Raw genomic sequence first — 55,619 nt, 5'->3', positions numbered from 1 at the left:
GGACCGCACATCGGGTTGACCGCGCTCACCCACCACAGCCACGACGGCATCGCCACCGGAACGGCCGTCATGTTCGACCGCCTCGGCCCGGTCGGCAGCGCCGTGGCCACCGCGGTGGCCAATCCCGGTTTCGCGCCGCGGGGGATCAGCGCGGCGTCAGGACGATGACGGGGATCTCCCGATCGGTCCAACTCTGATACGTGTCGAAGTCGGCATAGAGTTCCACCAGCCGGGGCCACAGCCGGGCCCGCTGCTGCGCGTCGGCGACGACGGCCCGCACGGCACGCCGCTCCGATCCGATCTCGAGGTGGGTGTCGGGGTGGGCGACGAGATTGCGGTACCACTGCGGGTGCTCGGGCCGCCCGCCCTGGGAGGCGACCACCACGATGTCCGCGCCGTCACGCAGGTAGAGCAGTGGGGTGACGAACAGCGTGCCGGACTTGCGGCCACGGTGCTCGAGCAACATCGTCGGCACCGGCTTGCGGAAACCCGCTCCGATGCGCCACTTACCGCCGACCCGGCCGCCGGTGCGGCGGTACACCCACACGTGCGCCTTGCCGACGGCTTTGAAGACCTTGGGCAGCAACGGCGAATCGAGCTGCTTCGGACGCTTCGGCGCCATCAGGACTGCTCCAGATACTGGGCGGTGCTGCCGCCCAGCGGGATCTCCGGCATACCGAGCTTGCGGTGATCCCAGCTGCGGAGCCGTTCGGGTACCACGCGCACCGCGATCCGGTTGTTCATCATCTGGTCGACGAAGGGTTTCATCTCGTCGCTGTAGGGACCGGTGTAGCGCTCCCACACGCTGATCCCCACGCGGAGAAGCAGATCCGGATCGGCGTCGACGATCTCGGCGCGACCGTCGATGGAGACCCCGCGCAAGGTGTTGTAGGTCAGCCCGTCCTCGATCATCACGGTGACGGTCGGATCGCGGTATAGGTTCACCGCCTTCTGCGATTTGGCCTTCGTCTCGAACCAGATCTCGCCGTCCAGGACCGCGTACCACATCGCCACGAGATGCGGTCTGCCGCTGGGCAGTACGGTCGCCATGGTGGCGGTGCGGCTGCGTTCGATGAACTGGGCGATCTCGTCGTCGGACATGACGATCTTCGCGCGTTCGTTCTTACCCACGGTCTATGCCTATCAGGCGGGCGTCGGCGTCACGGTCACCGGTATGCCGTTGAGCGCACCGTTGCCCGAGGGTTCGTCGAGGAAGCCCGGCGGTGACAGGACGTTCGTGTTCACCCCGGGCGAGGCGTTGGCCACCGCCATGCGGGTGCCCGACCGGCCGTGGCCCCAGCCGTGCGGCATGGACACCACGCCGGGTTTGATCGCGTCGGTGATCTCGACGGGCACCTCGATGCTGCCGCCACTGGAGGTGACGGTGACGGTCTGACCGTCGGCGACCCCGCACCGGCGGGCATCGTCGTCGTGCATCAGCAGGGTGCACCGGTCGCGACCCTTCATCAGCGGCGCGACGTTGTGCAGCCACGAGTTGTTCGAGCGTAGGTGCCGGCGGCTGACCAGGACGAGATCGTCCGCGCCGCGGTCCAGCCGGGCGGCGAGCCGCGGCAGGTCCTCGAGCAGGTACGGCGGCGCGAGCCGGATCCGCCGGTCGGCGGTGCCGAGGATGTGGGGGACCTGCGGCACCATGGGCCCGAAGTTGACGCCGTTGGGTTGGGCTTTCAGCTTGTCCAGGGTCAGCCCGTCGGGTCGTTCGCCGTAGCGGTCCCCGAACGGTCCGGTGCGCAGGGTGAGGTCGAGGATCCGTTCCGGGCCGCCGTGGGAGTACCGGGCGCGGATCGCGGCGCCGTCGAGGCCCTGGGTGAACGCCAGGTAGTCGAAGAAGCCGTCGTCGATCGCGGCGACATCGACGTCCTCGGCGGGCACCCCCGTGAGCAGACCCGTCAGCCGGATCAGCAGTTCCCACTCGTGGGGCCGGTCGGGCTCCTCGGGCGCGAACACCGGCGCCGAGTAGTTGGCCACGCTGTTGATCGCGAAGTTGAGGATCAGATCGTCGTGGTGGGGCTGCTCGAGCGGTGAGAGCCCGGGCAGGAAGACGTCGGCGTGCCGGGTGGTCTCGTTGAGCCACAGGTCGACGGCGATCATCGCCTCGAGTTGGGGCAGCGCCTCGTCGAGATGGTGACCGGCCGGGGTGGAGAGCACCGGATTGCCCGCGATCGTGATCAGCGCCTTGATCTGGCCCTCGCCCGGGGTGGCGATCTCCTCGGCCAGACAGGACACCGGCACCTGTCCGAGCACCTCCTTTGCGCCGCGCACCCGGGTGTGGAACCGGCCGAACACGGCGGCACCGTCTTCCAGGCCCGGCTGCGGCTGGACCGTGACCGACCAGGCGGCGGCGCGCGGGAACATCGCACCGCCGGCGACGTCGAAGTGTCCGGTCAGGATGTTCACCACGTCGACCAGCCAGCTGGCCAGACTGCCGAACTCCTGATTGCACAGGCCGATCCGCCCGTAGACGACCGCCCGCGGGGTGCCCGCCAGTTCCCGGGCCAGCGCGCGGATCCGGTCGGCGTCGATGCCGGTGGCGGCGGCCACCCGCTCCGGGGGCCAGTCCGCGGCCACGGTCGCGAGGGTGTCGACACCGTCCACGTGATCGGCCACCGTCCCGAGACGGACCAGGTCTTCGGCATAGAGCGTGTGGACGACGGCGAGCAGCAGCGCGGCGTCGGTGCCGGGGGTGATCGCCAGCCACTCGTCGGCGCGGGCCGCGGTCGCGGTGCGGACCGGGTCGACGACGATGACCTTTCCGCGCCGGCGGATACCGTCGATGATGCCCATGACGTTCGGCGCGGCCAGCAGCGAGCCCTGGGAGGCGGCCGGGTTGGCGCCCATCACGACGAGCAGATCGGTGCGCTCGATATCGGGCACCGGGAAGGTCCACCAACCGCCGTACATCAGGTGCGACGACAGATTCTTCGGCCACTGGTCGACGGTTCCCGGCGAGTAGGTGATCGGCATACCGGACATGCCGAGGAGCACACCGGAGTAGCGGGCCAGCGAAAACGAGTGCGCCAGTGGGTTTCCCACGTAGGCGGTGACAGCGCCGATGCCGTAGCGCTCGATCACCGGGGTGAGCAACTCGGTGCAGCGCCGCAACGCCGCCGCCCAGCTGACCTCCTGCCACTGCCCGTCCACCTTGACCATCGGCCGGCGGATCCGGTCGGGGTCCTCGTGCACCGCGCCCAGCGTCGCGCCCTTCGGACAGAGATGACCGTGGCTCCACACGTCGTCCCGGTTGCCGCGGACGCTCTCGACGCGGCCGGCGCGCACCTCGATGTCCAAGCCGCACATGGCCTCGCACAGCGGGCACGTGTAGAGATGCCGGCCGTCTTCGCCGATCCCGGCCAGTGGGAGGTCGACCGTCATCGAAGCTCCTTCGCGTCGGGCTTGTCGTGACAGACTGTATCGACAATGCCGGCGCAGCGGAGGTGATTCATGACCACGACACCGCGGCGGCGCCACGGATCGCGCCGCGACCCGGCGATCGACGTCGCCGTTCTCGCCGCGGCCCGGCGGTTGCTCGTCGAGCGCGGGTATGCCGCGACGACCATCGATCTGATCGCGGCGTCGGCCGGGGTGAGCCGGCCCGCGGTCTACCGGCGGTGGAACTCCAAGGCCGAGTTGGTGCACGAGGCACTGTTCCCGGACCTCGGACCAGAGGCACCCGCGGCGGGCTTGACCGCCGAGATCACCCGGTTGTGCCGCGGCGCCCTGCGGATGTACGGCGACCCCGCGGTGCGCGAGGCGATCCCCGGTCTGCTCAACGACTTACGTGCCGACCGGACCGCCCGGCGGGCTCTGAGCGACCGTTTGGAGGCGGCCGCCCGCAGCGATCTCGCCGCGCGACTGGCCGGCGCGGTGGAGTTCGGCACCGCACGGCCGGACGTCAGCGCCGACACGGTGATGGACGTCATCGCGGGCGGCGCCTGGTACGCGGTCTGTGTGCGCCGGATCCGCGACATCGACCGCGCGGCAGCCGAACTCACCGAGCTGGTGTTGCGCGGCGTGTTGGCCTGAGGCCGTCCGGCGGGTCAGAGCACCCCGTAGGCCGACGTCACCCACCGCACCGGATCGACGGTGCGGAACGGCGCGATGCCCCGCGAATGCAGCCGGTTGCCGCTCGGCGGCGCGCCGAGGGCCGATACCGCGAAATAGCGGTGCGCCAGACGCGCGCCGGTCGACGGGTTCTCCACCGCCGCAAGGATCGAGCCGCCGTGCAGTTTGGTGAGCAGGCTGCGCACCTCCTCGTGCAGCAGCTGCCCCTCGGCCTCGTCGTACTGCGGGGCATCGGAGGGATCGCGCGAATACGCCGCCCCGGCGTTCGCCATGATCAGGCTCCACTCGCTGCCCTCGACGTCGCGCAGCACCCGCAATGCGTCGAACTTCGACACGATCACCGCCAGCTTCGGCTGGGCCGGACCGACGGCGTGCAGCACGTTGTTCAGCACCGCCCGCGGATCGCCGCCCCCGAACGCCTGGGCGGGCAACAGATCGTGCAGCTGGTCGCGGATGCCCTGGATGCGCAACGGGTCGAACATGAAGAACACGGCGTCGGCGTTGGCGAAGAACCGGAACGGCGGGGTGTAGAGATCACCGGACTCCAAATCCTCGCCGGCCACGTCACGCAGCACCAGATAGCGCCGCACCCCGTGCCACATCCCGATCCCGTAGATCAGCGGCTCCCGCTGGTGCGAGGCCTGTGTCTGCACCGTCGGTGTCGGCGGCACCAGACCGCGCTGGACGTAGAGCGGATTCTCATAGGTCATCGAATAGGCGACCGCGGTGGCCCGCGTGACCGGTTGCATGGATACGCCGAGCCGCTCGCAGAGCAGCTCGAGCTGTTTGACCAGGACACCGATGTAGAGGCTCTTCCCCGTTGCGCGCGCACCGGCCATGGCGATGCAGATCGCATGCCCGTTACGCCAGTCGTCGGGCAGCAGAAAGTGACACACGGGGCAGATCTCCACCGCGGGACCCTGCAACGCCTGGCTGGCCTCGCTGATCGGCGGCGGTGGCCCAGTGTAGCCGGGTGGCCTGGCCCAGGTGTAGAGCGCCGCCGAATCCGCCGGCGCGCCGAGGAACGCCGAGGCGACGTCGTCGCGGTAGCGGGTCCCACCGGCGTGGGGTGGCAGCGACCACAGGTACTGGTTGGGGTCGAGGAGCGAGAAGCACCGCGGGCACTTGGTCATTGGCTCCACCGGGTTCGGACGATCGGCACCGTCTGTTCGCGCCGGCGGGCCAACAGCTTCTGCAGGGTTCTGCGATGCCGCCGTGCGGCGCCTTCGCTCGCGTCCCCGGCCAGCTGCCCCATCGTCAGGGCGATCGCGGTCAGGTCGAGGGTCTCCTGGCTGCGCGTGCGCAGGAGGTGACGAGCGGTCTGCCAGATGACGTCGTCCACGCCGTCGAAGACGGGATCCCACTCCTCCCCCGCCTGCCCCCATCGCACCGCCGCCAGCGCCAGGACCGATACGGGGTTGAGCACGTAGCCGTCGACCAGCCGGGTAAGCTGCGCGAAAGCGTCGCCGGCAACGGTGCCGTCGGCGGCCAACGCCGCACACACCGGCGGGTAGGGCTGGCCGGCGGCGGCGGCGATCGCCGCGAACGTCACCAGGCGCGCCGCGAAGTCGCGGTGGATCTCGGCGCGCCCGACCCGCGCGACGGCGCGCTCCCACAGCGGGGTGTACGCGCCGTGGTGGCTGGCGGCGTAACCCTGTTCGATCCACGCCCGCGGGTCGAACACGCGCACCGCGGCGCAGGCGACGGCCGTGTCGTCACTGTTGCTGCCGAGCACCATCCGGGCCAACCGGTCGAGTTCGGCCGACGGTGGAGCGCTCACCAGCGTGGGCACCGCGGCGGCGCCGGGCAGTGCCGAATCCCCGGCTGCGGCCAGCAATTCGGCCGGCCGCCAGGCCGACGAGCCGGCCAGCTCGGCATAGGACGGCGACCCGCTCACCCGTAGCCAGAACAGCCGCAGCCATCGGTCGGGGGCCTCGGCCGCGTCGCCCCGGTCCAGTTGCAGGCCGCGCAGCGCGGCCCGCGTCCACACCGCGTCCCACGGCTCAGCTCGGGACACCTCTGCGACCCCTGGGGCGGGCACGTCGGTCGCCAGCCATTCGAGCAACTCCGCTGCCGGCGGCTCGTCGACGGCGCGGCGCAGCAGCATCGACGCCAGCGCCAGCCTGGTCGGCTCCCCGATGTCACGCGCGGGCCGCTCGCCCGGCAGGTGCGGCACCACCGTGGACATCAGCCGGGCCGACACCCGGTCGTCGCGCACCCCGGCCCGCAACAGCAGATCGGCGATCCGCAGCACCCGCTCGGGGTCGTCGGTCGCCGCCAGCGCAGCACCGGCCGCCTCGCGCAGCTCCGGCGGTACCGCGTGGCGCTCGAACCGCCCTTCGCACACCGGAAGTGGCCCCGGCCGACGCAGCCAGTCGTCGTCGGCGAGCGCGCGACACAGATAGGTGACCGCAGCCAGGTCGCCCGCCGGGCCCTCGGGCATCCGTTGCACCGCCTGCCAGGCGTCCTCGGTGCTGGTGCCCACGGTCGCCCGCGTCACCTCGGCCACCGTGCGAGCCACCACGGAATCGTCGGCCGCCCATGGGGAATGGCCGGCGATCACGGTGTATGCCTCGACCAACGCGTCGGCGAACTCATCGCGGTGTGCCACCGACATCGCCATCGGCCACGCCGGATGCAGCCCGACGTCGGCGACCTCGGCCGCGTAGTGGTCGATGTCCTCGATCACCCGGTGGGCCGACTCCGCGTCGAGCAGCACCACCTGCGCCATCGCCGACCACGGGGTGACCTCGATGGCCTGGCCGCCGGCCGTGCGATGCGGTTCGCGACCGAGCTCGCCGAGGTAGAGGGTGGCGGTCTCGTCGATGGCGACGACGTCGTCAGGCAGCTCGTCGAAGTCCGTGAGCGGCACCGCGGTCAGATGCTGGCGGCTCTGGCGCGCGAACGCCAACTGGTCGGCGCGGTCGAACGTCGAGAAGTTCAGCGTCGCGGCGGTGCCCGGCGACATCAGGTAGCTCACCAATCCGATCCACTGGGCCGCCGAGTCGGTCGAGCCCACCCCGAGCACCACCGGTGGACCGCCGGCAAGCGCGGCGACGACCGCGTCGAGCAAGCCGAACAGTGTTGCCAGCCGCCAGGTTCCGGTGTCCAGTGCGAAATCCACGACGGTGTCGGCGGTGACCGCCGGACCGGGGGCGGGGGGCGTCGCGGGCAGTTCCGCGCCGGCCACTGCCGCCGCGCCGTAGGGGCGCAGCCACTGCGGTGAGCGCCACCATTGGATGGGACGCGGGCCGCGGTCACCGGCGAGGCGGTCGATCACGGCGTGGGCGAAGACGTTGCCCGGACGTCCGGTGCTGTCCGGGCCGGCCGGGACGGTGTGCCAATAGCCGGCGCGCCGGCGATCCAACCGGCCGTAGGCCAGCCGACGCGGGCCGCGCTCCAACTGATCGGTGGTCGGGTAGGTGGGCAGCGGCTCCGCCGGCCGGAAGACCGTGCGCACACCGGCGGTCAGCAGCCGCATCTCGTCGGCGGACACATCGACCGACGTCTGCTTGACCTGCCAGCCGCCGATGTGTTGCGCCGTCTCGAACGACGTGTAACTGAGCTGTCCGTAGCGCGCTGTCATGGGTTCACCGGGGTGAGCCGCAAGGTGTCCACCGGCGGGTCCAGCAGGGCGATCAACCGCAGACTGGCCGGGTCCGGGGTGTTGACGAACAACCGGATCCAGCCCTGCCGGTCGCGCACGTTCGCGGCCCACAGTTCGCTGCCCCCGGTCGTGGTGAGTTGCGACCAGCGCAGCTGTTTGGACGGTGGCGCAGCGAGCTGTCCCTGGTCGTTGAGCGGCGCGACGTCGACCGGCTCACCGTCGTGCAGGCTCAACGGGATCCGGTGCGGGTTGTTCACCAGCACGAAGGCCGGCGAACCGGGCAGATCGTATTCCGAGCGCACCGCGATGGTGGCGGTGAACGCGCGGCCGTCGGAATCCCGACCGACCCGCACCGCGTACTGCAGCCGCAGCAGACCCTGGTATTCGACGCTCGCGATCGCGCCCATCACCCGCTTGCCGCCGGTGAACGCCACCGGGGCCAGATGCAGCGAACAGCCGTGGACGGGCAGCTGACCGGACAACTGGAGGCCGCCGTAGCGCTCGTACTCCTCGAGGGTGATCTCGTAGGACTGTCCGGCCCACTGGCCGGTGCCCAGCCCGTCGCGCGGGTCGTGGCCCTTGGGCGCGAGGAACACGACCACCGAGGCGGCCCCGTCGGGCCAGTCGAAGGTCAGCACTTGCTTGTTGCAGTACTCGGCGAGTTCGATGTCACGGATCACCCCGGTCCGCACGGTGGCGAAGGTCGTGCCCAGCAGCGCCTGCCCGCCGATGAGGGTGACCGGCGTGAAATACGCTCGGCTCCACCCGTCCGGCCAGGCCACCGCGGCCATCGCCGTGCGGGTCCGGCCGTCCTCGTCACGAAGCGTCGAAAACGGTTGAGCCAGGCGCAGATCCGCGGTCAGCCCGACCTGGTTCAGCGCATCCTCCGGGAGTTCGGCACCCTCGGTTCCCGGCGCCGGACCGGTGGGCGAGCGGAAGACCACCACCTGCCCGCCCGGTGGCGTCGTCCAGGCCAGGTCGAGGACCGTGCCGTCGGCGCTGGAACCGGTGATGGTCAGATCGGTGACGGGTGCGAGCACCGCGGAGATCTCAACCTCACCGAGGGCCGGCTCGGACAGGCGCAGGACCCCCTCGACGGGCGCGGCGCACCGGACCCGGTAGACGTACCGGCGCCCACGTTCGACGTCGACGTCGACGAATCCGGTGAGATTGTCCTGATCGGCGAGGATCCGGTACTGCGGCCCGTCGCGGTGCGCCTCGTGTGCCGGGATCCGGTAGACGTAGACCGCGCTGACCCCGGGCGGGGCGCTGTACTGGCCGATCACCCGGCCCGAGTCCTCACGCAACGACAAATCGCCGATCCGCCCGATCAGGACCCCGGCGGCGTGCGGAACCGGTTGCGCCGACCGCGCATCGGCCTCCGACGCGCCCGAGTGCATCCAGACCTGGAAGTACCGTACGGCGGCGACCGGGGCGCGATCGTCGACCGCGGACGTCGCGGTCGTGACGGCGACGGCGTCTGCTTCGTCCGGTGAGGTCGGTGGCCGGTCCTCGGCGCTGACGAGCCGGTACAGCACCGTCTCGGCGGGGTCGTCGGCCGGCGGCCAGCGCACCTCGAGTGCGCCGGTGTCGCGGCGGCGATGCAGCGTGACGCCGTGCCAGCGAGGCTCGGGGGCCGGCGGGTGAGCATCCGACGCGTAGGCGGCGAATCCGGTCGGATCCCGATCCGGATCTTCTGCCACCGGCGGGGTGACCACCACGGATTCGATCTCCGCGCCGGGATCGGCGACGCGGTGCCGACCCGCAGACGAGTCGTCGGCCGCCGCATCGGGCGGTTCGGGCGGTGCGGGCGGTTCGGACGCATCGGCCGGCGCCTCGGTCGCCGGCATATCGGCCAGCACCCGGGCCATGTCCTCGGCGTGCTCGGACACCGAACCGGGCAGCATCGCGCGGATCTGCTCGACGTCGGTCCGGCCGGACCGCAGGACCAGCCGCAGATGAGCTTCCTTGAAGCTGCGGGCCGACACCGCGCCGGACTCGATGAGTTCCTCACGCCACGCCAGCAGCGTGCGCAACCGGGGATCGTCGTCGGCGTGCTGGGGCTCGGTCATCGGGGGCGTCGCCTCACCACGACACTCACCCCCGTCCGCTCCGTCGTCCCGGGTCGCCCCCCGATCCAGCAAAGTATGGCACCGTCGCCGTCGTCGGGGCACGCGCTCGCCCGGAAGTCCCCGCGCCGGGCGGTGTCGCATGCGCGCAGCCGCATGAATGGCACCGACGATTCGGTACAGTCGTTGTGACCACGATGAACGCACTCTTCGAGTCCTCATGCTGACGGCGGCCGCCGGCATTCTGGTCGGCCTGCTCGTCGTCCTCCTGATCACCGCGCTCACCGGCTACTTCGTCGCCCAGGAATTCGCCTACATGGCGGTCGACCGGTCGAGGCTCAAAGCCCGTGCCGCAGAGGGTGATACGGCCGCCGAACGGGCGCTGACCGTGACGCGCCGCACGTCCTTCATGCTCTCCGGCGCGCAGTTGGGCATCACCGTCACCGGCCTGCTGGTCGGCTACGTCGCCGAACCGCTGATCGGCCGTGGCACCGAGGTGCTGCTGGGCGTCGCGCTCCCGGCGGGCGTCGCCGTCGCGATCGGAGCCGTCCTGGCCATCGTCGTGTCGACGCTGGTGCAGATGCTCCTGGGCGAGTTGTTCCCGAAGAACCTCGCGATCGCCCGGCCCGAGCCGGTCGCCCGGGCGCTCGCCTTCAGCACGGTGCTCTACCTGCGCCTGTTCGGCTGGCTGATCTGGCTGTTCGACCAGTCGTCGAATCTGCTACTGCGCGCCCTGCGCATCGAACCGGTGCACGACGTCGAGCACTCGGCGACGGCACGCGACCTCGAACACATCGTCGCCGCATCCCGGCAGACCGGTGATCTGCCCCGCGAGCTCAGCACCCTGCTCGACCGCATCCTGGACTTCCCCACCAGCACCGCCGGCCACGCGATGGTTCCGCGCAACCGCGTGGACGTGGTGCGCGCCGACGACACGGTCGAGCAGGTGTGGGCCCGGATGGCCAAGCAACACACCCGCTATCCGGTGCTCGACCCCGAACGCGACGAGGTGCTCGGAGTGATCCACCTGCCCGATCTGCTCGGCACCGCGGCGGGAACCGACACCGCCGAGAGTCGTTGTCGCCCGGCGGTCCTCGTTCCGGACAGCCTGCCACTGCCGATCGTGGTGCGTCGGCTCGAGGCGGCGGACGAGGAGATGGCGGTCGTGATCGACGAATACGGCGGATTCGCCGGCACCCTCACCATCGAGGACATCGCCGAGGAACTCGTCGGCGAGATCGCCGACGAACACGACACCGATGCTCCCCCGGCGGCCGTCGCCGTCGACGGTGGCTGGTTGCTACCCGGCGACCTGCCCATCGACGAGGCCGAGCGCAGCCTCGACCTCGACCTGCCCGCCGGTGACTACGAGACGGTCGCCGGCATGGTGATCGCCCATGCCGGCACCCTGCCGGCACCCGGCGACGAGGTGGACATCCCGCTACCCGGTGACCCCGCCGATCTGCTGGCGGAAAGCCCGGTACCGCAACGCTTCCTGGCCGTCGAGGTGCGTTCTGTCGATCGCCGAGTCCCGGCCCGGGTCTTCGCCGCCGTCCGTGGCGAGGGGGTGAACACCGGTGGATGATCCACTCGTCGTCGCGGTCGTCACCGTCGCGCTCATCGCCTCCAGCGCGTTCTTCGTCGCCTCCGAGTTCGCGCTCATCGCGGCACGCCGCCACCGGCTCGAGGAACGCGCCGCCCGCAGCCGCGCTGCCAGGGCCGCGCTGCGCAGTACCACCGAGCTCTCGCTGCTGCTGGCCGGCGCCCAGCTCGGGATCACCGTGTGCACACTGCTGTTGGGCGCCATCACCAAACCCGCCTTTCACCATGCGATCGCCCCGTTGCTCAAGGACGCCGGCCTGCATCCCTGGCTCGCGGACGCCGGCAGTTTCGTCCTCGCGCTGGTGATCGTGACCTTCCTGCATCTGGTGATCGGCGAGATGGCGCCGAAGTCCTGGGCCATCGCGCACCCCGAACGCTCCGCGATACTCCTGGCGCTGCCCATGCGCGGGTTCATCTGGCTGACCCGCCCCCTGCTCACCGCGCTCAACCGGGCCGCGAACCGGTGCCTGCGGATGGTCGGCGTGAACCCGGTCGACGAGCTTGCCGAGGGGCAGGATCCGGCCGCGCTCAAACAGCTCATCGAACATTCGGCGACCTCAGGTGTTCTCGGCGAGCCCTACCGGTCCAATCTGACCTCCGCGCTGGATCTCCAGTCGATCACCGTCGGGGACATCATCAGGCGGGATCTGATCCAGGGCAGTGTGCGCAGTGACGCCGACCCACCGGAGATCCAGCGGCGCGCCAAAGCCGCCGGACACCGGCGGCTGCTGGTGCGCGACGGTGACGACATCGCCGGGGTCGTGCACGTCCGCGACAGCATGGCCGCCGAGGCGACGGCCACCGCACGGGATCTCATGCGCCCGGCCCTCGCTCTGCCCGCCCAGACCGCGGTCTACGAGGCGTTGCGCGAGATGCGGGAGACCCGCAACCACCTGGTGGTGGTCACCGAGAACGGGGCGCCGGCCGGGTTGGTGACGCTCACCGACGTCATGCACCGGCTGATGCCCGCGCCCGCCTGATCCTCGCCGGACCTCGCGGGTGTCCTACCGCCCGGCCACCAGCGCCCAGGGCCGGTACTGCTCGGCGAACGTCACGACCCGCCGCCGATCGTGGCGACCCGCACGGTGGTGAATCGGCGCCGGGCGATCCGCCAACCGGCGTCGGTGCGCACCAGCTCGTCGTCGTAGAAGCCGATGGCCAGGACCGCCGACGCGTTGTCCCCGGCGAAGATCAGGGCGTCGACGTAGGCCCGTGCGGTGGCGGTGTCGCCGGTGACCGTGACCGCGACATTGCTCAACCGGTGCAGGGTGTGCCCCGCCAGGGCGTGGGCCCGGTCCATGAACTCGGTGACCTCGTCGACGCCGCGCCAGATCCCGATGTCGCCGTAGTCCAGTGCGCAGTCGTCGGTGAACACCGTGCGAAACAGCGGCCAGTCGCGCCGGTCGATCCCGGTGGCGTAGCGCACCAGGACGTCGGTGATGTCCTGGCGGTCCGCACGTTCGGTCATGCGTCCACCACCGGCTCGTAGCGCAGCATGGTGATCTCGGGGAGATCGACGAACACCGGGCGCACCCGCATGCCGACCCGGATGTCCTCGGGGGCGACGTTGACCAGTTCGGTCGAGAACCGCGGTCCCTCGTCCCATTCGACGATGGCCAGCAGTTGAGGTACGGCATCGGCGAAATGCGGGCCGACCGGGCGCCGGGCGACGGTGTAGGAGTACAGCGTTCCCAGCCCCGAGATCTCCCGCCACTCGAGATCGTCTGCCAGCGTGCGCGGGGCGCGCACCCGCGGATAGAAGACGTAGCTGCTCGACGACGGCGAGTACTGGATGCAGATCCGGTGTTCGCGCAGGGCATCCCAGAACGGTGCGGTGGTCGGGGTCGGGACGGGCACGGGCCGCTGGAAGGTGGTCACAGGTTCAGTCGCCTTCGAGGATGAGGGTGGTCTGCTCGGACAGGATGCCGCCGTTGCCGGAGACGAACGCTCGATGGCAGTCGGGGACCTGCGCGGCGCCGGCGCGGCCCATGATCTGGCGGGTCGCGTCGCAGACGTGGTGCATGCCGCCGGCCAGGCCGGCCTGTCCGAAGCCCAGCTGTCCGCCTGCGGTGTTGAGCGGGAAGTCGCCACGGAATGTCAGATCGTGGTCGTTGACGAACGCCATCCCCGTGCCCTTCTGGCAGAATCCGGCGTCCTCGAGGCTGAGCAGGACGGTGATGGTGTAGCAGTCGTAGATCGAGACCATGTCCATATCGGCGCGGTCCAGTCCGGCCATCCCGAATGCGGTGTCCGCGGCCTTGATGATCGGGGTCTGCAGCAGATCCCGCGCGTAGGTCGGCGTCTTGAACGGAACGTGTTCGCCGAAACCCTTGATCCACACCGGCCTGCGTTTGGCCGTGCGTGCGTAGTCGGCGCTGGCGACCACGACCGCGGCCCCGCCCACGCAGGGCATCACGATCTCCAGCATGTGCAGCGGGTCGGCGATCACCGGGCTGGCGAGCACGTCCTCGATCGTCAGCGGCCGGTCGCGCCAGATCGCGCCGTCGGTGTGGTTGGCGTTCACCCGCTGGTCGACGACGATCTTGGCCATCGCCCGTTCGTCGTAGCCGTACACCGCGCCGTAGCGCTGCGCCACCTGGCCGTAGGGCCCGTTCTGGCCGAGATTGCCGTAGGGGATCTCGAATTCGGCCTGCGGTGATCCGTATTGGTTGCTCGACGACCCGAAGAACACCGCGTCGCTCAATGCCTTGGGTTTCTGCTCCGACGTCGGCGTCAGGTAGCGGGCGGGCAGCGCGCACAGCACCACGTCGCACAGCCCCAACTCGATCGCCGCGGCGGCACGCCAGACCATCCCGGCCGCGCTCGCCCCGCCGAGATCGAGCATCTCGGCGAAGTTCGCGTCGACGCCCAGGTATTCGGCCACGGTCGACGGCACGAAGATCTCGGACTCGCTCAGATGCGAGGTGACGATGCCGTTCACCGACTCGGCCGACAGGCCGGCGTCATCGAGCGCCGCAGCGGACAGTTCCGCCCACTGTTCGAGGGTGAACGGCGCCTGCTGAGGATCCTGGGCTGCCTTGCTCATCCGTTCCGGCGGCAGTTCCACATAGCCGACGATCGCGGCCTCACCTCGTAAACCCATGTGCGCCTTCCTGTCATCCCCGGGGTAGCCCGAGCACCATCTGCGCGATGATGTTGAGCTGGATCTCTCGGGTGCCGCCACCGACGAGTTCGGCGGGCAGGTGCAGGTACGGCTGCACCACCGGCGGGTCGGTGTCGGCCAGGAGCGCCGCATCACCGCTCAGACGGAGCGTGGCCGCGAACGTGCGCCGCAGCATCGCCGCCGTCGCGACCTTCGCGATACTCGACGCCGGCCCGGCGTGCCTGCCGTCCAGCAGACGCAGCGTCTCCCGCACACCGAGCGCCTTGATCGCGCCCGCGTACGCGTCGACCTCACCGAGGGCGTGCACGGCCGCGTCCTGCTCGGGTCCGGGGGTGGTGGCCAGGTGGCGCAACGCGCCGGCCCTGTCATTGCGTACGTAGTTGCCGATCGCGACCCGCTCCTCGGCCATCGTGGCGATCGCCAGCCCCCACCCGGCGGTGGGCTCGCCCAGCAGCATCTCATCGGGGACGAACACGTCGGTGAGGAACACCTCGTTGAAGTGCGCGTCGCCGGTGGCCTGCCGGATGGGTTGCACCTCAATGCCTTCGGCGCTCATGTCGACGACGAAGTAGCCGATGCCGCGGTGTTTGCGGGCGTCGGGATCGGTGCGGGCCAGCAGCGCGCCGTAATGCGCCTGCTGCGCCGATGACGTCCAGATCTTGTGGCCGTTGATCTTCCAGCCGCCGTCGACCCTCGTGGCGCGGGTGACCAGTGACGCCAGGTCGGAGCCGGCGGACGGTTCGCTGAACAGCTGACACCACGCCAGCTCTCCGCGCAGGGTCGGCGGGACCAGACGGTCGCGCACCTCGGGCCGCGCGGCGCTGATCAGTGACGGCACGATCCACTCCGCGATGCCGACCGACGGCCGGACCAGCTGCGGTCGCGCGGCGTACTCCTCGTCGACGATCAGCTGCTGCCGTGGCGTGGCGTCGAGACCCCACGGGGCGGGATAGTGCGGCGCCACCAGCCCGGCGTCGGCCAGGGCGGTGCGTTGCGCTCCGGTGGCGAACTGGTCGTAGTCGCCCTGCGGACGGGGCCCGTCATTGGGCAGGGCGGCGGCGCGGTCCAGGGCGTCGCTCACCCGGGCCCGGAAATCGGATTCGGCATCGCCGAGGCGCACGGTGACATCGCGTGCGGTGGTGCGGGTCAGCTCGCCGAGGCGTCCGCTCCACCGGGTCGCCGGCCCGAGCGACGCCGCCAGCGCCGTCGCGCGTCGCCAGTAGAGGTGCAGATCGTGCTCCCAGGTGAAGCCGATCGCCCCGAACATCGTCAGGGTGTCCAGGACCAGGTCGGGTGCGGGCGTGACGGCCATCAGCACCGCGGTCGAGGCGGCGATGGCGTGTTGCTCGGGGCTCTCCCCGGCCGAGCGCACGGCGTCCCAGGCCGCCGCGGTGGCCAGCTCGGTGCTGATCAGCAGATCCGCGGCGCGGTGCTGCAGCGCCTGAAAGGCGCCGATGGGCTTGCCGAATTGCTCGCGGGTACGCAGATGGTCGGTCACAGCGGCGACGCACCACTGCACGATGCCGGCCGACGCCGCGGCCGTCAATCCGGCCGCCACGTCACGTGCCCGGTCATCGTCGACGCCGCGCAGCTCCGCCGCGACCGGGTGTTCGGTGAGGCGCAGGCGCCCGGTGTCGACGGTCAGATCGGTGCCACCGAGGGTCTCGACGGTCGCGGTCGCCGGCTCGGTGTCGACGACGAGCCAGCGAGACGTTCCGTCAGAGATGCTGGCCCGCACCACGATCCAGGGGGCGGCGCCGACGCCCTGGGTGGGTCCGGAGGTACCGCTGACGTACCAGGCACCGTCTGCTGATGCGGCGGTGAAGTCTCCGTGGGCGACGGCGGCCGCTGCACCCGCGGCGAGCGCGGTCAACAGCGGGTCGGCCGATCCGTCGGTGGCCAGCGCCGCGACCGCACCCGCGGTCATCGTCGCCAGCAGCGGTCCCGGCAGCAGCGCCTTGGACGCCGCCTCCACGACGCACGCCGCGTCGAGCAGGTCACCGCCCTGTCCGCCGAGCGCCTCGGGCAGGTGGACGGCGGGAAAGCCGTTGGCGGCGAACTCGTTCCACCACTGCGGTAGCTCACCTGCGGCCAGCGACGCGGCCGCGGCGCGGGTCTTGTCGATCGGCGCGTGTCTGGCGGCGAAGCCGCTGACCGCGTCGGCGAGCTGCTCGTGTTCGGGTGTCAGTGCGATCGGCATCAGCGGTTCTCCCCTGCGCGGCGGCGGTGTGCGACGAAGAATCGCGCGGCCTCGGCGAGGGCGTCGGCGGTGGGCGCCGGGTGCCATCCGAGTTCGTGCTCGGCCTTCGAGTGGTCCATCGGCGACATGATGTGCATGAGCCGGATGCTCAGCGGTGTGAGCTTGGTGTCACGCCCGCGCAGCCGGGCGATCGGGGCGTTGACCGTCGCCGCGGCCGCCAGCACGCCGATCGGCACACCGAGCCGCGGCGGTCGTACACCGACTGCCGCACAGGCGATCTCGTAGATCTCGCGAGCACCCATGAAGCTCTCGGAGACGATGTAGCGTTCACCCGGCCGGCCGTGCTCGCCGGCGAGGATCAGCGCCCGCGCGGCGTCGGCCACCCCGACGACCTCCGATTCCGCACCGTCGATGTAGAACGGCATCTTGCCGCGGACCGCTGCGGACACCAGCGCCCCGTGCGGGGTGGGCTGCCAGTCGTCGGGTCCGTAGGTGTTGGAGACGCACATCGCCACCGCGGGCAGCCCGCGCTCGCGGTGACACCGCAGCACCAGGTTCTCCGCCTCGACCCGGGTGCGCACGTAATCACCGGCGCGGTCGAGCCAGTTGTGCCGCAGGTCCTCGGTGGCGGGTCCGTGGACGCTGCGCCCGATGGTGGCGATGGAGCTAGTGAACACGAATTGCCGCAGATCGGCGTCGGCGGCGATGCCGAGCACCGTGCGCAGGCCCTCGACGTTGGTGCGCCACAGCGGCGCCGGGTCGAGCAGCCAGGCGCGGGCGTCGACCACGCAGTAGTAGACGACGTCGCAGCCGGCCATCGCCGCCCGTAGCGCGGTGCCGTCGAAAATGTCGCCGTGGTGGCGTTCGACGGGCAGACCGTCGATGCCGCGGGTCGAACTCGTCGGCCGGATCAGCACCCGGACGTCGTCACCCCGGGCCACGAGCTGTTTGGTCACGTGGGATCCGAGGAAGCCGCTGGCTCCGACGACGAGCTTCTTGGCCACAACCCTCCCGGGGGCTCGCTGAGACGAGACGGTCCGTCTCGTCGTGTGGCACACTACGGGCCGATGCCCCCGTCTGCAACGCCGGCCCCGTCGACCCGACGGCGCAGTGAGAAGTCCCGCGTGGCGATCGTGACCGCCACGCGGGAGTTGCTGTTGGAACGCGGATTCGACGGTCTGAGCATCGAGGCGGTGGCCGCCCGGGCGGGGGTGGGCAAACAGACGATCTACCGCTGGTGGCCGAGCCGGCCCGCGCTGGTCGCCGACGTGCTACTGGAGGACGCGCCCCGCATCCTGGCACCCGTACCGCACACCGACGACCTGGCCGCCGATCTGGTCTCCTGGATCGATCGACTGGCCGCGACGCTGACCACCGAGCGCGGACACGCCATGTTGCGCATCTTGACGGTGGCCTCCCTGGAACACGAGGACACCGCGGCGCGACTACGCGCAGGCTTCGGACTGCCGCTACACCGCTCCGTGCACGAGCGACTACTCGCCGCCGGTGTCGACGACGCGACCGCCGAATCGGGTGCCGACGCAATCGTCGGTGGAGTGGTCTACGCGATCCAGCGCGAGGGCCGGGCCTATTCGCGCGAGCGGGCCACGCGCACCGCCCGGCTGATCGTGGCGCAGCTGCACCCACCGGCGTAGCGCCTCAGGGCAGGGCAACGGGTTCGGGCAGCGTGGCGCCGGTGGTCGTCACATCCCGGCACTCGCCGAACAATTCGATGTTGCGGCCGGGCGTGCTGACGTTCTGCGGTCGCAGCACCACCGCCACGCCGTGTCGCGCCAGCACCGTCCCATGACTGCGGAACTCCGGATCCGGGGTCCAGCCCGCGCCGAGCAGACGCTGCGCCATCCGGGCGATCTGGGCGTCGGACTCCTCGAACGTCGCCGCGGCCGGATAGCCGATCCGCATCTGCCCCCGAAACGGTGCTTCCCCCTGGTCGTTGCACGATGCGAACCAGAAATACGCGTCGCTGACCGGGAGCTCGACGGTGCGGACCAGTTCGCGCGCGACATCGACCACCTGGGCCCGGGCCTGTTCGGGAGTCAACGGATCCGACATGCCGCCCCCTCCGATTCCCAGCCAGCCACAGCCCGACGCCACCGCGACGACGGCGCCGGCGCACCCTGCCCGGATCGCCCGCCGGCCTGCGGCCACCTCGCCCACCTTTCGTCGCTGTCGAGACTTACCACGTGCACGGCGTCGCTACCGGTAGGTGTGCCCACCGGTCCCCGGTCGCCAGGTCTCCGGATCCAGGCCGAGCGCCTCGAGCCCGGGCAGGGTGAACGGGAACCGGTCGCGGTGTGGTGCGGTCATGCCGAGGCCTTGCAGGGCGTCGCCGTTGCCTGAGGCGATGGTGGCGATGCTGAACAGTGACTCGCTTCCGGGGCGGAAGTACTGGCCGTGGTCGCTGATCGGATCGGTCAGGCCCGCCACCTCGGCCCTGAACCGGGTGGAGCCGAATCCGTCGGTCGCCGGGTCCGCACCGAGCGCGATGACGACGTCGGTTCCCGGGATCGGCAGCTGGGGCAGGCCGCCGAGGTGGCTGACCGGGTCGGTGGACGCGGCACCGACGAACAGGTGCCCGCCCGCGGGCAGGTGGAAGTCCGCGGCGCTGCGGGCCAGGTCGGTGCCGGGTGAGCCGACCAGGATGACGTCGTCGGTGCGCATCCCCGAACCGGCTGCCGCATCGGCGACGGTGGTCGATCCGTACGAGTGCCCGATCACCGTCACGTGGGAGTCGCCGCGATGGGTCGTGGCGAGCGCGTTGACGTCGCCGGCCAGCAGGTCACCGCCGGCCCGCGCCAGGCCCACGTCGGCGACCCGGGAATCGGTCAGCGCGTCGGGTGCGTCGTAGCCCATCCAGGCCACGACGGCAGCAGTCCGTGCCGGGTCGGCGGCCGCGATCTCGTTGTAGACGCCGGCCACGTCGTCGCCGCCGAGCCAGCCCGACGCCACGCTGTTGCCGGTGCCGGGCACCAGGATCGTGGTGTTCGCGGCGCGGTCCGGGTCGCCGATCGTGATCGCGGCCCGGCCCTGCCCGGCGAAGTCCCCGGGTGCGTACACGTAGAGGAATGTCGGCGCGCCCGTCCTCGCGTGGTGGGCCCGCAGCGCGGCGCGCACCGCGACGGCGTTCTCGTAGCGGACCATCTGCTCGTGCGGGATGGCCACGGTCGCGTTCTCGACGCGGGCGATATCGGCGTTCAGCACCGCGACGTTGGCCTCGCTGCGGACCGCGACGGGGACACCGGCGAGGTTGCCGATGCGTGCGGGCTGTTCGCTGAGCAGCCGGCGCCGGTCGGCGTCACTCAGCGCGTCCCACCAGCGCCGGACCGCGTCGGGCCCGGCGCCGACGGGGATGGTGGGTTCGGCGGGCGGCGGTGTCTCGGGCAGCTGCCCACCGAGTCCCGCGACGGCCGCCCGGATGTCGCGGCCGAGCCGGCGGTCGGCGGCGTCGAAATCGGCGAGCAGCGCCGTCATCGTCGCGGAGCCCGCCGCGGCCAGCTGCCGCACCCTCATCGCCGCGAGCGGACCGGTGGCGGCATAGCTCGCCAGCAGGCTGTCGGGTTCGGCGCTGACGGTGCCGTTCGGCGACACCCGCCACCCCTGCTGTTGCAACCCCGCGGCGGTGTCCAGCACGGCGTCGCGGCGGCGCACCAACCGGCGGCCGCCGTCGAAGGTGGTCGCCAACCGGGCGAGCCCCTCCTGCAGGCCCTGCATCCGGTGCAGGCTCGGCACGACGCCGGCGACCGCGGCGGCGCACGCCCCGCCCTGCCATCCGGTGCGCAGCGCGTCGAGAGCGGCCTGCTGGGCGTCGATGCGCTCGCGCAGGGCGGCCGCCGATCGGCTCAGATCGGCCGCGGTGTGGGCCAGCGCGTCGGGCCGGGACGCCTCGATCTCATCGACCGTCACCGGCATCCGGCCCACCGCGCGATCTCCTCGTCGGCACGGGTGTAGAGGTCGGCGGCCACGGCCAGTCGCTCGGCGTGGTCGGCGAGCTCGACGGCCAGCAGCGCCGCAATCCGCTCGACGAGCGAACCGGCCTGCACGCAGGCCGCGGCGGTGTCGAGCCGAGCCAGGGCGGTCGCGACGCCGCTCACGATCCGGGAGTCGGCCACACCGGACAGGTGGCCGGCGACGCCGGACTGCAGGGCCGCGGCGGACCGCAACACTTCGGGATCCACACGTAACGGCGCCGCCACAGATCGATCGTAAAGCCGCCCGGACCGGCGGCGATGCAGCGCTTGCCGTACCTGTGGATAACTTCGACGAGCGAGGATCAGCCGAGGTGGGAACAGTCGCGGTAGACGTATCCCGGGTCGGCGGGGGTCAGCAGATCGAGGTCGCGCAGGATCATCACCGGGGCCCGGTCGGGGCTCGTGCACGCGGTGGCGAAACCCGTCGCGCCGAGTTCGTCGGAGTATTCGATGTCGAGGACCACCGGATAGTGCGCGGTGTAGCCGGAACATTCGCCGTAGTGGGCGCACGATTCGGCGATCGCGAAGTCGTATCCGGCGGCTCGCAGGGCGCCGGCATGTTCGACGGTGTTCTTCTGCGCCACGGCCAGGCCCGCCTGGTGGGCCAGTTCGGCGTACACCGTGGCCAGCGCGATGTTGTCCTCGGCGGTGAGCGCGCCGGGGGCGCGGGTGAACGAGTCGAGGTTGTCGAATTCGACGGCGTCGTAGCCCGCCGATGCGCAGCCGGCGATCCAGGGTCCGACGATCGCGGCGAGCGCGGTGCGGTGGGTCTCGGTCGAGGTGTCGAAGAGGTATTCGTCGGGCCAGCCCGGATCGGTGACCGGCTCCCCGCCGTCCCGCACCACCAGATCCGGATGGTCGGCGGCGAACGATGCCGACTCGTCGGGTTGGGTCTGGAAGCCGTTGACGTAGCAGATGTCGTAGCCGGCGCCCGCCGGGGCGGCGGTGCGGTCGCGTTCGACGGTCGCGACGCCCGGGGGCGGCGGATAGGCGCCGCCGAGCTGGTAGTCGAAGCCGGCCCGCAGACTCGGTAGCCGCGGCGCGGGCTCGGCTTTCGTCACCGGGGCGGTGGCACCGAGGGCGATCAGAAGGCATACGGGATAGGCGATTAGATGCGAGCCACGGAACATGGGCTGTCGATTCCCGTCGCAGGGCCCGCCTCGAGCGGCTCTCTGGCGACCGGTGCCGGCGCACAGCCGGCTGGCCCTCGACGTGCTCGTGACGCTAACACCCCCCGCCCCCGGGCGAAACCGGTGTACGGGCGGTCGATGTGGGTGATTTGCGTTCTCGCTGAAAGGATCAAGAACCATTCGCAGGGCTCGAATTGTCTTGATTCGTTACCAGAGATCGCCCGGCCGCCAATCGCAGATGAGAGCGGCATCGGCGTTGAGCCGCTGGCATTGCTTCTCGGCGCCAAGTAGGTAGATCCGGTCGGCGTCGTCGTAGGTGTCGATGATCCCGGTTGGGCCGGCGGCCTGGGTGTGCCCAGTCCAACGCCGCCAACCGCGGGCCTCGTAGAAGGGCGCAGCTGTCTCGACCGCGTTTAGGGCTCCGAGTTCATGGCGCGTGCTGACGATGTGTTCGGCGTGATCCATGACAATGCGACCCAGCCCAAGTCCTTGATGGTCGGCTCGAACCGCGACCCCTTCGATGTAGCCGGTGTCGAAGGCGATGTCGTGGTGGCGCAGTGTCCTGGATACGACGGCGGCGAACCCGACCAAGGACTGCTTGGCGTCATTGATGATGATGTGTACTCCGTCGACCGCATGCAGCCAGTCGTGAGGGCGGAACGCAGATCCGAAGGCGGAGCGCACAAGTGCTTCCGCCGCATCTAGCTGCGCCGCACCGAGTTCCCCGGCCTCGGCGATCAGCACCTCCACCATGAAGGCAGCGTGGCACAGGAGGGCAGCAACATCGTTGCACGCCACACAGGTGTCTCGAATCTGAAAAAATCCAAGCCTCTTACAGCCTGGCTAGACGAGAAGACGATCACGTCACCACCGGATACTTCATGGCCCAGGCGTGGACGACGAGATAGCCGGAGACGATCCCGCCCACAGTCAGCCCGACCACAAGACGGACTTTGAGCCGCCCCCACGGCACGAGAACGATGGCCGACGCCAGCAGGCCGCCGACGACGGTGAACGCGAGAATCCATGAGTAGTTCGGACCGTACGAGGGCCCGAAACCGCCGCCGTCGCATCCGCTGACACCGCAAACAGCCAGAGTGCCCCAGTAGAGCGGAAGAATCGACAACGCCGCCGCGAGCGGCACGGTCCACAACAGGTGCAACGCTGACCGGTGAGACCTCATCACCGTTCGATCTTCTCAAGTTGACTGCGTGCAGGGTCGTCGCGACCCGGCCGGTCGCGCTGGCGACGCACGTCGGGTGCAATTGCCATATGAGCGAAGACGGAACCCGGATTGTGGGCGACAGATTGGTACTACGTGAGTTCGTCGAGACCGACGAGAACGCTGTTCATTCCTACGCCTCTGATCCGGTGATCACCAAGTTCATGGACTGGGGACCCAACCGCATCGAAGACACGCGTGCCTTTCTGCGTGAGGCCGTGACACACGTCGGGACGAAACCCCGGAGAAACTTTGATCTTGCAGTGGTCGACATCGACTCGCAGGCACTCATCGGCGGTGCGGCTTTGTCGGTCACCAACGCCGAACACCGCCGAGGCGAGATCGGGTACGTGCTCCACCGCACCTTCTGGTCCAAGGGGTTGGCAACCGAGGCCGCTCGGATGCTGCTGCGGTTCGGGTTTGAGGATCTGCAGCTGCACCGGATCTATGCCACGTGCCACCCGGACAACCGCGCTTCGTCCAGGGTGCTGGAGAAAGCGGGGCTGGAGTTCGAAGGGCGGCTGCGCAGCCACGTGTTCGTCCGAGGCACGTGGCGCGATTCCCTGCTTTTCGCCGCCATCGGCGACCACCCGGCGTCTCGTTGCTAGAGAATCAAAACGGGTTTCGACGCCGACCGGGTGCTCGACCCAGGGGGTTTCAGGGTAGCTGGAATTGCGCCATTGCTGCGGTCAGTGTCTGGTGCAGAGTGCCGGCAGTCGGGATGTCGAGCCAGTACCGGATCGCGGTGTGAATGCAACTGACGACCAGTGCGGCGGCCAGGCGGGGTCGCAGGTCGGCGGTCGGGTCGAGATTGGTGCGGTCGGCGATCTCCGCGGCGATGGTGGCTTCGATCTGCGCGTCGGACTTGCGTTCCTCGGCCAGCAGCGTGGGCTCGTCGCGGATCAGCTGCGACCGCGCGATCCATTCGCGATCGGGTTCTTCGGCGAATAAGTCGAGCACTGCGGCGGTCAGCGCATCGTGCAGCTCCTCGTCGGCGGGCCGTGCGCGCAGGGCCGCACAGAAGTGGTCGGCCCGAAGCGCTGCGACGCTGACGATGGCGGCTTCTTTGCTGGGGAAGTAGTTGTTGAAGGTGCGGGCGGACATGCCGGCTTCGGCGGCAATGTCTTCGACGCGGACGTTGGCTATTCCCCGTTCCATCGCGAGGCGCAGCGCCGCGGAGCTCAGCATGGTGCGGGTGAGCACCTTCTTGCGTTCCCGCAGGCCCGGCGCAGCATCCGGGTCGGAGGTTTTCACGAGAGCTCAACCGGGGGCTGCTGGGCGAAGGTGTATTCGTGGACGGGTCGCGCCGTGTCGGTTCGATGACCGGACAGACGCGCCGTGAGCGGGCTCGACAGCAACATGTTGCGCGCCATGATGCCCGCTCGTGTCCTCGGCACCGAGATGTTGGTGAACAACTGGGATTGCTTCTGGGCGACGAGTGGGCGTTGGGCTTCCTCGTAGCGGGTCAACGCTGCCGCAATGGAACCGCCTGCGGCCACCTCGCCGGCGAGGCGGTAGGCACCCGTGAGTGCTAACAGCGCCCCGGCCCCGGAGGCCGGCGATGCGCAGTAGGCGGCGTCGCCGACCAGCGCGACGCGCCCGCGCGACCAGGACGGCATATGCACTTGGTCGAGCGAGTCGAAGTAGAAGTCGGGGGCGGCCTCGGCGGCGGCGAGCATCTGCGGTACGTACCAATCAAGCCCGGTGAACGCCTGACGCAGAAGCAGGCGTTGGGCGGCGATATCGCGATAGTCGTAGCTCAAGGGGTGCTTCGTGCGGAAGAGGAAGTTGATCAGTCCGCGGCCAGGCTCGGCCCGGAAGACGTATGCCGCCCGGCCGGGTTCGTTGTAGAAGGTGGTCCAGTGCTGTTCGCCGATCGCCAGGTCAGCGCTCGCCACCGCGTAGTAGTGGTGCTTGAAGACCCGGAAGTCCTGTTCGGGGCCGAATACGTGGCGGCGGACGCCGGAGTGAATTCCGTCGGCGCCCACCACCAAGTCGAAACGTCGCGTCGATCCGCCGCGCAACGTCACGTCCACACCGGCGTCGTCCTGGGCCAGGGAGGTGATGGCCTCGCCGAACTGGTAGTCGACGTCATGGCGGGTCGCGTCGTAGAGCAACCGCGACAGATCACCGCGGGTGACTTCGATGTCCTCCGAGCCCACCATGGCGTCGAGTCCGGCGGTGGCGATCCGGGCGCGTTCGCGATCGCGGCGATCGACGAAACGCATCCCCTGGGTGTCGAGGGCGCGCTCGCGCACGGCCGCGGTGAGGCCCATTCGATCAACGATCGGTAGAGCTTCCCCGCGAATGTCGACGCCGTTGCCGCCATCGCGAAGTTCGCGTGACTGTTCGATGACGACGACGTCGAAGCCGGCGCGGGCGAACCAGAACGCTGCGGCTGGGCCGGCCAGGCTGGCCCCGGTGATCAAGACTGAAGGACTGGTCATACACTTCACCATACGCACTTTTGCGTAGCCCGCAATATTGCGTGGTCCGCACTCTTGCCTGGCCCGCAAGATGGCGCGGCGCACGAAGGTGACGTGCGGATGCTGACCCTGTCGCACGCCCGAGCTCATCCGTCTCATTTACAGAGATTCGAGGTCGATCAGATCTTGTCTCGGAACGCTGCCGAGGCGTTGCCTCTGCGGTGGCGACGGGTTAACCGTTGTCGGTCGGCCAAAGGCCTTTGCTCATCTGCAGGATCAAGGCGACCGCATCTTCCGGGTCAAGTGTGGGCCTGAGAACTTCCTGCAGGAGCAGCCCACGAACCGCGGCCACGACCACTGTGGCCATGCTCAGCGCGGCCCTGGCGTTGTGTCCTTCGCGTTCCGCGAGCGAGGCCAGCATCGCAGCCAAGTCATCGAGTGAGTCGATGAACTCACAGAAGTCCCCTGGGCTGTAGGCGGCGAGTCCAACGACGTGAAAGAAGCCCCGCACACGCGCACGCTGCTCCGGGCTGGTGTAGGTCCGCCAGATTGCCACTACGAGGTCGTCAAAGCTGCCTTGCGGGGCGGCTTTGAGCAGCGCCTCGTTGTCACGAACTCGCTGCACAGTGAGCATGGCCGCCAAGACGCCCGAGAGTGATCCGAAGTGGTACCGCAGCAGCGCGTGGCTGGTCTGTGCCCGGGTGGCGACCTCACGCAGAGACATCTCCGGCGAGGGGAGGTCGTCACCGAAGGCATCGAGAAGCCGGGACAGAAGACGCCCGCGTGCATCTCCTCCACCGGACGCGCTCGACAACTTCACCCCCATAGTTTATCCATTGGACAATAAATTATCCAATGGATAAACTTGCGGACGCCGAAGTTATGGAGGACGACCCCCTGATGAGCACGATGTTGCATGGCTGCCTGGCCGACACCGAATACTTCGAGATCCGTTCCAGCCGCGGGCACGACTACGGCATCTGGGTCACCACACCCCCGGGTTACCACCCCGCCACCACGCAAGCACCTGTCGTGTACATGCTCGACGGAAACTTTGCCGTTGGCCTAACCGCTCCGCTCATCGTCACCCAGCTGGACCCCATGCAGCGAATCCAGCCCTACATCCAGGTCAGCGTTGGTTACGCGGGTGACGAAGCCCAAGACTGGGATCGGTTGCGTAACAGAGACTTCGTTCCACCCGGAGAACCGATCGCCACAGAACTCATCGATGCCGTCGAGATGGGATTGCAGACGGGCACCCGGACACGCCAGCAAGCCGACGCCTACCTTGCAGAGCTGCGTGACACCCACGCCGATGTCTTTCTGAGCTTCCTGGCCACGGAACTGCACCCGCGGATCGAAAACGACTACGGCGCCGCCGCCACCGGTCACGGACTTTTCGGCTACTCCTACGGCGGACTGTTCAGCCTCTACGCCTGGCTCGCCGGCGCCACGATCTTCGAGACCATTGGAGCGGGTAGCCCCGGCGTCATTGCTTCAGACAGCCGCATTTTTGCCCTACTCGATGAGTTGGGCGATAGCCGCCGCACTGCCAAACTTCACATAACGCTCAACGAACGCGAACTTCTCGGAGACCTAGCCGTCTACCGAAGCCTCGCGAGAAACACTGCCGTCGTCCTTGACCGACTCATCTCACGCACCAGCCCGGTCACCAGCACGATGCTGCGCGAAACCCACGTCACCGGCCTGCAAGCCTCATTCCTCAGCTACCTCAGAACCTGCCGCCCATTATGAACGGCTACGTATCAACACCCCGCACTGCACGACGAAAGCCCGGCAATCGCCATCAGAAACTTTGCCGTCTGTCTCATTTCTAGAGAAAAGAGACACGCTCATAGGAAGCCTCCCCCGTTCCATCGCGCCAGGTGGCGTTGTCTCCTATCTCGTCTCACACCGCCTGTCTCGCATCTGCCTTGTCACTGCCAGGTGAGACAGTCGACGAATGACAGCCACCCTCGGCTACGCCCGGATCAGCACCACCGGCCAGGACCTCACCGCCCAACAGACCGCCCTCGCAGCCGCCGGCGTCGACGCCGAGCGAGTTTTTACCGACGAACTCTCTGGAGCGGTCGGCACCGCCCGCCCCGGTCTCACTGCGCTGCTCGAATACGCCCGGACCGGCGACACCGTTGTGGTGGCCGCCATTGACCGCCTCGGGCGCTCCGCTGCCGAAGTCACTCGTACCATCGCCGACCTCGACAAGCGAAAAATCGTGCTGCGCGCCCTCCGCGAGGGGATCGACACCGCCACCCCCACCGGCCGTGCTGTCTCAGCCATCATGGCCACCCTGGCTGAACTCGAACTCGAACTAGGCCGGGAGCGACGCGCCGCATCACGTGAAGCCCGCCGCTCGCGCAGCCTGCCGGCCACGAAGCCGCCGAAGCTCAGCGCCGCACGCCAGGAGCAGCTGTGTCGGCTGGCGGCCACCGGCGAACCGGTCGACGAGCTTGCTGCCGCATTCGGCATCGGGCGTGCGACCGCGTACCGATATTTGAGCCGGGGGCGCGCCACGTGAACGAGAGCTCGCCCCCGTCGACGCCAGGTGATGACCCACGCATCGAGCTCATGAGCAAGGTTACAAAGCTCGAATCCCGGTATGCCAATCAAGTGGACGAGACCGAGGCCACCTGGATGAAGGTGGTCCATGCAGCACTTGAGCGGTGGCGCACCTCGTGGCAGGAGCAGCCGTCGACACCGACGTTAAACCCTGAGCTGAACAGGAAATTTCGGCTCTGCTTTCCGCTGGCCGCTCATGCGCTGAACCACGTCGAGGCCGCAGTAGCGCTCCTATCGTCATCACCCTGGGTGGCCATGTCATCTGTTCGGATCGCGTTCGAGCACGCCCTTACTGCACAGTGGGTCCTGTGGACCAGAGACGGCGAGGACCTGCTTGCACAACAGATGGCACTGCAAGACCACCGACGGTCGAGCGAGTTCGTTGACGCGGTCGTGCGAGCCGCCGCCGACACACCCGACCTGGCTGAGTCCGCTTCCCTGGCTGAGGAATTCGGCAAGTTTCTCGGCGAGAAACCAGTCTCGGACTGGTCGGTCTTCAACCTTTGCGAGAGATTTTCATCCACTCGCTTGCTCTACGGAATTTACCGCGATCTCACGCAGGCAGTCCATCCATCGTATGGACTCGTTAGGGCGCACTTCGACATTACGCCTCCCCCGGAAGTTGTCATAGGCCGTACAAGCCCGTTCGGGGCCGAATTGGATTCGCCTGAGCTGATTCGCGGTATGGCTGTTTCGAGCCTGTGGGCGCTATACGCCCTTGAAGTGTCCAGAGCTGGGCACCCGAACGCTGCCGAAGTGCTCAGCCTAGGCGAGGAAGCCGGATTACCCGTCGATCTACGCGCGAGCGATCTCCGTCCGCACCTCCAACCTGACTATGAGGCGGTTTTCATGCCCGCTACCAGCCGACCGCGACCAACTTAGAGTTGGTCATCAAAAAACTTGCATCCGAACATAACTCGAATGACGGCCTACTTGACAAGTTCGGGTTCTACACGTCGGCCGCTAGGGGTTCGACTAGGGACGAACGAGGCAAGACGCCGACCGATCGCGTCGGTAGCGTCGATGGGCAATTCGGCAACCTCACCGAAATCGGTACCACCGTCAGGAAGTGTGCCAGCAACGTGAAAATGCAGGTGAGGGATAGCCTGATGGGCCGCAACGCCGTTGTTCTGCCACACCGCCACTCCGGGCCTCTTGTACGCGCCATCAATAGTAATCGCCGCATCGCGAACAGCGACCATCATCGCCTCAGCCTCGCCGTCAACCAAGTGCAGGAGCGAGGGGACGTGACGGGTCGGAAGGACCAGGAGATGACCGATCCCACGTTGTTCCCGTGTGACGAGCACGGCCACCTGGTCTTCACGCCATAGCACCGTGTAGGGCCGCTGCCCGGAGAGATAGTCGCAGAACGCGCAGTCGCCACCATCGGGCAGATCGATGGCCGGCTCACGGCAACTCATGAGGGCCTCAGCGAATTTAGGAACGCCTGAATCTCAAGATGATCAAGCTTGTCGTACTGGGGAGGCGGTGCGACGATGACCAATTCGTCGCAGACCTTTGAGGTGCGGGAGGCAAGCATGAATGACAACGCGATGAAACGTACCGAGTCCGCCGCGGGGAGGACGGGCGACAACTTGGATTGACCTCCGCCGATCATGGGCACGCACACACGTCTGCCATTGCTGTTGGCCCGTACTGTCTTCCACAGTTGGCTAAGGCTGTTCCATACCCCATCGGTGGAGGAGGAGGCGGTACTTCCCTTGTCCATCAACGTATATGCGACAAGAAAGTATCTGACGGCGTTCGCACGCAATGTGACTGTCGTGCCCAACGGGTAGCGGGCGATTTTTCCCTGCTTGCCCTCCACCTCACCAAGGGGGGTGACGTGGGCCAGCTCATGGTCAATATCCGCGTCGAGTTGTGCGACGTCGTTGCCATAGACCCGCTGCAAGAATTGACCCTGCACACTCTTAGGGGCGATGTGCGGGGCGGCGGTGTCGAAGGTGTCGCTAACACCAATGATCAGGTGGGCGTCCTGCTGCTCGAACAAGTCACCGCGAAGGAGCTTGATCGCGGTAGCCGGTGCCTGATACCTGGTTTCGACCGGTCGCGGCCAAGCTTGCACGCTCCCGTAGAAGACTGCGCCGGCCAAAGCGAGCCATGCAAGCCACCCGCGGCCGACGAAGAGGTCCGGGGCGAAAAGCGCTACGGCGCCGGCGACGGCAGCCAGTGCGCCAAATAGCGCGAACGCTTGGGTGATGAGGATCTTCCAGAAGCGCCGGGTGCGGATGTCCCGACGTACAGACTCCATTACAAACCAAGCTCAGCGTAAACGTGGTCTTTGTAATAGTGCGGCCCAGTGGCGCCACTAGTTGCGAATTGGGGAGCGTAGTGGTCGAGCGCGTACTTAATGATCGCCGGCTGAAACGACACCGACAGGGTGTAGTAATCGGCATCCAGCAGCGGAGTGGGTATGAAGTTGCGATCGATCTTGCGGTCCCCGTCCAGATTGGCCACCACGACAGGCAGGTTGAACTCAGCCATTACCTTGACCTCGTGGGCGAGGAATGAGGTGCCATCTGAGCCCTTCTTCCTTGCGTCGCTGCTTCCCAACAGAACAATCTGCTTTGCGTTTTTTAGCCGCTCGCGGAGGTTGCGTTTGATGGTCTCGGGCTGGCTTGTATCGAGAGAAATGTACAAGTCGTGGGCGTCGTAGAAGTCGAAGTCAATGTTCCTGTTGTCGCGCCAGGCCTCCATCAGACGGTAGGACGTGATGTTTTCGCTTGCGAAGGCGACATAGGTTTTATTGCGGTAGCTCACAGTTCCCCCAGGCAACGACGATTCTTGGTGACTAATTCATACCGTGTCCGGCTGACATGAATACTGCTGTTGCTGTGCCGAGCAATTCTCGATAGCGTCGACGTCGCCCGCGCCAGACGATCGCTCATCGTTGCGGACGCGGGCTATAAGGACTTTGATCAAGGCCTCAAACCGTTGCGCGGCTCTTCGCGGCGCGCGAGGACGGCCATGAAGACCGCGGCGCTTCACGACGTCCCTGGCCCGGCAAATACGACGGGCAGCGACTCATCGTCTCCGAGGTCGGCCTGGGGTCGAACGACGACGACCGCCATCCTCGCCGGCCACGGTTCCCGACCAGCCCCGGTGACGAGCATCTCTCGCTGGGCGCCGAAGGCGACCAGTTGCAACTGGGCTAGATGATCCAGGCTGTTACGTAGGTCCCGCTGGGCCTCGCGCACTGCGCCGAAACCGCGATCGGAGATCGCGTCATGGATCTCGGCGTAGCCACGCAGGCTGGTTAGGAAGTCGTCGGCGGCATCGCATGCCTCCGGCGAGGCCTCATCCTCATCGATTGGGTTAAGCATGTAGAACGACGATTCGATAGCAGCGTTCCACGCGTCTGCACCAGTTCTTAAGCGGGGCAACAGCATTCCACAGGAAGGGAACCTCGGCCGCAGGCCGATCGGCTCCTCCGCGTGAATGGTGTGCAGCATTCGGCGGATCCATTCCTCGTGTTTGGCTTTCATAGCGCGAAGCTTTTCGACGGTGAACTCGTGTACCTGTTCGTCGATGATCTGGTGGTGGCGCTTGCAGAGGAGAATCCGGTTGGCGTAACCATCGATATCGATGTCGGGGAGGTCGACGCCGCCACGCGGACCGTTCTTCGACGGGCTGATGATGTGTGCTTCGTCGCCCACTAAGACTTCCCGGTCGTCGGGATGGCTAGCGGCTTCGACCAGCTCCGCCCTGCACACACAGCATCGCGAAGCCGCCTTCCCCCATAGCCTTTTACGGTCTCGCTCACTCATCGCCACGACGAAGGTCTTCCTGCGCATGGCCTTCGGCTTTCAGCGTGCAGTAGACGGTCGACCGTCCGACGAGCAGTGTGTCGGCGATCTCCGCCATGGGCACGCCGGAAGCGGCCATCTCGCGCGCGTAACCGAGTCGCTGCCCGCTCAGAACCCGTGGCCGGCCACCGACTCGTCCGCGTGAGCGGGCAGCAGCCAACCCAGCCATAGTGCGTTCGTGGTTGATGCCGCGTTCGAACTCGGCGAGTGCTGCGAAGACATGCAGAATCAACCGTCCGATGGCGCTGTTGGTGTCAATGTCCTCGCTCAAGGAACGAAGTCCCACCTCACGCAGTCCCATCTGCTCTACCAGATTCAAGACGTGCGGCAGCGAACGACCTAGCCTGTCGAGCGTTGTGGTGACTACGGTGTCACCTGGTACCGCCGCCGTGACCAGACAGTCCAAGCCCGGTCGGCGCGTCCTGGCACCCGAGGCGACATCGCTCCATACCCGCTCGCAACCTGCATCACGAAGCGCGTCGATCTGACCGACCAGGCTTTGATCCCCTGTTGACACGCGTGCGTATCCGAGTAGCGCCATAGCGGAGGTTGTACCAGTGCGCACTGACAAGTTTCGGTAGACGTTTTTGTCACAAGGGAGGTGCAGGTCGGCACACCGAGAAAAGATCGTCCCGCAATCCTTCGTTATCGGGATGTGCTCACGAGGCTGCGGTCCTTGTCACCGAATGAGGAGTCGGCCGGGCGGTCGACGTGATCACGCCACCCCTCGATCGATTGCCGACAATGTTGTATAAGGTTGGCGCGGGATGTGCTACGTTGTGCAACTATGAGTGCTGTCGATTCTGATTATCTGAGCGTTGCCCAGGCCGCGACCTACGTGGGGGTCTCGGCCGCAACGTTGCGGCGGTGGGACACGGCGGGAAAATTGACCGCTGTGCGGCGGCCCAACAGCAAGTACCGCTACTACCGGATCACCGACTTGGAACCGTTCCGCCTCGAATACAGCGCAGCGGACAACGCCAAGGACGCCACGGCGGGCTTCTTCGACGCCGCCCAGGTGAAAGTTGGCGGCAATCCGCAGCTGCGTGAACCTCAGAAAGAGGCGTTCGACGCAGCCGTGGAGCACTTCGCACACAACCAGACGCCGGCCATCATTCAATTGCCCGTGGGCTGCGGCAAGACCGGCGTCGCGGCCATCCTGCCGTTCGGCCTGTCGCACAAGCGCACCCTGGTCGTCGCCCCCAACACCATCATCCGCGAGGGCCTCTATGCCGACCTGAACATCTCGAACGCGGCCTGCTTCTGGAAGAAGGCAGGGGTGCTCAATTCGTTCACCTCGGGCCCGTTCACCGCGCTGGTCGACGGGCCAAAAGCAAACATCGATGACTGCGTCAACAGCCATATCGTGGTGGCCAACATCCAACAGCTGGCCAGCAGCACCGACCGCTGGCTGTCGCAGTTCCCGAGCGATTTCTTCGATCTGGTCATCATCGACGAAGGCCACCATGTCGCCGCCGAGAGCTGGCAGAAGGTGGTCCGGGCCTTTCCGCAGGCCCGGTTTGTGAGCCTGACCGCGACCCCGTTCCGCGCCGACAACAAGGACCTGCTCGGCGAGCTGATCTACCGCTACCCATTCACCCGCGCAATGCTCAACGGGTACATCAAGCACATCGTGTCGGCGTCAGCACACCCCGCAGCGATTACCTTCACCGTCCGCGACGAGACGACCACCTACACGCTGGAGCAGATTCTTGAGCTCAACGAGGAAGCGTGGTTCCGCCGGGGCGTTGCCCTCTCCGACGAGTGCAACCGCCACATCGCCGAAAAGGCCATCGAAAAGCTCCGCGCACTCCAAGCCGCAACCGGGTTCCCCCACCAGATCGCGGCGTCGGCCATGTCGATCGACCACGCCGATCAGGTCCGGGCCATCTTCCAGGAGATGGGCCTGCAGGCCGAGACCGTGCACAGCGGCATGAACGATGAACGCAAAGCCGCCGTCTTCGCCAAGCTGCGCAACAACCAGATCGACGTCATCGTGCAGGTCGCCATGCTCGGAGAAGGCTTCGACCACCCACCGCTGAGCGTCGCGGCCATCTTCCGTCCCTACCGCTCGCTGTCGCCCTACATCCAGTTCGTGGGCCGCGTGATGCGGACCGTGGACCAGAACGATCCGAACAGCCCGAACAATCAGGGGTTCGTCGTCTCCCACGTCGGTCTCAATAACGAAGAGCAATGGGATGAGTTCCGTGAGCTGGACGGGCAAGACCAGCAGACGGTCGCCGGATGGACCCGCGGCGACGCCGGTGACTCCGGTTCCCCGCGGCAGAACGGCGAGGACGATCCGGGTGCCCAGCGGTTCGATGACCCCGTCGCCGAGGACGAGCAGATCAGCCACTTCCTGAGTCGCTCATTCCTCGATCCCAGCGACGAGCGGGTCATCGAGCAGATGCTCGACACCCCAGGGCCCGGTGGATTCACCTTCCGCCAACTAGGGATCAGCGCCGAGGCCTTGCGCGAGCAGTTTGCCCACCGCGCTGCCCAGCAGGAAGCGCCGGCGGACGCCGTGCCGGTGCAGCCGCAGGTCAAGCGTCAGACCCTGCGCGAACGACTCGCATCCCGGTCGAAGTCCGTTCACCAGCGGATCCTGACCGATCTCGGAATCCCACGCGCGGGATACGACATCAGCCGCGCCATCAAGGGCGCACGCGGCAACAACGTCGAGGCCTTGTACATCGTGCTGAACCGCGAGATCAACAGCTTCGTCGGGGAACCGGACGACAGCCGAGAACGCTGGACTCTCGACCAGTTCCAAGCCGCCTACGACTCGCTGGACCAGATCGGTGACCAGGTGGTCAACATCATCAAATCGGCAATAGGAGAATAACCGTGGCCGCAGTCAAGAACGTGCTCAAACACCTCAGCACCGAGGTCGCCGGACGGAAACGCAAGTGCTACCACACTAAGAAGCATGAAATCCTCAAGGGCGAAACATGTTTGGTGGTGCACGATGGCCCGCAGAGCCAGACCACCTACTGCGCCGTGTGCGCCGCGGACATCCTCGCCAAGGCCAGCCAGTCGCTGTCGGAGCTCTCCGCTGACTTCAGCGCGCCGCCTCAGGCGTAGCCCGTCGGCCGACGGCCGCAGCTGCCGGGGTTGCCCGCCGTGGCCATAGGGGCAAATCCTGGCAGCTCAGAGCTCTCGCTCCGGAAACCGCCCGACGCCGTGTATTCATCTCGCTCGGTAAACTTGATCCCGAAGCGACTGGCGCAGGTGAGCAACCACCGGGAAGCGGAACTCGGCAGCATCGACCGCCTGGGTGCTCCTCACTCATGAGGAGCAGCGCCATGAACGCCACAATCATCGATGGCACTGCCGTCGCCCACCGCATACTTGCCGAAACTGCAAAGCGCGCAGCTCAATTCGCACATGCACATGGCCGCGAAACTTGTCTGGCGACCGTCCTGGTGGGCGCTGATCCCGCCTCCCACACCTACGTCCGCATGAAAACCAACCGCTGCCGCAGCACCGGTCTCGACTCCCAACAACATCTGCTCCCTCAGCATTCGAGCACCCAAGACGCTGTCGGATTGGTAGCCACGTTGGCTGCCGATGCCCATGTGGATGGGATCCTGGTGCAGCACCCGATGCCGGCCCAGATCGACGAACGCGCCGTGTTCGAGGCGATCACCCATGCCAAAGACGTCGACGGAGTCACCCTGACTTCCTTCGCTGCAATGTCGCTAGGCACCAAAGGGTTCAGTCCTGTATCCCTGGCGGCATCATGCGACTACTGGACGCGTACGGCGTCGACCCGGCCGGACACCGCGGCGTGGTGGTCGGCCGCAGTCCGATCCTGGGGCGGCCAGTCGGGATGCTGCTGCTGGCCCGCGACGCGACGGTCAGCTTCTGCCACTCGAAGACCGGGAATCTGGTGGAGTTCGTCGCCGATTCGGACATCGCGGTCGCTGCGGTCGGGCGCCCTGAACTGATCCGGGGTGACTGGATTGAACCCGGTGCGCTTGTGATCGACGCCGGCGACAACCCCGGCAACATCGGCGATTTCGAATACTCAGTTGCCGCGCAGCGAGCCCGGCTCATCACACCGGTGCCCGGCGGCGTCGGACCCACCACGATGCCGTGCTACTGGCCCAGACAGTCGCCGCAGCTGAAGCGACCGCACCGGGTTAGCCGTCGCGAAAGCGCTCTGGCGGCGGGTCCGATTAGCGGTCAAGTTCTCGCCAGCGATAGAGGCGCAACCCAGCTTCCGGTATGCGCCTCGGACGCGATATATCGACGTCTAGAGCGTCGCCGAACGCCTGACTGAAGAATTGGACTAACGTGAGCAGTTCAAGAGGTGCCACGAGATCGGCTGCACCAGAACGAATCTCGGCCGCCAATACGCCTTCGGTTTGGATGGCACCGAGAAGAGCCGATTGATATTCTGATGGCGGCCCCACCGCAAGCAATAGAACTGGTGATAAAGGCGCTTCGGTCGGGCAGCTCTCGACAGATTTATAGGCAGGCGGCTGGAAGACTGTCACGAACCGTCCGTGGCTAAGGTCCTTCTGCTCGTGGAGAGTGACTGCTGGGAGTCCACTCTCTGTAAATTTGCTTTCTACGTCGCGGGCCGAAGCCAGTGCACCTGGACCGTATACAACATTCAGGCGCCCCGACAATGCCGCCGGGGCAGCAAGCGATTTCGCGACTTGCACCGCGTGCATTTCACCTTCGCGGACACGCGCCGCTAGGTCAACTGCGGCACTAACGCCGCTCGCCGCGACTAGCCAGGGGATACAGGGTGCGACGGTTCCGGCGATAGACACAAATCCACGCTCGCGCCCGCCGATGCGTCCGCCTTTTACTCGGTTCGCTGGACCGTACGATAAAACGAAATCCTCGCTAAGCGGACGCAGCTCATCGGACACTGGCGCCTTATCCGCGCTAGTGAGGAGCACTATGCGTTCGCCGCCGCGTTGTTTCGCGGCGCGGATGACGTGCCGGATATCGGGCGACGCGCCGCTATAACTGACAGCGATCACCGTGTCGGAGCGTGCCGCGCCGGCCAGATACTCCCCCGGAGTCAGCGCCACCGCCATACGACCGCGGGAATTCAGTAGGTCGCTGATGAAGATCGCCGCCGGGAGGGACCCTCCCGATCCCACAACGTGCGCGGTTCCAGCTTCTTCCAGTATCTCAGCGGCACGGTCGACGGCGCTTCGATGCTCAGCCACCGATAGAACTCGGCTCAGCATTAGCGCGGTGTTGTGGCGCGAGCCTGGCTTAGAAGCTCGTGCGGCACGTGGCTTATCAGGGGCAACAATCGTCTCCTGCGACTCCACCGGGGCGTCTACCTCAACTATCGGGAGCAGACACAGTACACAGTGTTCGTTTGCCATCGATTGCGAAATCAACTCTTGCACCCACCTTCCGCGAAGCCGGTCAAACACCGGGTTGGGAGGTGGCGGGGGTAGGTGACCGCGCGCGCCAATTTGCTCAAGCACTGGCACAAGGAATTGCTGGACGCGACTTACTGCGGCTGCGACCTTCGCCGCCGTTAACGAGCCACCGTCCGTCCTCGCAAGGTGGTCAAGTGTGTAGCTGCACAACGCATCGCCGGCACCCGAATCATCCTCGACCCGAACGACTTTAGGGGCACGAATTCTCTCGGCAAAGCCTGCAGCATCCGACACGAGTGCTCCGTGCGGACCCTGCGTCGTTACGACAACGGTGTCGGTAAACAGCAGCGGTAGGCGGTCGGTGGGTACCCCGATACGGCTGCCCAAGCTAGCCGCAACTCGCTGGTTCAAGAACACTAGATCGAATTCTCGTAGCTGCGAAATTATCAGGGCAGTTGGTTGATAGCGGAGATGGCTCACAGCACCGAGGTCCAGAACAGTTCGGGTACCGGTGTTCCTTGCGCTCCGCGCGTGCTCCACGCGGTTACGTGTGAGGTTGTCGTAGACCGCCCAGCTACTGTTTATTCTGTCCGACTCGGACGAGTACACCAATGCTGGCCGCTGGCGTGAGTCAACCCGCTGTGCACATACCGGGCACTTCGTGGTGAACGCATGGATGGTTCCGCCGACTTGCCGACCATCGTCGGCACCGAGGGTCTCGAAGATCAGCCGAGTTCGTCGACGCGGGTGAAACCGTATCTTCGCAGTCTCGACTCCCAGACTGGCTAGGTCGTCAACCGCGAACCGACCCGCCGGGTCTTGTCCGGCAACGCCCTCGATACTTGCCTGCCACCCTAGCTGAGCTAGGTTGGCCACAATGTTGGAAACCGAACCGCCGCCGCGGATTTCAGAGATTACCCCGCCGTCATCGGTCGGCCGCCAAACATAATCGAGGATGACTTCCCCGTAACCAGCTACGCTTCGCGGAGGTGCACTTCTCATCAGTCTCCGGCGCTACCCCACGCATGTGCGTCGGGCATTGCGTACTTGTTCGGGGAATTCTTGTGGAGAAGGAGACGAATCCTCAGTTTCGCCTTGTCGAAGACGCCGTTCTCGTCTTCGTACCAATACCTCTTGTCCGGGTGGGGAACCACAAGGCGACTGTACGGGGATGGACCGACAAGACCTTGCACGAAGTTGTGCGCTAGGTCAAGATCGAGCAGCCCGTGAGCGGGCAAGGCCATGTGCGCGAAACGATTTGCACCCGGGAAGCGCACGATGACCACGGCGCGTACATCGTGACCCCGCCGGACCAGCATGTCGCGGGCGGCTTGCACGGACGTGCCGGTAGTACAGCTGTCGTCGAACAGAACAACATCACGGCGAAGATGTTCGCCGTCAGCGACTCCTCCCGCGTCATCGAGAACGGTCACCGGGAACAGATCGGGGTCCGCTGCGGCGACCCATGCATCGAGATCCTCCCGAGCTTTATCACCTTGTTCGCGATTGCCGTACATGCTTATTCGCATAACCGCTGGAACAAGAGTTAGCCCAAACCGCCTACCCAGCGCCGCAGCGAGAAGCGGTAACTCGAGACCTCCGTACTGAATGCCCACCGCAAGTATGGGGCCGCTGTTTGATTCCGCGCGGCGCTCGGCCATTGCCCGCAAGCCTATGACCACGGCCGATAGATTCTGAACGATGTAGTCAGCCTCGCGCCACCGAAAGATATCTCCCTTGTCGCCCTCGCTCCACTCCGGTTGTGCGGATCGCTCAGCGACTCGCCGGGAAAGCTGGCTCCCGTATTCCGCAATCCAAGATCGAAGGTCTCCGATGGGCCCTCGGCAGGCAGTCAAAGTTGCGGACCACGGATTGTGCGGTTCAAGCAGGAAATCGACGTATTTACGAATATGTTCAGCGGCAATTGCTCCGAGGCTTCCGACAGCCACATCGTCGGCGCCCTCAGCGGCGCCGGGCGGCTGCGCAACGAACAACGCAACGTTGAGTAGCTGAAGCACCGTATCGCGGATATTGTCCATAACCGCAAGAGCAATCTTCACTAGGACCGGCGTGGGCCGAATGCCGATCAGTTCATCGATTGCCGTGAGTGCCGCGTCGGTGAAAGATGCAGCTCGCTCAAGAAAATTGGGCACGGCCGCAGCAGATTTCCGACCCGTAAGGTTCATGTAGTAGTCGGGTCCCCTCAGCAGCACACCGCTGTCGGTGTACATACACCGATCGGGTCCATCGTCGTCGGGGGACGATCTGGCAAGAGCGTCGAATCCGAACAAGTTGCGGACCGCGGGGCAATTACTCAAATCTTGGAGTTCCCAATCTCGGATTCGCACACCACCGCTATGCGGGTCAAACAAGTCGCGCACTGTAATGCTGTAGTCGCCGTCGCCAGGATCATGCGCGATGAGTTGGGCCACACGAAGGCTGAGCTGTCGCTCAATCATCCTCGTCTCGACGCCGGCCCGTCTGACCGCGGCCCTCTCGAAGTTCAGCAGTCGTTGTAGCTCGGCGCTAGCAGCGTCTTTGTCTGACTCGACCTTCATGCGAAGTGGCGCGCCGACGCAAAGGGCGTCCAGCAGGCGCTGCGTCGCCGCCGCGCCATCGAGAATCTCGCCTTCCGCGGAAACGACGGGGAAGCATCCGTAAGGGCTATTGCTGATCGTACCGACGGAAAAGCCAGTGGCACCGGCTAAGAACGTGCCGTCATTCCCATCCGGGCCACCTTGGTCGCCAATGCAAAGCACACGCGCTGGATCCAACCGGTGATTTTCGGCAAGGAGTCGAACTGCCAGCGCTTTGTCGGCGACGGTTACATCAATCGTGTACACATCCTGATAAACGCCAGTGCGGAGCTTAAGCGGATCACCGTATCCCTCGACGATAGGAAGTAGAACTCCGACGGCACGGTCCCGGATTTCAAGATCCCTAAACACAATCCTTAAGCCGCATGCCTCGTCCACCCGACCGGGTTCGAGCGTCGTCAGTTCCGGGTAGATCGCAGAATCTGCCAACGCCCTGGTGACATCCTCCTTCAGTTCGGAGGCCCGATCGAATGCAGGAATCAATGGACGGGACACATCGAACAACTGATCTTCTGGGAGAGTCGGATTTGTCTCAAAGACAGCAGCGCCGTTGTGTGCGATACAGCGAAGCCGAGCGCATTCGTTGGGCAGCAGATCAGTTGATTCGAGTAGTTGCCGAATTGCCTTTCCTGCTCCAGCGGAGCCACGGCCGGTGACTAGCCACACGTGGCAGCCGCGACGCAGCAATCGAGCCACGATCGCGCACATGTCGGGATCCAGGTCGGCGCTGCCCGGCATCGTCAGCGTGCCGTCTATATCGAAGGCGACCGCAAGATAAAAGGCTTTAAGCGCGGCTTCGAGGGGTTCCTCGAGGCTGCCGTCAACGATGCCCTTATGTCGTGTTGCTTCGTCTACCCAGCTCGACAACTCGGCAGCGGTCAGTATCATCGCCAACCCGAGCCCGCCGCCTAGACCCGTTGTCTAGTACCGGCGATCGCGAAACCAGCGCGATGAGACCAACTGCCAGCTAGAGAAGCCGCAGGTGTGCTCGAAGCCGTCAACGAGGCAACCGATGCAGCCCTTTGATCCAACACCGCAAGAGTCGTCGTGACTGGCAACGGTAAGCGCGCCCTTTTGTTCCTGCGAGCGATTCGCGTCGAGAACATGCATCTCGTCCTGCCCCCTCATCGATGCCGGCCACAGGCTGTGCCGGGGTACCCCAAGTCCGCCATCCGGCTTGGGCCGAGATTAGCAAGCACCGTGGGGACCCGCGGAGGGAACTGGTGAAGACGCTTGCGGCCTTCCAGATGGAATGGCGCGGAGATCGCGAAGGCGCGGATGGCGTGTGATTGCGCACTTCTCCCGTCGGGAGCACGGTTTACTATGCACGGTCTACTATGCACAGTTGACCGCACAAGCACAGGATGAGTCATGCTCGCAATTATCGCATCTAGCCCTGTCAGGCTGGGTTAGGCGCGCCTCGTGGCGACAGGACGGGCCGCGCTTCGGTTGGTTAGCGATGTTCAGTCAACTATCCACCTCGGTCAGTCTCTACGCGCGCGCAGGGAGGCGATGGGGCTGACACAAGAGCAAGCGGCGGCAGAGGCTCGAATCACCCGAGGGGCGCTCGCAGCACTCGAGAAGAGGGCCCTGCCCAACCCGAGCCTCCGAACACTCCTTTCGTTGATGCGGGCCTACAAATTGGACTCCATCGAAGCCCTACTTGGCTCGACTCCCTCTGCGCAACTCGCCGCCGCGCTGCTCGCAGACGGAACTGGGGTCGGATAGGGCAAAGCGGGGAGGGGACAAGAGCGCCCCCAGCGAGCTGTTCAATGGTCATACGCGACCGGGTCGAGATTCACTTCCCCGCGATCACACGCCACCACTGCGAGACCTTCGCTGGTTCGATGTCGTCGCCCGTGGTCCTTGTTCAGTGCCCGCTTTGACGCTTTGGCGGGCGCCTGCCTCCAAGACGGGCCGGATCGCCAACCCGTTACCTCTTAGTTGACAGTGGTGAGCGGCTGCTCGCTAAGGGATTCTCCTGCGGAAGTCCCGGGCACGATCGAAACCAACGCTCCGCCTAGCCCATTCCACAAAACAAAGAGGTCACGAACACTTTCTGGTTCGTGACCTCTTTGATCGCAGTTCGTAGAACCGCTCGTGGTGGGCGAAGGGGGACTTGAACCCCCACGTCCCGAAGGACACTGGCACCTGAAGCCAGCGCGTCTGCCATTCCGCCACTCGCCCTGGAAGACCGGGGGAGCCTATCACTCCGGCCGCCACCGCCCCAAAACGAGGGCGGGCGGGCTCCCCCACCAGACGTCACCGCGATTCTCATAGTTCTGGTGGTCCCGCCGCCCACGACGGGGTAGATACCATGCAGGAAAATCCGGTGGCGGTCATGAGCAGGCACGACAGTGAGAGGCGGGCGGTGAGATGGGTCTTGTCGACCGGTTCGAGCGCAAGCTCGAATCCACCGTCGGCGACGCCTTCGCCAGGGTGTTCGGCGGGTCCATCGTGCCGCAGGAGGTCGAGGGCCGGCTACGCCGCGAAGCCGAGGCCGGAATTCGCACCGTCGGCGGCGGCCGAATTTTGGCGCCGAACGAGTACGTAATTACCCTCAGTGTGCCCGACCACTCGAAGGTCAGCGCTGATCCGGAGCTGACCGCGACCGCATTCGCCAAGCATCTGGAGGGATACATCCGTGAGCAGGGGTGGCAAACGTATGGTGATGTGGTCGTCAGATTCGAGCAGTCCCCCAACCTGCACACTGGACAGTTCCGCGCACGCGGCGCGGTCAACCCCGACTCGACCACCGGCGAACCCGCCCCGGCACCCCGAGACCACGCGTACACCGCAGAACCAGGAGTACCACCGATGAGCGACAACCCCAGTTACCGAGGCGACCAGGGCCAGGGGCGGCCGGGCGACGAATACTACGACGACCGCTACGGACGCCCGCAGGGCGAGGAAGGCCGCGGTCCCGAACCGCGTGCCCCCTACCAGCCGGAGCAGGGCCGCTATCCCGAGCAGGGCGGCTACCCGGACCAGGGTGGCTACCCGCCGAACTACGAACAGCGCGGTCCGGGCGGTTACGGACCGCCCCCCGGTGGCGGATACGACCAGGGCTACCGGCAGGGCCCCGGCGGCTACGACCAGGGTTACCGGCCGGGCCCCGGCGGATACGGTCCCCCACCCGGCGGTGGCTACGGTGCTCCGGGCGCTCCGGGCGCTCCGGGCGGTCCCGGCGGTCCCGGCGCCGATTACGACTACGGCCGCCCGCCTGGCCCCGGCCGGCACGAGGACGGCAGCTACGGCGCGCCCGGCGGGCGCCCCGGGTACCCCGATCACGGTGGCTACCCCGACCAGGGCTACGGCGCCCCCGGTGGCGGCTACGGCGCACCGGGCGGCGGACGGCAGGACTACGGCCAGGATTACGGCCGCGGATACGGTGAGCCCGGCGGCTACGGCGATCAGCAGGGCTACGGCGAACCCGGCGGCTATGGGCAGGACTACGGCCAGGATTACGGGCAGGGCGCCGGAGCGGGATACGGCGCGGCGGCCGGCTACGGTCAGGGCGACTATCCCGCCGGCGGTACCGCGGTCACCCTGCAGCTCGACGACGGCAGCGGCCGCACCTACCAGCTGCGCGAAGGCGCCAATGTGATCGGCCGCGGCCAGGACGCGCAGTTCCGGCTGCCCGACACCGGCGTCTCACGCCGTCACCTGGAGATCCGTTGGGACGGTCAGACCGCGCTGCTGTCGGATCTGAACTCCACGAACGGCACCACCGTCAACAATGCGCCCGTCCAGGAGTGGCAGCTCGCCGATGGTGATGTCATCCGGCTGGGGCACTCCGAGATCATCGTCCGCGTGCACTGAGTGCCGGCCATGCCCGGTCACAACCCGGGAACATGCAGTCGGCTTGACACTCACGGCGATCGCCGTCCAAGTATCGTGACGGTGCGCCGACGGCGTGCTGTGCGGTCAGTGCACCGCGAACGGGACGGAGAGGACGTCAGATGCAGGGGTTGATGCTGCAGCTGACGCGCGTCGGTTTCCTGCTGATGTTGTGGCTGTTCATCTGGTCGGTGCTGCGCATCCTGCGCACCGACATCTACGCGCCGACCGGTGCGGTCATGGTCCGCCGCGGCCTGGCGCTACGCGGATCGCTGCTGCCCAGCCGGCAGGCTCGCAGCGTGGCCCGCCACCTGGTGGTGACCGATGGTGCGCTGGCCGGCACCCGCATCACCCTGGGCAGTCAGCCGGTCCTGATCGGGCGCGCCGACGATTCGACGCTGGTGCTGACCGACGACTACGCGTCCACGCGGCACGCCCGGCTGTCGCCTCGAGGCTCGGAATGGTACGTCGAAGACCTAGGATCGACCAACGGCACATACCTCGACAGGGCGAAGGTGACGACGGCGGTAAGGGTTCCGATTGGTGCGCCGGTGCGAATCGGCAAGACGGTGATCGAGCTGCGCCCGTGACCCTGGTTCTCCGGTACGCCGCGCGCAGCGACCGCGGCCTCGTCCGCGCCAACAACGAGGACTCCGTCTACGCCGGCGCGCGTTTACTCGCCCTGGCCGATGGCATGGGCGGTCACGCCGCTGGTGAGGTCGCCTCCCAGTTGGTGATCGCCGCGCTGGCCCACCTCGACGACGACGAGCCCGGCGGTGATCTGCTGAGCAAGCTCGACGACGCCGTCCGCGAGGGCAACTCGGCCATCGCCGCCCACGTCGAAGCCGACCCCGAACTCGACGGGATGGGCACCACACTCACCGCGATCCTGTTCGCCGGGAACCGGCTGGGCCTGGTGCACATCGGTGACTCCCGCGGCTATCTGATGCGCGACGGCGAGCTCAACCAGATCACCAAGGACGACACATTCGTCCAGACCCTCGTCGACGAGGGTCGGATCACCGCCGAGGAGGCCCATAGCCACCCGCAGCGGTCGCTGATCATGCGCGCGCTGACCGGCCACGAGGTGGAGCCGACGCTGATCATGCGGGAGGCCCGCGCCGGCGATCGGTATCTGCTGTGCTCCGACGGGTTGTCCGACCCGGTCAGCCACGAGACGATCGCCGACGCGTTGCGCATCCCCGATGTCGCCGAGAGCGCCGACCGGCTCATCGAGCTGGCCCTGCGCGGCGGCGGACCCGACAACGTCACCGTGGTGGTGGCCGACGTCGTCGACTACGACTACGGCCAGACCCAGCCGATCCTCGCCGGCGCCGTCTCCGGCGACGACGACTCGCCACCGCCGAACACCGCGGCGGGGCGCGCCTCGGCCTACAACCCAAAACGCAACGCTCCCAAACGCGTTGTCGCACAACCGGAAGAGCCGGTCAAGAAACCCCGGTCGCGGCGCCGGATGATCATCGCCGCCACGGTCGCCGTGCTGATCCTGCTGGCCGGCCTGGCCGTCGGGCGCGAGATCGTCCGCAACAACTACTACGTCACCGCCGACGACGGCACGGTGTCCATCATGCGCGGTGTCCAGGGCTCGTTCCTGGGCTACTCGCTGCAGGAGGCCTACCTGCAGGGCTGTCTGAACGCCCGCAACGAGCTGTCGCTGATCAGTCCCGGCCAGTCGTCGAACAACCGGGACTGCCAGCCGCTGGACGTGCAGGACATGCGCGAGTCCGAACGCGCGCAGGTGATCGCCGGCCTGCCCGGTGGGTCGCTGGACGACGCGATCGCCCAGATCGAGGAGCTGGCCCGCAGTTCGGTGCTGCCGCCGTGCCCGCCGCCGACGCCGACCCGGACGCCGCCGCCGCCTCCCGCGCCCTCGCCCACGGTCACCCCTGGCGGGGGCGCTTCTCCGCGTCCGTCGCCGGCCCAGACGACAGGGTCGAGCGCCGCCCCGGCCCCGGAGACACCCACCACCGTCACCTCACCGGCCGCACCGCCGACCTCCGGGTCCTCCCCCACGCCGGCTCCCCCGCCCACCACCACTGCGGCACCGACCGTGACCGCACTGCCCCCGCCACCACCACAACCGGGAACGACCTGCCGGGCGGCATCATGACCACCGCGCCGCAGTCACCGGTGACGGTCACCCCGCCGCTGCCGAACCGGCGCAACGCCGAACTGCTGCTGCTCGGCTTCGCGGCGGTGATCACCACGGTGGCGCTGCTGCTGGTCGAGGCCAACCAGGAGCAGGGCATCAGCTGGGACCTGGCCCAGTACGCGGCCGGCTACCTCGCGCTGTTCGCCGTCGCCCATTTCGCCGTGCGCCGCTACGCCCCCTACGCCGACCCACTGCTGCTCCCGGTGGTGGCGCTGCTCAACGGGTTGGGCCTGGTGATGATCCACCGCCTCGACCTCGCCCAGGGTGAACTCATCGAGCGTGGGCTGGGCGGCACCGCGAACCAGCAGATGCTGTGGACGCTGGTCGGGGTGGTCGGCTTCACCGCGGTGATCACCCTTCTGAGCGATCACCGGATGCTGGCGCGCTACGGGTACGTCTGCGGGCTGACCGGCCTGGTGCTGTTGGCGATCCCCGCCGTGCTGCCGCGATCGATGTCCGAGCAGAACGGTGCCAAGATCTGGATCGAGCTGCCCGGCTTCTCCATCCAGCCCGCCGAGTTCTCCAAGATCCTGCTGCTGATCTTCTTCGCCGCCGTCCTGGTCGACAAGCGCAGCCTGTTCACCAGCGCGGGCAAACACGTCCTGGGCATGGATCTGCCCCGCCCGCGTGACCTCGCTCCGCTGCTGGGCGCCTGGATCGCCTCGATCGCGGTGATGGTCTTCGAGAAGGATCTCGGCACCTCGCTGCTGCTGTACGCGTCGTTCCTGGTGCTGCTCTACGCCGCGACCGAGCGGATCAGTTGGCTCGCCATAGGTCTGACGCTGTTCGCGTTCGCCGGCGTCGCGGCGTACTACCTCTTCGATCACGTCCAGGTGCGGGTGAAGACGTGGCTGGACCCGTTCGCCGACCCCGAGGGCACCGGCTACCAGATGGTGCAGTCGATGTTCAGCTTCGCCACCGGCGGCATCTTCGGCACGGGTCTGGGCAACGGGCAGCCCGGCACCGTGCCCGCGGCGTCGACCGACTTCATCATCGCCGCCGTCGGTGAAGAACTCGGTCTGGTCGGTTTCGCCGCCGTGCTGATGCTCTACACCATCGTGGTGATCCGCGGGCTGCGCACCGCGATCGCCGTGCGCGACAGCTTCGGCAAGCTGCTCGCCGCCGGCCTGGCGGCCACGCTGGCGATCCAGTTGTTCATCGTCGTCGGGGGCGTCACCCGGCTGATCCCGCTGACCGGCCTGACCACCCCGTGGATGTCCTACGGCGGCTCGTCGCTGCTGGCGAACTATCTGCTGCTGGCGATCCTGCTGCGCATCTCGCACGCCGCCCGCCGCCCGATCACCACCAAACCCCTGCCGCAGACCCCGATCGCCGCCGCCAGCACCGAGGTGATCGAGAAGGTATGAACACCTCGCTGCGCCGAATCTCCGTCACGATCATGGTCCTGATCGTGCTGCTGCTGGGCAACGCCACCATCACCCAGGTGTTCACCGCCGATGGTCTGCGCACCGACCCACGCAACCAGCGGGTGCTGCTCGACGAGTACTCCCGCCAACGCGGCCAGATCACCGCGGGCGGCCAACTGCTGGCGTATTCGGTGGCCACCAACGGACGGTTCCGGTTCCTGCGGGTCTACCCCAACGCCCTGGCGTACGCCCCGGTGACGGGTTTCTATTCGCTGGGCTATTCGAGCACCGGCCTGGAACGCGCGGAGGACACCATCCTCAACGGCTCCGACGAACGGCTGTTCGGCCGCCGGCTCGCCGACTTCTTCACCGGCCGCGATCCGCGTGGCGGCAACGTCGAGACCACCATCAACCCACAGGTGCAGCAGGCCGCCTGGGAGGCGATGGAGAAGGGCTGCGACGGCCCCTGCAAGGGTTCGGTGGTGGCGCTGGAGCCCTCGACGGGCAAGATCCTCGCGATGGTCTCGTCGCCGTCCTACGACCCGAACCTGCTCGCCACCCACGACATGGAGAAGCAGGCCCAGGCGTGGCAGCAGCTGCGTGACGACCCGAACTCGCCGCTGGTGAACCGCGCGATCGCCGAGACCTACCCGCCGGGGTCGACGTTCAAGGTGATCACCACCGCGGCCGCCCTGCAGAACGGTGCCAACGTCGACACGCCGTTGACCTCGGCGGCGCGAATCGCGTTGCCGGACAGCACCGCAACGCTGGAGAACTACGGCGGCTCGACCTGCGGCGGCGGGCCGACCGCCCCGTTGCGAGAGGCCTTCGCACGGTCCTGCAACACCGCGTTCGTCGAATTGGGCATCGACACCGGATCCGAGGCGCTGAAGAACACCGCACTCGGTTTCGGTTTCGACGATGCGCCCGCGCCGATCCCGTTACAGGTGGCGGAGTCGACGGTCGGGCCGATCGGTGACGGCGCCGCGCTCGGCATGTCGAGCATCGGGCAGAAGGACGTGGCGGTCACACCGCTGCAGAACGCGATGGTCGCCGCGACCATCGCGAACGAAGGGGTGACGATGCGGCCCTATCTGGTCGACAGCCTCAAGGGACCCGACCTGGCCAACATCAGCACGACGGCTCCCGTCGAGGAGCGACGCGCGGTGTCGCCGCAGGTCGCGGCTACACTGACGGACTTGATGGTGGGCGCCGAGCAGATGACTCAGCAGAAAGGGGCCATCGCCGGCGTGCAGATCGCTTCGAAGACCGGTACGGCCGAACACGGGACCGATCCGCGCAACACCCCGCCGCATGCCTGGTACATCGCCTTCGCCCCGGCGCAGGCCCCCAAGGTCGCGGTGGCGGTGCTGGTCGAGAACGGCGGCAACCGGTTGTCGGCCACCGGCGGGACGGTGGCTGCGCCGATCGGACGGGCGACGATCGCGGCGGCGTTGAGGGAGGGATCATGAGTCCCCGCAGCCGAGCGAAGCGAGGCAAGCAATGAGCCCCCGCAGCCGAGCGAAGCGAGGCGAGCAATGAGCCCCCGCAGCCGAGCGAAGCGAGGCAAGCAATGAGCCCCCGCGTCGGCGTCACGCTGTCCGGCCGGTACCGCCTGCAGCGGCTCATCGCCACCGGCGGTATGGGCCAGGTCTGGGAGGCCGTCGACAGCAGACTGGGCCGGCGCGTCGCGGTCAAGGTGCTCAAAGCCGAGTACTCGACCGACTCCGAGTTCGTCGAACGGTTCCGCGCCGAGGCCCGCACGGTCGCCATGCTCAATCATCCGGGCATCGCCAGCGTGTACGACTACGGCGAGACCGACATGGACGGCGAGGGCCGCACCGCGTATCTGGTGATGGAGCTGGTCAACGGCGAGCCGTTGAACTCGGTGCTCAAGCGCACCGGGCGGCTGTCGTTGCGGCACGCGCTGGACATGCTCGAACAGACCGGCCGCGCCCTGCAGGTCGCCCACACCGCGGGTCTGGTGCACCGCGACGTCAAACCGGGCAACATCCTGATCACCCCCACCGGCCAGGTGAAGCTGACCGACTTCGGCATCGCCAAGGCCGTCGACGCCGCACCGGTCACCCAGACCGGCATGGTGATGGGTACCGCCCAGTACATCGCGCCCGAACAGGCTCTCGGCCACGACGCCACCGCGGCCAGCGATGTGTACGCACTCGGCGTCGTGGGCTACGAGTCGGTCTCCGGTAAGCGGCCCTTCACCGGCGACGGCGCGCTGACCGTGGCGATGAAACACATCAAGGAGACGCCGCCGCCGCTGCCGGCCGATCTGCCGCCGAATGTCCGTGAGCTGATCGAGATCACGCTGGTCAAGAACCCGAGCATGCGGTACCGCTCGGGCGGCCCGTTCGCCGACGCCGTGGCCGCCGTGCGATCCGGCCGGCGTCCGCCGCGCCCCAACCAGGCCCCCACGCTGGGCCGGGCCGCCCCCGCGGCGGTTCCCTCGGCCGCCCAGAACCGGGCGGCGATGGCCGGTGCCCCACCCACCGCGGCGCGGGCACGCCCGGCGACCGCAGGCCACCGCACGCCGCCGCCGGCCCGGCGCACGTTCTCCTCCGGTCAGCGCGCGCTGCTGTGGGCCGCCGGCGTACTCGGCGCGCTGGCCATCGTGATCGCGATCCTGATCGTCCTCAATGCGCAGGACCGAAAGGACCAGCAGTCGCCACCACCGACGGTCACCAACACGATCACCGAGACCACCCCGTATCAATCCCCGACCGCCATGGCTCCCTGGCTGCCCGGTTGGACCGACGGCGGGGTGATCGGTGATGGTGGAAGACCGCTGTCTCCCTCCCTTGAACAGACATGGCCCGACACACAGACATGACGACCCCACACCATCTGTCCGACCGCTACGAGCTGGGGGAGATCCTCGGCTTCGGCGGTATGTCCGAGGTTCACCTCGCCCGTGACACGCGCCTGCACCGCGACGTCGCGATCAAGGTGCTGCGCGCGGACCTCGCCCGCGACCCCAGTTTCTACCTGCGGTTCCGCCGGGAGGCCCAGAACGCCGCCGCACTCAACCACCCGGCGATCGTCGCGGTCTACGACACCGGTGAGGCGGAGACCCCGACCGGTCCGTTGCCCTACATCGTGATGGAGTACGTCGACGGCGTCACGCTGCGCGACATCGTGCACAGTGAGGGCCCGATGCCCGCCAAACGGGCGCTCGAGGTCATCGCCGACGCCTGCCAGGCGCTGAACTTCAGCCACCAGCACGGCACCATCCACCGCGACGTCAAACCCGCCAACATCATGATCAGCAAGACCGGCGCGGTGAAGGTGATGGACTTCGGCATCGCCAAGGCGCTCGCCGACGCCAACAGCGTCACCCAGACCGCGGCGGTGATCGGCACCGCGCAGTACCTCTCGCCGGAGCAGGCCCGCGGGGAGAAGGTCGACGCCCGGTCGGATGTGTATTCGCTGGGCTGTGTGCTCTACGAGATGCTCACCGGAGAGCCCCCCTTCGTCGGGGACTCGCCGGTCGCAGTGGCCTACCAGCACGTGCGCGAGGATCCCGTGCCGCCGTCGCTGCGGCATTCGGGGATCTCACCGGATCTGGACGCGGTGGTGCTCAAGGCGCTGGCCAAGAACCCGGACAACCGCTATCAGACCGCGGCCGAGCTGCGTGCCGATCTGGTGCGGGTGCACAGCGGCGAAACCCCGGAGGCGCCGAAGGTGCTCACCGAGGCCGAACGCACGTCGATGCTCTCGGCGACCCCGGCCCACGAGCGCACCGAGCCGATCGGTCACATGCCGCGGCCCGAGCCGCGTCCGGTCGAGCGGGGTCGCGGCGGATCGGTCGGCCGCTGGCTGGCCGCGGTGGCGGTGCTGGCGGTCCTGACGGTGGCCGTGACGGTCGGCATCAACACGTTCGGCTCGGACACCCGCGCCGTCAACGTCCCGGACGTGACCGGGCAGGTGTCCGCGGAGGCCATCGCGCAACTGCAGAACGCCGGTTTCGGGGTGCGCACCCAGCAGGAGCCGAACTCCGACGTCCCGCCCGACCACGTGATCGGCACGACGCCCGAGGCCAATACCGAAGCCGCGGCCGGCGACGAGATCACCATCAACGTCTCGACCGGTCCCGAGCAGCGCGAGGTGCCCGACGTGAAGTCGCTCACCTACGCCGAGGCGGTCCGCCAGCTCACCGACGCCGGATTCGGCCGGTTCCGGCAGCAGGCGTCGCCGTCCACCCCGGAACTCAAGGACCGGGTGATGGCCACCAATCCGCCGGCCAACCAGACCTCCGCGATCACCAACGAGATCACGATCATCGTCGGTTCGGGACCGGAAAGCCGGGCGGTGCCGTCGGTGGTGGGGCAGACGGTGGAGTCCGCGCAGCAGATTCTGAACGCCTCCGGATTCCGCAACACGGTTCCGGTTCAGGTGGACAGCACCGAACCGGCCGGCCAAGTCCTCGGCAGCACGCCGGCCGCCGCGGAGAACGTGCCCGTGGACACGTTGATCCAGCTGCAGGTGTCCCGGGGCAACCAGTTCGTGATGCCGGATCTCACCGGACAGTTCTGGACCGACGCCGAACCACGGTTGCGGGCGCTGGGGTGGACCGGCGTCCTCGACAAGGGTGCGGACGTGCAGAACAGCGGTCAGCGGACCAATGCGGTGGTACGCCAGAGCCCGTCGCCGGGCTCGGGGGTCAACTACGACAGCCGGATCACGCTGAATTTCGCGTCGTAGCCGCCGCCCGGCCCGCCTCGACAGCGCTGGCCACCTCGGCTTCGAGTTGGGCCACCAGCGCCTCGGCCGGCGCCTGGCCACAGCACGCCAGCCAGTTCGCCAGCATCCGGTGTCCACCCTCGGTCAGAATGGATTCGGGGTGGAACTGGACACCGTGAATGGGCAGCGTGGTGTGCCGCACGCCCATGATCACGCCGCTCGGGGTGCGGGCGGTGACCTCCAGGTCGTCGGGCACGGTGTCCGGCACGATCGTCAGCGAGTGATAGCGGGTGGCCGTGAACGGATCGGGCAGTCCCCGTAGGACCCCGGTGTCGGCGTGGTGCACCACGCTGGTCTTTCCGTGCAATAGTTCCGGCGCCCGGTCGACGGTCGCGCCGAAGGCGACGCCGATGGCCTGATGACCCAGGCAGACACCCAGCAGCGGCGTCTCGGCGGCGGCGCAGGCCTCGACCAGCGGGATCGACGCCCCGGCGCGCTCGGGGGTACCTGGGCCGGGGCTGAGCAGGACGCCGTCGAAGTCGGTGGCCGCCGAGGCGATGTCCGCCTCGCTGTCCAGCTGCCGGTCGTCGTTACGCCACACCGTCGCCTCGACGCCGAGCTGACCCAGGTACTGGACCAGGTTGAAGACGAAGCTGTCGTAGTTGTCGACGACGAGGATGCGCATTCGACCAGGTTAGTCCGGTGTGCGCAGCCGGGGGTCAGTAGCCGATCGGACCCGCGGGCACGGCGAAGCGCATCCGTACCGGCTGGGTGTAGCCGACCACCTGCACCGAGTCCTTGACCTCCTCGGTGTAGCCCAATCCGAAGCGCAGCACGTACTGCTTGTACAGCGTCACCAGGGGCGCGGCCGCCAGCGCCGCCTGCATCGCCGGCGCATCGCCGATGGCGGTGATGACGTAGGGCGGGCTGTAGGTGCGCCCGTTGAGCAGCAGCGTGTTGCCGACGCAGCGCGCGGCGGAGGTGGCGATCAGTCGCTGGTCCTGCATCTGTACGGCTTCGGCACCCGCACTCCACAGTGCATTGAGGACGGCCTGGATGTCCTGTTGGTGGACCACCAGGTCGTCGGGGGAGGCGTCGCGGGGGAACCGGCCGTCGGCGTCGCGCTGTGCATCGTTGAGGGTGACGACCAGGCCGGGACCGGTCATCGGGTCGACGCCCGCTTCGGCGGCCAGCACCGCCGAGCGCTCGGCGATCGCCGCGAGCGCGGCGTCGACACTCGGCGATCCGCCGTGGAATCCGTCGACCGCCGCCGCCAGGTCGTCGCGTTCGGCGCTGAGCCGGTCGACGGACTGTTGCGCCTCGCGGACCAGGTCGACCAGTCGGGGGGCGTCGCTGCGGCGGATTTCGTCGCCGCCGGACACGCCGTGGGTGGCCGCCAACAGCAGCCCGGCGGCCAGACACACGACGGGGACACCCAGGCGCCAGGCGGTGACGCGGCGGGACGCCGCAGCTCCTGCGTTAGGCTCGGCGGTGATCTCGATGGGCATCCGCACCATCGTCGCACTGACAGCTCGTGAAGGTAAGCATGCCCAAGTCCAAGGTCCGCAAGAAGAACGACTTCACCGCCTCGACGGTGAGCCGGACGCCGGTGAAGGTCAAAGCGGGACCCTCGAGTGTGTGGTTCGTCGTGTTGTTCATCGGCCTGATGCTGATCGGGCTGATCTGGTTGCTGGTCTTCCAGCTGGCGGCGACCAATCCGATCGACGCACCCGGCGCCCTGCAGTGGATGGCCGAGCTCGGCCCGTGGAACTACGCCATCGCGTTTGCCTTCATGATCACCGGGTTGCTGCTGACGATGCGCTGGCGGTGACGCGACCGCACGGCGCGCCGCAGCGACGCTCTGCACAGCAACGCCGAAGGTGTTCAATCACATCGATGTAGTTCATCCCCATTGGGGATAGCACCTGTGGATAACAGCATCAGCCGCGGTAAGGGGGTGTGGATTGGCCATGCAGCAAACTAGCTGGGGGCCGCATCCCGCGGGAATCGCTGGTTGCGGCATCTTCGGCCTGGTGATGGCTACCGCATCTGTGATCGTCGTCACAGATCCGCCGGGGCGGATCCTGACCGGTGTCGCGGCAGCGGGTTTGCTCGCGTTCGCAAGCATGTCATGGCGGGCGCGGCCCAAACTGGCTATCACCGACGCCGGACTGACGGTCCGCGGTTGGCTGCGGACCAGGGTGCTGACCCGGGCTGATCTGAAGCTCATCCGCATCACCGAGTTCCGGCGGCTGGCCCGCAAGGTGCGGCTGCTGGAGATGGAGACGACCGACGATCAGCTGCTGGTGTTCACCCGCTGGGATCTCGGCACCGATCCGCTCGACGTGCTGGACGCACTGACGGCGGCCGGCTATGCCGGCCGCCGTCAGTGAGCGGATGAACTAGGAGATGGTGATCGATTCGATGACCACCGGCTCGGTCGGCCGGTCGTTGCGATCGGTCGCCGTGGTGGCGATGGCGTCGACGACCTTCTGCGACTCCGGGTCGACGACCTCACCGAAGATGGTGTGGCGCCGGTTGAGGTGCGGGGTCGGACCGACGGTGATGAAGAACTGCGAGCCGTTGGTGCCCGGGCCGGCGTTGGCCATGGCCAGCAGGTAGGGCTTGTCGAACTGCAGTTCCGGGTGGAACTCGTCGGCGAACTGGTAGCCGGGGCCGCCGCGGCCGGTGCCGGTGGGGTCACCACCCTGGATCATGAAGCCGCCGATCACCCGGTGGAACACCGCGCCGTCGTAGAACGGACCCGAGGTGCTGCCCGAGGCGTTCTCGGTCTTGTAATCCTTGGTGCCCTGGGCCAATCCGACGAAGTTGGACACCGTCTTGGGGGCGTGGTTGCCGAACAGCGCGATCCTGATGTCACCGCGGTTGGTGTGCAGGGTCGCCGTCGCGGTCTGAATGGGGCTCGTCACGGGAAATCAGTCTGCCATCCGTGATCGGTGGCCCTGCCGACGGGGGAGATGGCAGGCTGTCAGCACCTCTGTCCACCCCGTCTCGATCTCTGTCCCCGTCCCCGGAAGGTGCCGAATGAGCCTGACATCCAGCTTGCCGTCGAGAGTCCCGCTGCCGCCCCGCCAGCGGCTGGCCCGCGGCCTGAAGTACACCGCTGTGGGCCCCGTCGACGTCACCCGGGGCGTCGTGGGGATCGGCGCGAACTCCACCGCGGCGACCGTGGCGACGCTGCGCAAGCAGTACCGCAAGAGCCGGCTGCGCAAGGAGCTCACCGCCGACCTCGCCGCCGCGCAGGATCTCGTCGCCGGCCTTCCGCAGTCGCTGCCGGGCCGACGCGCCAAGCGCCGCCGGCGGCCGCTGGTGATCGCGGGGGTGGCCGCCGCGGTACTCGCGGTCGGCGGGGTCACGTTCTCGATCCTGCGACGCTCTACGCAACCCGATCCGTCGCCGCTGCCGCCCAGCGTCGAGGTGTCCCCGCGGCCCTGAGCCGGTCCTAGAGTCGGCCCAGGAAGTCGCGGATGTAGCCGCTGATCTCTTCACCGTGGGTCTCCAGGGCGAAGTGGCCGGTGTCGAGCAGGTGGTACTCGCCGTTCGGCAGATCCCGCCGGAAGGCCTCGGCGCCGGCCGCGCCGAAGATCTCGTCGTTGCGGCCCCAGGTGACCAGCAGCGGTGGCTGGTGGGTGCGGAAGTACTCCTGGAATTTGGGGTAGCCGTCGAGGTTGAACTGGTAGTCCCAGAACAGCTGCAGCTGAATGGCGTCG

General features: G+C 67.5%; 54 protein-coding genes, 1 tRNA gene and 2 pseudogenes (2 of these 57 only partly in view). 24 read left to right on the top strand and 33 right to left on the bottom strand.

Annotated elements, in window-relative coordinates:
* A protein-coding gene (locus tag ACN27E_RS18510; RefSeq protein ID WP_422743654.1) for a thioesterase family protein crosses the window boundary here: on the top strand, positions 1 to 168 show its end. 660 nt of this gene lie to the left of the window's left edge; only the last 168 of its 828 coding nucleotides appear in the window; the start codon falls outside the window, past its left edge; its stop codon occupies positions 166 to 168.
* Here ACN27E_RS18510 and ACN27E_RS18505 read toward each other — a convergent pair.
* The 3 genes from ACN27E_RS18505 to ACN27E_RS18495 are packed head-to-tail and all read right to left on the bottom strand — an operon-like array spanning position 146 to position 3,390.
* Positions 146 to 622 (bottom strand): nitroreductase family deazaflavin-dependent oxidoreductase, encoded by a 477-nt coding sequence (locus ACN27E_RS18505; RefSeq protein WP_422743653.1) that lies wholly within the window; start codon positions 620 to 622, stop codon positions 146 to 148. The two genes, ACN27E_RS18510 and ACN27E_RS18505, sit on opposite strands and share 23 nt — an antisense overlap.
* Positions 622 to 1,131, bottom strand: coding sequence for a pyridoxamine 5'-phosphate oxidase family protein (locus ACN27E_RS18500; protein ID WP_422743652.1), 510 nt, complete (start codon positions 1,129 to 1,131; stop codon positions 622 to 624). Before ACN27E_RS18500 ends, ACN27E_RS18505 begins: the two co-directional genes overlap by 1 nt.
* A gap of 12 nt (positions 1,132 to 1,143) precedes the next feature.
* Positions 1,144 to 3,390 carry a molybdopterin-dependent oxidoreductase gene (locus ACN27E_RS18495; RefSeq protein WP_422743650.1) on the bottom strand — a complete coding sequence of 749 codons (2,247 nt, stop codon included), beginning with the start codon at positions 3,388 to 3,390 and terminating at the stop codon, positions 1,144 to 1,146.
* Between the two features lie 69 nt (positions 3,391 to 3,459).
* On the opposite strand from ACN27E_RS18495, the gene ACN27E_RS18490 reads away from it, so the two are divergent.
* Positions 3,460 to 4,041 (top strand): TetR/AcrR family transcriptional regulator, encoded by a 582-nt coding sequence (locus tag ACN27E_RS18490; protein ID WP_422743648.1) that lies wholly within the window; start codon positions 3,460 to 3,462, stop codon positions 4,039 to 4,041.
* A 14-nt stretch (positions 4,042 to 4,055) separates the two neighbouring features.
* Here the strand turns inward: ACN27E_RS18490 and ACN27E_RS18485 are convergent, their stop codons facing one another.
* The 3 genes from ACN27E_RS18485 to ACN27E_RS18475 are packed head-to-tail and all read right to left on the bottom strand — an operon-like array spanning position 4,056 to position 9,759.
* The gene (locus ACN27E_RS18485) at positions 4,056 to 5,213 is read right to left on the bottom strand and encodes a hypothetical protein (RefSeq protein ID WP_422743647.1); all 1,158 of its coding nucleotides are present in this window, start codon (positions 5,211 to 5,213) and stop codon (positions 4,056 to 4,058) included.
* Complete coding sequence (locus tag ACN27E_RS18480; RefSeq protein ID WP_422743645.1) at positions 5,210 to 7,666, bottom strand: hypothetical protein; 2,457 nt, start codon at positions 7,664 to 7,666, stop codon at positions 5,210 to 5,212. Before ACN27E_RS18480 ends, ACN27E_RS18485 begins: the two co-directional genes overlap by 4 nt.
* Positions 7,663 to 9,759: a hypothetical protein gene (locus tag ACN27E_RS18475; protein ID WP_422743643.1), complete on the bottom strand. Its 2,097-nt coding sequence runs from the start codon at positions 9,757 to 9,759 to the stop codon at positions 7,663 to 7,665. The genes ACN27E_RS18480 and ACN27E_RS18475 overlap by 4 nt, the downstream gene beginning before the upstream one ends.
* A gap of 217 nt (positions 9,760 to 9,976) precedes the next feature.
* Here ACN27E_RS18475 and ACN27E_RS18470 point away from each other — a divergent pair, with 217 nt between their 5' ends.
* Positions 9,977 to 11,341 carry a hemolysin family protein gene (locus ACN27E_RS18470; RefSeq protein ID WP_422743642.1) on the top strand — a complete coding sequence of 455 codons (1,365 nt, stop codon included), beginning with the start codon at positions 9,977 to 9,979 and terminating at the stop codon, positions 11,339 to 11,341.
* Complete coding sequence (locus ACN27E_RS18465) at positions 11,334 to 12,338, top strand: hemolysin family protein (protein WP_422743640.1); 1,005 nt, start codon at positions 11,334 to 11,336, stop codon at positions 12,336 to 12,338. The genes ACN27E_RS18470 and ACN27E_RS18465 overlap by 8 nt, the downstream gene beginning before the upstream one ends.
* Before the next feature lie 71 nt (positions 12,339 to 12,409).
* Here the strand turns inward: ACN27E_RS18465 and ACN27E_RS18460 are convergent, their stop codons facing one another.
* The 5 genes from ACN27E_RS18460 to ACN27E_RS18440 are packed head-to-tail and all read right to left on the bottom strand — an operon-like array spanning position 12,410 to position 17,686.
* Positions 12,410 to 12,826, bottom strand: a complete 417-nt coding sequence (locus ACN27E_RS18460) for a nuclear transport factor 2 family protein (RefSeq protein ID WP_422743638.1) — start codon at positions 12,824 to 12,826, stop codon at positions 12,410 to 12,412.
* Positions 12,823 to 13,236: a Zn-ribbon domain-containing OB-fold protein gene (locus ACN27E_RS18455; RefSeq protein ID WP_422743636.1), complete on the bottom strand. Its 414-nt coding sequence runs from the start codon at positions 13,234 to 13,236 to the stop codon at positions 12,823 to 12,825. The genes ACN27E_RS18460 and ACN27E_RS18455 overlap by 4 nt, the downstream gene beginning before the upstream one ends.
* A gap of 4 nt (positions 13,237 to 13,240) precedes the next feature.
* Positions 13,241 to 14,461: a thiolase family protein gene (locus ACN27E_RS18450; RefSeq protein ID WP_422743634.1), complete on the bottom strand. Its 1,221-nt coding sequence runs from the start codon at positions 14,459 to 14,461 to the stop codon at positions 13,241 to 13,243.
* A 13-nt stretch (positions 14,462 to 14,474) separates the two neighbouring features.
* Positions 14,475 to 16,682, bottom strand: coding sequence for an acyl-CoA dehydrogenase family protein (locus tag ACN27E_RS18445; RefSeq protein ID WP_422743632.1), 2,208 nt, complete (start codon positions 16,680 to 16,682; stop codon positions 14,475 to 14,477).
* Positions 16,682 to 17,686: an NAD-dependent epimerase/dehydratase family protein gene (locus ACN27E_RS18440; RefSeq protein WP_422743631.1), complete on the bottom strand. Its 1,005-nt coding sequence runs from the start codon at positions 17,684 to 17,686 to the stop codon at positions 16,682 to 16,684. The genes ACN27E_RS18445 and ACN27E_RS18440 overlap by 1 nt, the downstream gene beginning before the upstream one ends.
* A gap of 63 nt (positions 17,687 to 17,749) precedes the next feature.
* On the opposite strand from ACN27E_RS18440, the gene ACN27E_RS18435 reads away from it, so the two are divergent.
* Positions 17,750 to 18,337 (top strand): TetR/AcrR family transcriptional regulator, encoded by a 588-nt coding sequence (locus ACN27E_RS18435; protein ID WP_422743629.1) that lies wholly within the window; start codon positions 17,750 to 17,752, stop codon positions 18,335 to 18,337.
* A gap of 4 nt (positions 18,338 to 18,341) precedes the next feature.
* Here ACN27E_RS18435 and ACN27E_RS18430 read toward each other — a convergent pair whose 3' ends face one another.
* From ACN27E_RS18430 to ACN27E_RS18405, 6 genes are all read right to left on the bottom strand, one after another.
* On the bottom strand, positions 18,342 to 18,851 hold the full coding sequence (locus ACN27E_RS18430; RefSeq protein ID WP_422743627.1) for a hypothetical protein: 510 nt from the start codon (positions 18,849 to 18,851) through the stop codon (positions 18,342 to 18,344).
* 48 nt (positions 18,852 to 18,899) lie between these two features.
* Positions 18,900 to 20,612 (bottom strand): alpha/beta hydrolase, encoded by a 1,713-nt coding sequence (locus ACN27E_RS18425; protein WP_422743626.1) that lies wholly within the window; start codon positions 20,610 to 20,612, stop codon positions 18,900 to 18,902.
* Entirely contained in the window at positions 20,603 to 20,896 is a 294-nt protein-coding gene (locus tag ACN27E_RS18420) for a type VII secretion target (protein ID WP_422743624.1), read from the bottom strand. The genes ACN27E_RS18425 and ACN27E_RS18420 overlap by 10 nt, the downstream gene beginning before the upstream one ends.
* Before the next feature lie 77 nt (positions 20,897 to 20,973).
* Entirely contained in the window at positions 20,974 to 21,732 is a 759-nt protein-coding gene (locus ACN27E_RS18415) for an endo alpha-1,4 polygalactosaminidase (RefSeq protein ID WP_422743622.1), read from the bottom strand.
* 276 nt (positions 21,733 to 22,008) lie between these two features.
* Positions 22,009 to 22,554, bottom strand: coding sequence for a GNAT family N-acetyltransferase (locus ACN27E_RS18410; protein WP_422743621.1), 546 nt, complete (start codon positions 22,552 to 22,554; stop codon positions 22,009 to 22,011).
* Positions 22,555 to 22,660: 106 nt separating this feature from the next.
* The gene (locus tag ACN27E_RS18405) at positions 22,661 to 22,984 is read right to left on the bottom strand and encodes a hypothetical protein (protein ID WP_422743619.1); all 324 of its coding nucleotides are present in this window, start codon (positions 22,982 to 22,984) and stop codon (positions 22,661 to 22,663) included.
* Positions 22,985 to 23,073: 89 nt separating this feature from the next.
* Here ACN27E_RS18405 and ACN27E_RS18400 point away from each other — a divergent pair, with 89 nt between their 5' ends.
* Positions 23,074 to 23,631 carry a GNAT family N-acetyltransferase gene (locus ACN27E_RS18400; RefSeq protein ID WP_422743618.1) on the top strand — a complete coding sequence of 186 codons (558 nt, stop codon included), beginning with the start codon at positions 23,074 to 23,076 and terminating at the stop codon, positions 23,629 to 23,631.
* Positions 23,632 to 23,680: 49 nt separating this feature from the next.
* On the opposite strand, the gene ACN27E_RS18395 is transcribed toward ACN27E_RS18400, so the two are convergent.
* The 3 genes from ACN27E_RS18395 to ACN27E_RS18385 form a co-directional block, all read right to left on the bottom strand.
* Complete coding sequence (locus ACN27E_RS18395; protein WP_422743617.1) at positions 23,681 to 24,277, bottom strand: TetR family transcriptional regulator; 597 nt, start codon at positions 24,275 to 24,277, stop codon at positions 23,681 to 23,683.
* The gene (locus ACN27E_RS18390) at positions 24,274 to 25,470 is read right to left on the bottom strand and encodes an FAD-dependent monooxygenase (protein WP_422743616.1); all 1,197 of its coding nucleotides are present in this window, start codon (positions 25,468 to 25,470) and stop codon (positions 24,274 to 24,276) included. The genes ACN27E_RS18395 and ACN27E_RS18390 overlap by 4 nt, the downstream gene beginning before the upstream one ends.
* 211 nt (positions 25,471 to 25,681) lie before the next feature.
* Positions 25,682 to 26,269, bottom strand: coding sequence for a TetR/AcrR family transcriptional regulator (locus ACN27E_RS18385; RefSeq protein WP_422743614.1), 588 nt, complete (start codon positions 26,267 to 26,269; stop codon positions 25,682 to 25,684).
* Positions 26,270 to 26,304: 35 nt separating this feature from the next.
* Here ACN27E_RS18385 and ACN27E_RS18380 point away from each other — a divergent pair, with 35 nt between their 5' ends.
* The 3 genes from ACN27E_RS18380 (at position 26,305) to ACN27E_RS18370 (ending at position 28,908) form a co-directional block, all read left to right on the top strand.
* On the top strand, positions 26,305 to 27,204 hold the full coding sequence (locus tag ACN27E_RS18380; protein ID WP_422743612.1) for an alpha/beta hydrolase: 900 nt from the start codon (positions 26,305 to 26,307) through the stop codon (positions 27,202 to 27,204).
* A 208-nt stretch (positions 27,205 to 27,412) separates the two neighbouring features.
* On the top strand, positions 27,413 to 27,985 hold the full coding sequence (locus ACN27E_RS18375) for a recombinase family protein (protein WP_422743610.1): 573 nt from the start codon (positions 27,413 to 27,415) through the stop codon (positions 27,983 to 27,985).
* A 50-nt stretch (positions 27,986 to 28,035) separates the two neighbouring features.
* A complete protein-coding gene (locus tag ACN27E_RS18370) occupies positions 28,036 to 28,908 on the top strand; it encodes a hypothetical protein (protein ID WP_422743608.1) in 873 nt (290 codons plus the stop codon).
* Between the two features lie 47 nt (positions 28,909 to 28,955).
* On the opposite strand, the gene ACN27E_RS18365 is transcribed toward ACN27E_RS18370, so the two are convergent.
* The 5 genes from ACN27E_RS18365 to ACN27E_RS18345 all read right to left on the bottom strand — a co-directional run bounded on the left by ACN27E_RS18365 (position 28,956) and on the right by ACN27E_RS18345 (position 32,394).
* On the bottom strand, positions 28,956 to 29,447 hold the full coding sequence (locus ACN27E_RS18365; protein WP_422743607.1) for an HIT family protein: 492 nt from the start codon (positions 29,445 to 29,447) through the stop codon (positions 28,956 to 28,958).
* Complete coding sequence (locus ACN27E_RS18360) at positions 29,444 to 30,298, bottom strand: macro domain-containing protein (RefSeq protein ID WP_422743606.1); 855 nt, start codon at positions 30,296 to 30,298, stop codon at positions 29,444 to 29,446. The genes ACN27E_RS18365 and ACN27E_RS18360 overlap by 4 nt, the downstream gene beginning before the upstream one ends.
* The gene (locus tag ACN27E_RS18355) at positions 30,298 to 30,807 is read right to left on the bottom strand and encodes a TIR domain-containing protein (RefSeq protein ID WP_422743604.1); all 510 of its coding nucleotides are present in this window, start codon (positions 30,805 to 30,807) and stop codon (positions 30,298 to 30,300) included. Before ACN27E_RS18355 ends, ACN27E_RS18360 begins: the two co-directional genes overlap by 1 nt.
* 224 nt (positions 30,808 to 31,031) lie before the next feature.
* Positions 31,032 to 31,703, bottom strand: coding sequence for a hypothetical protein (locus ACN27E_RS18350; protein WP_422743603.1), 672 nt, complete (start codon positions 31,701 to 31,703; stop codon positions 31,032 to 31,034).
* Between the two features lie 103 nt (positions 31,704 to 31,806).
* Positions 31,807 to 32,394 (bottom strand): recombinase family protein, encoded by a 588-nt coding sequence (locus ACN27E_RS18345; RefSeq protein WP_422743602.1) that lies wholly within the window; start codon positions 32,392 to 32,394, stop codon positions 31,807 to 31,809.
* A gap of 246 nt (positions 32,395 to 32,640) precedes the next feature.
* Between ACN27E_RS18345 and ACN27E_RS18340 the strand changes: the two genes are divergently transcribed.
* The 4 genes and pseudogenes from ACN27E_RS18340 (at position 32,641) to ACN27E_RS18325 (ending at position 36,138) form a co-directional block, all read left to right on the top strand.
* The gene (locus ACN27E_RS18340) at positions 32,641 to 34,698 is read left to right on the top strand and encodes a DEAD/DEAH box helicase (RefSeq protein ID WP_422743601.1); all 2,058 of its coding nucleotides are present in this window, start codon (positions 32,641 to 32,643) and stop codon (positions 34,696 to 34,698) included.
* 2 nt (positions 34,699 to 34,700) lie between these two features.
* Positions 34,701 to 34,937, top strand: coding sequence for a hypothetical protein (locus ACN27E_RS18335; protein WP_422743599.1), 237 nt, complete (start codon positions 34,701 to 34,703; stop codon positions 34,935 to 34,937).
* Positions 34,938 to 35,143: 206 nt separating this feature from the next.
* Positions 35,144 to 35,461, top strand: a pseudogene (locus ACN27E_RS18330) (tetrahydrofolate dehydrogenase/cyclohydrolase catalytic domain-containing protein); the annotation flags it as partial.
* Between the two features lie 134 nt (positions 35,462 to 35,595).
* Entirely contained in the window at positions 35,596 to 36,138 is a 543-nt protein-coding gene (locus ACN27E_RS18325) for a hypothetical protein (RefSeq protein ID WP_422743597.1), read from the top strand.
* Here ACN27E_RS18325 and ACN27E_RS18320 read toward each other — a convergent pair.
* The 3 genes and pseudogenes from ACN27E_RS18320 to ACN27E_RS18310 all read right to left on the bottom strand — a co-directional run bounded on the left by ACN27E_RS18320 (position 36,035) and on the right by ACN27E_RS18310 (position 40,695).
* Entirely contained in the window at positions 36,035 to 37,045 is a 1,011-nt protein-coding gene (locus ACN27E_RS18320) for an SIS domain-containing protein (protein WP_422749967.1), read from the bottom strand. The genes ACN27E_RS18325 and ACN27E_RS18320 overlap by 104 nt on opposite strands.
* A gap of 306 nt (positions 37,046 to 37,351) precedes the next feature.
* Positions 37,352 to 38,212: pseudogene (locus tag ACN27E_RS18315) on the bottom strand (carbohydrate kinase family protein); the annotation flags it as partial.
* On the bottom strand, positions 38,212 to 40,695 hold the full coding sequence (locus ACN27E_RS18310) for an HAD hydrolase family protein (protein WP_422743596.1): 2,484 nt from the start codon (positions 40,693 to 40,695) through the stop codon (positions 38,212 to 38,214). The pseudogene ACN27E_RS18315 and the gene ACN27E_RS18310, both read right to left, overlap by 1 nt.
* A gap of 534 nt (positions 40,696 to 41,229) precedes the next feature.
* Between ACN27E_RS18310 and ACN27E_RS18305 the strand changes: the two genes are divergently transcribed.
* Positions 41,230 to 41,535 (top strand): helix-turn-helix transcriptional regulator, encoded by a 306-nt coding sequence (locus ACN27E_RS18305; protein WP_422743594.1) that lies wholly within the window; start codon positions 41,230 to 41,232, stop codon positions 41,533 to 41,535.
* A 373-nt stretch (positions 41,536 to 41,908) separates the two neighbouring features.
* Here ACN27E_RS18305 and ACN27E_RS18300 read toward each other — a convergent pair.
* Positions 41,909 to 41,994, bottom strand: a tRNA-Leu gene (locus ACN27E_RS18300).
* A 189-nt stretch (positions 41,995 to 42,183) separates the two neighbouring features.
* Between ACN27E_RS18300 and ACN27E_RS18295 the strand changes: the two genes are divergently transcribed.
* From ACN27E_RS18295 to pknB, 7 genes are all read left to right on the top strand, one after another.
* Positions 42,184 to 43,629 carry an FhaA domain-containing protein gene (locus ACN27E_RS18295; RefSeq protein WP_422743592.1) on the top strand — a complete coding sequence of 482 codons (1,446 nt, stop codon included), beginning with the start codon at positions 42,184 to 42,186 and terminating at the stop codon, positions 43,627 to 43,629.
* A 140-nt stretch (positions 43,630 to 43,769) separates the two neighbouring features.
* Positions 43,770 to 44,237, top strand: a complete 468-nt coding sequence (locus ACN27E_RS18290) for an FHA domain-containing protein FhaB/FipA (RefSeq protein WP_422743590.1) — start codon at positions 43,770 to 43,772, stop codon at positions 44,235 to 44,237.
* Complete coding sequence (locus ACN27E_RS18285; RefSeq protein WP_422743588.1) at positions 44,234 to 45,778, top strand: PP2C family protein-serine/threonine phosphatase; 1,545 nt, start codon at positions 44,234 to 44,236, stop codon at positions 45,776 to 45,778. The genes ACN27E_RS18290 and ACN27E_RS18285 overlap by 4 nt, the downstream gene beginning before the upstream one ends.
* A complete protein-coding gene (locus ACN27E_RS18280; RefSeq protein ID WP_422743586.1) occupies positions 45,775 to 47,187 on the top strand; it encodes an FtsW/RodA/SpoVE family cell cycle protein in 1,413 nt (470 codons plus the stop codon). Before ACN27E_RS18285 ends, ACN27E_RS18280 begins: the two co-directional genes overlap by 4 nt.
* Positions 47,184 to 48,659: a D,D-transpeptidase PbpA gene (gene pbpA / locus ACN27E_RS18275; protein ID WP_422743584.1), complete on the top strand. Its 1,476-nt coding sequence runs from the start codon at positions 47,184 to 47,186 to the stop codon at positions 48,657 to 48,659. The genes ACN27E_RS18280 and pbpA overlap by 4 nt, the downstream gene beginning before the upstream one ends.
* 101 nt (positions 48,660 to 48,760) lie before the next feature.
* The gene (locus ACN27E_RS18270; RefSeq protein WP_422743582.1) at positions 48,761 to 50,038 is read left to right on the top strand and encodes a protein kinase domain-containing protein; all 1,278 of its coding nucleotides are present in this window, start codon (positions 48,761 to 48,763) and stop codon (positions 50,036 to 50,038) included.
* Positions 50,035 to 51,909: a Stk1 family PASTA domain-containing Ser/Thr kinase gene (gene pknB, locus ACN27E_RS18265; RefSeq protein ID WP_422743580.1), complete on the top strand. Its 1,875-nt coding sequence runs from the start codon at positions 50,035 to 50,037 to the stop codon at positions 51,907 to 51,909. The genes ACN27E_RS18270 and pknB overlap by 4 nt, the downstream gene beginning before the upstream one ends.
* On the opposite strand, the gene ACN27E_RS18260 is transcribed toward pknB, so the two are convergent.
* A complete protein-coding gene (locus ACN27E_RS18260; RefSeq protein ID WP_422743578.1) occupies positions 51,887 to 52,573 on the bottom strand; it encodes an aminodeoxychorismate/anthranilate synthase component II in 687 nt (228 codons plus the stop codon). The genes pknB and ACN27E_RS18260 overlap by 23 nt on opposite strands.
* 34 nt (positions 52,574 to 52,607) lie before the next feature.
* Positions 52,608 to 53,405, bottom strand: a complete 798-nt coding sequence (locus tag ACN27E_RS18255; protein WP_422743577.1) for a DUF881 domain-containing protein — start codon at positions 53,403 to 53,405, stop codon at positions 52,608 to 52,610.
* Between the two features lie 29 nt (positions 53,406 to 53,434).
* Between ACN27E_RS18255 and crgA the strand changes: the two genes are divergently transcribed.
* Positions 53,435 to 53,719, top strand: a complete 285-nt coding sequence (gene crgA / locus ACN27E_RS18250; RefSeq protein ID WP_422743575.1) for a cell division protein CrgA — start codon at positions 53,435 to 53,437, stop codon at positions 53,717 to 53,719.
* Positions 53,720 to 53,858: 139 nt separating this feature from the next.
* The gene (locus tag ACN27E_RS18245; protein ID WP_422743573.1) at positions 53,859 to 54,281 is read left to right on the top strand and encodes a PH domain-containing protein; all 423 of its coding nucleotides are present in this window, start codon (positions 53,859 to 53,861) and stop codon (positions 54,279 to 54,281) included.
* Between the two features lie 9 nt (positions 54,282 to 54,290).
* Here the strand turns inward: ACN27E_RS18245 and ACN27E_RS18240 are convergent, their stop codons facing one another.
* The gene (locus ACN27E_RS18240; protein ID WP_422743571.1) at positions 54,291 to 54,818 is read right to left on the bottom strand and encodes a peptidylprolyl isomerase; all 528 of its coding nucleotides are present in this window, start codon (positions 54,816 to 54,818) and stop codon (positions 54,291 to 54,293) included.
* A gap of 115 nt (positions 54,819 to 54,933) precedes the next feature.
* Between ACN27E_RS18240 and cwsA the strand changes: the two genes are divergently transcribed.
* Positions 54,934 to 55,344 (top strand): cell wall synthesis protein CwsA, encoded by a 411-nt coding sequence (gene cwsA / locus ACN27E_RS18235; RefSeq protein ID WP_422743570.1) that lies wholly within the window; start codon positions 54,934 to 54,936, stop codon positions 55,342 to 55,344.
* Positions 55,345 to 55,351: 7 nt separating this feature from the next.
* On the opposite strand, the gene ACN27E_RS18230 is transcribed toward cwsA, so the two are convergent.
* A protein-coding gene (locus ACN27E_RS18230; RefSeq protein ID WP_422743568.1) for an alpha/beta fold hydrolase crosses the window boundary here: on the bottom strand, positions 55,352 to 55,619 show its 3' end. 599 nt of this gene lie beyond the right edge of the window; the window shows 268 of its 867 coding nt (coding positions 600-867); its start codon lies beyond the right edge, outside the window — the gene reads right to left on this strand; the stop codon is at positions 55,352 to 55,354.

The organism is Mycobacterium sp. WMMD1722, from assembly GCF_049315205.1.
Classification (GTDB): Bacteria; Actinomycetota; Actinomycetes; order Mycobacteriales; family Mycobacteriaceae; genus Mycobacterium.
Note: the sequence above shows the minus strand (reverse complement) of the source record. Positions and strands in the feature narration are given on the sequence as shown.

What these genes read in the sequence shown, in the direction of transcription:
- ACN27E_RS18505 (WP_422743653.1), bottom strand. Translation starts at nt 622, where the DNA reads ATGGCGCCGAAGCGTCCGAAGCAGCTCGATTCGCCGTTGCTGCCCAAG.
- ACN27E_RS18495 (WP_422743650.1), bottom strand. Translation starts at nt 3,390, where the DNA reads ATGACGGTCGACCTCCCACTGGCCGGGATCGGCGAAGACGGCCGGCAT.
- ACN27E_RS18490 (WP_422743648.1), top strand. Translation starts at nt 3,460, where the DNA reads ATGACCACGACACCGCGGCGGCGCCACGGATCGCGCCGCGACCCGGCG.
- ACN27E_RS18485 (WP_422743647.1), bottom strand. Translation starts at nt 5,213, where the DNA reads ATGACCAAGTGCCCGCGGTGCTTCTCGCTCCTCGACCCCAACCAGTAC.
- ACN27E_RS18480 (WP_422743645.1), bottom strand. Translation starts at nt 7,666, where the DNA reads ATGACAGCGCGCTACGGACAGCTCAGTTACACGTCGTTCGAGACGGCG.
- ACN27E_RS18475 (WP_422743643.1), bottom strand. Translation starts at nt 9,759, where the DNA reads ATGACCGAGCCCCAGCACGCCGACGACGATCCCCGGTTGCGCACGCTG.
- ACN27E_RS18470 (WP_422743642.1), top strand. Translation starts at nt 9,977, where the DNA reads ATGCTGACGGCGGCCGCCGGCATTCTGGTCGGCCTGCTCGTCGTCCTC.
- ACN27E_RS18460 (WP_422743638.1), bottom strand. Translation starts at nt 12,826, where the DNA reads ATGACCGAACGTGCGGACCGCCAGGACATCACCGACGTCCTGGTGCGC.
- ACN27E_RS18450 (WP_422743634.1), bottom strand. Translation starts at nt 14,461, where the DNA reads ATGGGTTTACGAGGTGAGGCCGCGATCGTCGGCTATGTGGAACTGCCG.
- ACN27E_RS18445 (WP_422743632.1), bottom strand. Translation starts at nt 16,682, where the DNA reads ATGCCGATCGCACTGACACCCGAACACGAGCAGCTCGCCGACGCGGTC.
- ACN27E_RS18435 (WP_422743629.1), top strand. Translation starts at nt 17,750, where the DNA reads ATGCCCCCGTCTGCAACGCCGGCCCCGTCGACCCGACGGCGCAGTGAG.
- ACN27E_RS18425 (WP_422743626.1), bottom strand. Translation starts at nt 20,612, where the DNA reads ATGCCGGTGACGGTCGATGAGATCGAGGCGTCCCGGCCCGACGCGCTG.
- ACN27E_RS18410 (WP_422743621.1), bottom strand. Translation starts at nt 22,554, where the DNA reads ATGGTGGAGGTGCTGATCGCCGAGGCCGGGGAACTCGGTGCGGCGCAG.
- ACN27E_RS18405 (WP_422743619.1), bottom strand. Translation starts at nt 22,984, where the DNA reads ATGAGGTCTCACCGGTCAGCGTTGCACCTGTTGTGGACCGTGCCGCTC.
- ACN27E_RS18400 (WP_422743618.1), top strand. Translation starts at nt 23,074, where the DNA reads ATGAGCGAAGACGGAACCCGGATTGTGGGCGACAGATTGGTACTACGT.
- ACN27E_RS18390 (WP_422743616.1), bottom strand. Translation starts at nt 25,470, where the DNA reads ATGACCAGTCCTTCAGTCTTGATCACCGGGGCCAGCCTGGCCGGCCCA.
- ACN27E_RS18380 (WP_422743612.1), top strand. Translation starts at nt 26,305, where the DNA reads ATGGATAAACTTGCGGACGCCGAAGTTATGGAGGACGACCCCCTGATG.
- ACN27E_RS18375 (WP_422743610.1), top strand. Translation starts at nt 27,413, where the DNA reads ATGACAGCCACCCTCGGCTACGCCCGGATCAGCACCACCGGCCAGGAC.
- ACN27E_RS18370 (WP_422743608.1), top strand. Translation starts at nt 28,036, where the DNA reads ATGAGCAAGGTTACAAAGCTCGAATCCCGGTATGCCAATCAAGTGGAC.
- ACN27E_RS18365 (WP_422743607.1), bottom strand. Translation starts at nt 29,447, where the DNA reads ATGAGTTGCCGTGAGCCGGCCATCGATCTGCCCGATGGTGGCGACTGC.
- ACN27E_RS18360 (WP_422743606.1), bottom strand. Translation starts at nt 30,298, where the DNA reads ATGGAGTCTGTACGTCGGGACATCCGCACCCGGCGCTTCTGGAAGATC.
- ACN27E_RS18345 (WP_422743602.1), bottom strand. Translation starts at nt 32,394, where the DNA reads ATGGCGCTACTCGGATACGCACGCGTGTCAACAGGGGATCAAAGCCTG.
- ACN27E_RS18340 (WP_422743601.1), top strand. Translation starts at nt 32,641, where the DNA reads ATGAGTGCTGTCGATTCTGATTATCTGAGCGTTGCCCAGGCCGCGACC.
- ACN27E_RS18325 (WP_422743597.1), top strand. Translation starts at nt 35,596, where the DNA reads ATGCGACTACTGGACGCGTACGGCGTCGACCCGGCCGGACACCGCGGC.
- ACN27E_RS18310 (WP_422743596.1), bottom strand. Translation starts at nt 40,695, where the DNA reads ATGATACTGACCGCTGCCGAGTTGTCGAGCTGGGTAGACGAAGCAACA.
- ACN27E_RS18295 (WP_422743592.1), top strand. Translation starts at nt 42,184, where the DNA reads ATGGGTCTTGTCGACCGGTTCGAGCGCAAGCTCGAATCCACCGTCGGC.
- ACN27E_RS18290 (WP_422743590.1), top strand. Translation starts at nt 43,770, where the DNA reads ATGCAGGGGTTGATGCTGCAGCTGACGCGCGTCGGTTTCCTGCTGATG.
- ACN27E_RS18280 (WP_422743586.1), top strand. Translation starts at nt 45,775, where the DNA reads ATGACCACCGCGCCGCAGTCACCGGTGACGGTCACCCCGCCGCTGCCG.
- pbpA (WP_422743584.1), top strand. Translation starts at nt 47,184, where the DNA reads ATGAACACCTCGCTGCGCCGAATCTCCGTCACGATCATGGTCCTGATC.
- ACN27E_RS18270 (WP_422743582.1), top strand. Translation starts at nt 48,761, where the DNA reads ATGAGCCCCCGCGTCGGCGTCACGCTGTCCGGCCGGTACCGCCTGCAG.
- pknB (WP_422743580.1), top strand. Translation starts at nt 50,035, where the DNA reads ATGACGACCCCACACCATCTGTCCGACCGCTACGAGCTGGGGGAGATC.
- ACN27E_RS18260 (WP_422743578.1), bottom strand. Translation starts at nt 52,573, where the DNA reads ATGCGCATCCTCGTCGTCGACAACTACGACAGCTTCGTCTTCAACCTG.
- ACN27E_RS18255 (WP_422743577.1), bottom strand. Translation starts at nt 53,405, where the DNA reads ATGGTGCGGATGCCCATCGAGATCACCGCCGAGCCTAACGCAGGAGCT.
- crgA (WP_422743575.1), top strand. Translation starts at nt 53,435, where the DNA reads ATGCCCAAGTCCAAGGTCCGCAAGAAGAACGACTTCACCGCCTCGACG.
- ACN27E_RS18245 (WP_422743573.1), top strand. Translation starts at nt 53,859, where the DNA reads ATGCAGCAAACTAGCTGGGGGCCGCATCCCGCGGGAATCGCTGGTTGC.
- cwsA (WP_422743570.1), top strand. Translation starts at nt 54,934, where the DNA reads ATGAGCCTGACATCCAGCTTGCCGTCGAGAGTCCCGCTGCCGCCCCGC.